Annotated in this window: 50 protein-coding genes and 1 other annotated feature (1 of these 51 cut by a window edge); of the genes, 40 read left to right on the top strand and 10 right to left on the bottom strand. The window is 44.3% G+C overall.

Features of this window, described 5'->3' with window-relative positions:
• A protein-coding gene (locus tag DP120_RS15850) for an acetoin utilization AcuB family protein (protein WP_112224621.1) crosses the window boundary here: on the bottom strand, positions 1–452 show its 5' portion. Its footprint begins 193 nt before the window's first position; the window shows 452 of its 645 coding nt (coding positions 1–452); its start codon is at positions 450–452; the stop codon falls past the left edge of the window.
• Positions 453–472: 20 nt separating this feature from the next.
• Positions 473–1,105 (bottom strand): GNAT family N-acetyltransferase, encoded by a 633-nt coding sequence (locus DP120_RS15855; protein WP_112224622.1) that lies wholly within the window; start codon positions 1,103–1,105, stop codon positions 473–475.
• A gap of 170 nt (positions 1,106–1,275) precedes the next feature.
• Between DP120_RS15855 and acsA the strand changes: the two genes are divergently transcribed.
• Positions 1,276–2,994 carry an acetate--CoA ligase gene (gene acsA / locus DP120_RS15860; RefSeq protein ID WP_112224623.1) on the top strand — a complete coding sequence of 573 codons (1,719 nt, stop codon included), beginning with the start codon at positions 1,276–1,278 and terminating at the stop codon, positions 2,992–2,994.
• Between the two features lie 93 nt (positions 2,995–3,087).
• On the opposite strand, the gene DP120_RS15865 is transcribed toward acsA, so the two are convergent.
• Positions 3,088–6,081: a transglycosylase domain-containing protein gene (locus tag DP120_RS15865; protein WP_112224624.1), complete on the bottom strand. Its 2,994-nt coding sequence runs from the start codon at positions 6,079–6,081 to the stop codon at positions 3,088–3,090.
• Positions 6,082–6,187: 106 nt separating this feature from the next.
• Positions 6,188–6,377 (top strand) — a binding site (T-box leader).
• A 121-nt stretch (positions 6,378–6,498) separates the two neighbouring features.
• Between DP120_RS15865 and tyrS the strand changes: the two genes are divergently transcribed.
• Complete coding sequence (gene tyrS / locus DP120_RS15870) at positions 6,499–7,767, top strand: tyrosine--tRNA ligase (protein WP_112224625.1); 1,269 nt, start codon at positions 6,499–6,501, stop codon at positions 7,765–7,767.
• A 146-nt stretch (positions 7,768–7,913) separates the two neighbouring features.
• A complete protein-coding gene (locus DP120_RS15875) occupies positions 7,914–8,447 on the top strand; it encodes a general stress protein (RefSeq protein ID WP_112224626.1) in 534 nt (177 codons plus the stop codon).
• 94 nt (positions 8,448–8,541) lie between these two features.
• Here DP120_RS15875 and DP120_RS15880 read toward each other — a convergent pair whose 3' ends face one another.
• Positions 8,542–9,342: a cobalamin-binding protein gene (locus DP120_RS15880; protein WP_112224627.1), complete on the bottom strand. Its 801-nt coding sequence runs from the start codon at positions 9,340–9,342 to the stop codon at positions 8,542–8,544.
• A 103-nt stretch (positions 9,343–9,445) separates the two neighbouring features.
• Positions 9,446–10,048 carry a 30S ribosomal protein S4 gene (gene rpsD / locus DP120_RS15885; RefSeq protein ID WP_112224628.1) on the bottom strand — a complete coding sequence of 201 codons (603 nt, stop codon included), beginning with the start codon at positions 10,046–10,048 and terminating at the stop codon, positions 9,446–9,448.
• Between the two features lie 362 nt (positions 10,049–10,410).
• On the opposite strand from rpsD, the gene megL reads away from it, so the two are divergent.
• Entirely contained in the window at positions 10,411–11,625 is a 1,215-nt protein-coding gene (gene megL / locus DP120_RS15890; RefSeq protein WP_112224629.1) for a methionine gamma-lyase, read from the top strand.
• A gap of 321 nt (positions 11,626–11,946) precedes the next feature.
• Complete coding sequence (locus DP120_RS15895) at positions 11,947–13,854, top strand: putative bifunctional diguanylate cyclase/phosphodiesterase (protein ID WP_112224630.1); 1,908 nt, start codon at positions 11,947–11,949, stop codon at positions 13,852–13,854.
• A 54-nt stretch (positions 13,855–13,908) separates the two neighbouring features.
• Here the strand turns inward: DP120_RS15895 and DP120_RS15900 are convergent, their stop codons facing one another.
• Together DP120_RS15900 and hisJ are read right to left on the bottom strand one after the other, a co-directional pair.
• Positions 13,909–14,388, bottom strand: a complete 480-nt coding sequence (locus DP120_RS15900) for a GAF domain-containing protein (protein ID WP_112224631.1) — start codon at positions 14,386–14,388, stop codon at positions 13,909–13,911.
• 16 nt (positions 14,389–14,404) lie between these two features.
• Entirely contained in the window at positions 14,405–15,208 is an 804-nt protein-coding gene (hisJ, locus tag DP120_RS15905) for a histidinol-phosphatase HisJ (RefSeq protein WP_112224632.1), read from the bottom strand.
• 154 nt (positions 15,209–15,362) lie between these two features.
• On the opposite strand from hisJ, the gene ezrA reads away from it, so the two are divergent.
• The 13 genes from ezrA (at position 15,363) to cuyB (ending at position 28,978) form a co-directional block, all read left to right on the top strand.
• Positions 15,363–17,066: a septation ring formation regulator EzrA gene (ezrA, locus tag DP120_RS15910; RefSeq protein ID WP_112224633.1), complete on the top strand. Its 1,704-nt coding sequence runs from the start codon at positions 15,363–15,365 to the stop codon at positions 17,064–17,066.
• Between the two features lie 229 nt (positions 17,067–17,295).
• Positions 17,296–18,399: a cysteine desulfurase family protein gene (locus tag DP120_RS15915; protein WP_112224723.1), complete on the top strand. Its 1,104-nt coding sequence runs from the start codon at positions 17,296–17,298 to the stop codon at positions 18,397–18,399.
• Between the two features lie 4 nt (positions 18,400–18,403).
• Positions 18,404–19,606: a tRNA uracil 4-sulfurtransferase ThiI gene (gene thiI, locus DP120_RS15920; RefSeq protein WP_112224634.1), complete on the top strand. Its 1,203-nt coding sequence runs from the start codon at positions 18,404–18,406 to the stop codon at positions 19,604–19,606.
• A gap of 105 nt (positions 19,607–19,711) precedes the next feature.
• A complete protein-coding gene (mbcS, locus tag DP120_RS15925) occupies positions 19,712–21,283 on the top strand; it encodes an acyl-CoA synthetase MbcS (RefSeq protein WP_112224635.1) in 1,572 nt (523 codons plus the stop codon).
• 115 nt (positions 21,284–21,398) lie between these two features.
• Positions 21,399–22,334 carry an EamA family transporter RarD gene (gene rarD / locus DP120_RS15930; RefSeq protein ID WP_112224636.1) on the top strand — a complete coding sequence of 312 codons (936 nt, stop codon included), beginning with the start codon at positions 21,399–21,401 and terminating at the stop codon, positions 22,332–22,334.
• Between the two features lie 54 nt (positions 22,335–22,388).
• Positions 22,389–23,402: a signal peptide peptidase SppA gene (sppA, locus tag DP120_RS15935; RefSeq protein ID WP_112224637.1), complete on the top strand. Its 1,014-nt coding sequence runs from the start codon at positions 22,389–22,391 to the stop codon at positions 23,400–23,402.
• Positions 23,403–23,414: 12 nt separating this feature from the next.
• On the top strand, positions 23,415–23,993 hold the full coding sequence (locus DP120_RS15940; protein WP_112224638.1) for an RDD family protein: 579 nt from the start codon (positions 23,415–23,417) through the stop codon (positions 23,991–23,993).
• A 34-nt stretch (positions 23,994–24,027) separates the two neighbouring features.
• Entirely contained in the window at positions 24,028–24,534 is a 507-nt protein-coding gene (gene tpx / locus DP120_RS15945) for a thiol peroxidase (RefSeq protein WP_112224639.1), read from the top strand.
• Between the two features lie 52 nt (positions 24,535–24,586).
• A complete protein-coding gene (locus DP120_RS15950; protein WP_112224640.1) occupies positions 24,587–25,510 on the top strand; it encodes a class I SAM-dependent methyltransferase in 924 nt (307 codons plus the stop codon).
• A 71-nt stretch (positions 25,511–25,581) separates the two neighbouring features.
• On the top strand, positions 25,582–25,767 hold the full coding sequence (locus DP120_RS15955; protein WP_112224641.1) for a hypothetical protein: 186 nt from the start codon (positions 25,582–25,584) through the stop codon (positions 25,765–25,767).
• Between the two features lie 408 nt (positions 25,768–26,175).
• Positions 26,176–26,595: a universal stress protein gene (locus DP120_RS15960; protein WP_112224642.1), complete on the top strand. Its 420-nt coding sequence runs from the start codon at positions 26,176–26,178 to the stop codon at positions 26,593–26,595.
• A gap of 499 nt (positions 26,596–27,094) precedes the next feature.
• Positions 27,095–28,273, top strand: a complete 1,179-nt coding sequence (locus tag DP120_RS15965; protein ID WP_112224724.1) for a carboxylate--amine ligase — start codon at positions 27,095–27,097, stop codon at positions 28,271–28,273.
• 3 nt (positions 28,274–28,276) lie between these two features.
• On the top strand, positions 28,277–28,978 hold the full coding sequence (gene cuyB / locus DP120_RS15970) for a cysteate racemase (protein ID WP_112224643.1): 702 nt from the start codon (positions 28,277–28,279) through the stop codon (positions 28,976–28,978).
• 59 nt (positions 28,979–29,037) lie between these two features.
• Here cuyB and DP120_RS15975 read toward each other — a convergent pair whose 3' ends face one another.
• Entirely contained in the window at positions 29,038–29,532 is a 495-nt protein-coding gene (locus DP120_RS15975; protein WP_112224644.1) for a universal stress protein, read from the bottom strand.
• 405 nt (positions 29,533–29,937) lie between these two features.
• Between DP120_RS15975 and ald the strand changes: the two genes are divergently transcribed.
• Entirely contained in the window at positions 29,938–31,053 is a 1,116-nt protein-coding gene (gene ald / locus DP120_RS15980; protein ID WP_112224645.1) for an alanine dehydrogenase, read from the top strand.
• 80 nt (positions 31,054–31,133) lie between these two features.
• Here the strand turns inward: ald and DP120_RS15985 are convergent, their stop codons facing one another.
• Positions 31,134–32,231 carry a M24 family metallopeptidase gene (locus DP120_RS15985; protein WP_112224646.1) on the bottom strand — a complete coding sequence of 366 codons (1,098 nt, stop codon included), beginning with the start codon at positions 32,229–32,231 and terminating at the stop codon, positions 31,134–31,136.
• A gap of 90 nt (positions 32,232–32,321) precedes the next feature.
• Between DP120_RS15985 and DP120_RS15990 the strand changes: the two genes are divergently transcribed.
• Together DP120_RS15990 and DP120_RS15995 are read left to right on the top strand one after the other, a co-directional pair.
• Positions 32,322–33,002 carry a metal-dependent hydrolase gene (locus DP120_RS15990; protein WP_112224647.1) on the top strand — a complete coding sequence of 227 codons (681 nt, stop codon included), beginning with the start codon at positions 32,322–32,324 and terminating at the stop codon, positions 33,000–33,002.
• Between the two features lie 99 nt (positions 33,003–33,101).
• Positions 33,102–34,409 (top strand): DRTGG domain-containing protein, encoded by a 1,308-nt coding sequence (locus DP120_RS15995; RefSeq protein WP_112224725.1) that lies wholly within the window; start codon positions 33,102–33,104, stop codon positions 34,407–34,409.
• 36 nt (positions 34,410–34,445) lie between these two features.
• On the opposite strand, the gene DP120_RS16000 is transcribed toward DP120_RS15995, so the two are convergent.
• On the bottom strand, positions 34,446–34,745 hold the full coding sequence (locus DP120_RS16000) for a YtpI family protein (protein ID WP_112224648.1): 300 nt from the start codon (positions 34,743–34,745) through the stop codon (positions 34,446–34,448).
• 93 nt (positions 34,746–34,838) lie between these two features.
• On the opposite strand from DP120_RS16000, the gene DP120_RS16005 reads away from it, so the two are divergent.
• The 19 genes from DP120_RS16005 to coaE all read left to right on the top strand — a co-directional run bounded on the left by DP120_RS16005 (position 34,839) and on the right by coaE (position 57,591).
• A complete protein-coding gene (locus DP120_RS16005; protein ID WP_112224649.1) occupies positions 34,839–35,783 on the top strand; it encodes a DHH family phosphoesterase in 945 nt (314 codons plus the stop codon).
• 22 nt (positions 35,784–35,805) lie between these two features.
• The gene (dnaE, locus tag DP120_RS16010) at positions 35,806–38,871 is read left to right on the top strand and encodes a DNA polymerase III subunit alpha (protein ID WP_233786245.1); all 3,066 of its coding nucleotides are present in this window, start codon (positions 35,806–35,808) and stop codon (positions 38,869–38,871) included.
• A 112-nt stretch (positions 38,872–38,983) separates the two neighbouring features.
• Positions 38,984–39,637, top strand: a complete 654-nt coding sequence (locus DP120_RS16015; RefSeq protein ID WP_112224651.1) for a FadR/GntR family transcriptional regulator — start codon at positions 38,984–38,986, stop codon at positions 39,635–39,637.
• Positions 39,621–40,493, top strand: coding sequence for an acetyl-CoA carboxylase, carboxyltransferase subunit beta (gene accD, locus DP120_RS16020; protein ID WP_112224652.1), 873 nt, complete (start codon positions 39,621–39,623; stop codon positions 40,491–40,493). The genes DP120_RS16015 and accD overlap by 17 nt, the downstream gene beginning before the upstream one ends.
• Positions 40,486–41,451: an acetyl-CoA carboxylase carboxyl transferase subunit alpha gene (gene accA, locus DP120_RS16025; RefSeq protein ID WP_112224653.1), complete on the top strand. Its 966-nt coding sequence runs from the start codon at positions 40,486–40,488 to the stop codon at positions 41,449–41,451. Before accD ends, accA begins: the two co-directional genes overlap by 8 nt.
• A 145-nt stretch (positions 41,452–41,596) precedes the next feature.
• Positions 41,597–42,556: a 6-phosphofructokinase gene (gene pfkA / locus DP120_RS16030; protein ID WP_112224654.1), complete on the top strand. Its 960-nt coding sequence runs from the start codon at positions 41,597–41,599 to the stop codon at positions 42,554–42,556.
• Between the two features lie 21 nt (positions 42,557–42,577).
• The gene (gene pyk, locus DP120_RS16035) at positions 42,578–44,338 is read left to right on the top strand and encodes a pyruvate kinase (RefSeq protein WP_112224655.1); all 1,761 of its coding nucleotides are present in this window, start codon (positions 42,578–42,580) and stop codon (positions 44,336–44,338) included.
• Between the two features lie 27 nt (positions 44,339–44,365).
• Positions 44,366–44,749 carry an FxsA family protein gene (locus DP120_RS16040; protein ID WP_233785928.1) on the top strand — a complete coding sequence of 128 codons (384 nt, stop codon included), beginning with the start codon at positions 44,366–44,368 and terminating at the stop codon, positions 44,747–44,749.
• 186 nt (positions 44,750–44,935) lie between these two features.
• On the top strand, positions 44,936–46,051 hold the full coding sequence (gene citZ / locus DP120_RS16045; RefSeq protein WP_112224657.1) for a citrate synthase: 1,116 nt from the start codon (positions 44,936–44,938) through the stop codon (positions 46,049–46,051).
• Positions 46,052–46,150: 99 nt separating this feature from the next.
• Positions 46,151–47,419 carry an NADP-dependent isocitrate dehydrogenase gene (gene icd / locus DP120_RS16050; RefSeq protein WP_112224658.1) on the top strand — a complete coding sequence of 423 codons (1,269 nt, stop codon included), beginning with the start codon at positions 46,151–46,153 and terminating at the stop codon, positions 47,417–47,419.
• A gap of 153 nt (positions 47,420–47,572) precedes the next feature.
• A complete protein-coding gene (mdh, locus tag DP120_RS16055) occupies positions 47,573–48,511 on the top strand; it encodes a malate dehydrogenase (protein ID WP_112224659.1) in 939 nt (312 codons plus the stop codon).
• Between the two features lie 142 nt (positions 48,512–48,653).
• The gene (locus DP120_RS16060) at positions 48,654–49,130 is read left to right on the top strand and encodes a MaoC/PaaZ C-terminal domain-containing protein (protein ID WP_112224660.1); all 477 of its coding nucleotides are present in this window, start codon (positions 48,654–48,656) and stop codon (positions 49,128–49,130) included.
• 45 nt (positions 49,131–49,175) lie between these two features.
• Complete coding sequence (locus DP120_RS16065; protein ID WP_112224661.1) at positions 49,176–49,886, top strand: response regulator transcription factor; 711 nt, start codon at positions 49,176–49,178, stop codon at positions 49,884–49,886.
• Positions 49,883–51,280, top strand: a complete 1,398-nt coding sequence (gene pnpS / locus DP120_RS16070; protein WP_112224662.1) for a two-component system histidine kinase PnpS — start codon at positions 49,883–49,885, stop codon at positions 51,278–51,280. The genes DP120_RS16065 and pnpS overlap by 4 nt, the downstream gene beginning before the upstream one ends.
• Positions 51,281–51,474: 194 nt before the next feature.
• Entirely contained in the window at positions 51,475–52,452 is a 978-nt protein-coding gene (hflK, locus tag DP120_RS16075; protein ID WP_112224663.1) for an FtsH protease activity modulator HflK, read from the top strand.
• Positions 52,439–53,410, top strand: coding sequence for a protease modulator HflC (hflC, locus tag DP120_RS16080; RefSeq protein WP_112224664.1), 972 nt, complete (start codon positions 52,439–52,441; stop codon positions 53,408–53,410). The genes hflK and hflC overlap by 14 nt, the downstream gene beginning before the upstream one ends.
• Before the next feature lie 80 nt (positions 53,411–53,490).
• Positions 53,491–56,109 carry a DNA polymerase I gene (polA, locus tag DP120_RS16085; protein ID WP_112224665.1) on the top strand — a complete coding sequence of 873 codons (2,619 nt, stop codon included), beginning with the start codon at positions 53,491–53,493 and terminating at the stop codon, positions 56,107–56,109.
• Between the two features lie 15 nt (positions 56,110–56,124).
• A complete protein-coding gene (gene mutM / locus DP120_RS16090; RefSeq protein WP_112224666.1) occupies positions 56,125–56,994 on the top strand; it encodes a bifunctional DNA-formamidopyrimidine glycosylase/DNA-(apurinic or apyrimidinic site) lyase in 870 nt (289 codons plus the stop codon).
• A 9-nt stretch (positions 56,995–57,003) separates the two neighbouring features.
• The gene (coaE, locus tag DP120_RS16095) at positions 57,004–57,591 is read left to right on the top strand and encodes a dephospho-CoA kinase (RefSeq protein WP_112224667.1); all 588 of its coding nucleotides are present in this window, start codon (positions 57,004–57,006) and stop codon (positions 57,589–57,591) included.
• Positions 57,592–57,671: the final 80 nt, after the last annotated feature.

The following is a 57,671-nucleotide window of genomic DNA, read 5'->3' on the forward strand; positions in this document are numbered from 1 at the left end:
AGCAGCACGCCTGAACGGTCCTGTACACGTATTTCAATTTGAGATCCGGGCTGGTGGGTGCCTGTCAATTCAATGAAAGTATAAAGAAGATCTGTTTCAGTGATAAAACCGGCTAATTTTCCGCCGCTTACCACCGGCAGGCAGCCGATTTGCTGTTCATAGAAGACCATCGCAATTTCCTCGACGGAATCCATTGGATGGGCTATCACGGGATTTCGGGTCATGATTTCCTCAACTGTTTTCTCAAAGGGTGCTCCTTTGGGGGAGACTGTAAAGCGGGAAGGGAGCGCGTCTTTCAAATCACGGTCGGATACGACGCCTACAACCTTTCCATCATCGATAACCGGTGCATGCCGGATTCTTTCTTCTTCAAATAAATCAATGACATCCTGAACAGTCTGCTTGGGATTCAATGAATGGACTTCGATTTTCATGATTTCTTCCAATAGCATCTCTAACAGCCCCTTTGTGATTAGTACATATATCTATGTTTAAAACGCAATTGATCAAATTTTTGTATCGATTCCTGGTCAACGCGTTTTCCGATTTTAGCCATAAGGCAATTTGCTGGATGTGAACTGATTTCAGGTTCATCTGTCGCGTAGTATTCAAGACCGCCGGCCTGCATCATTTTCTCCATGATTTTTCGGTACTCCCAAACATTGAGGCCAGTGCCTTTCAAATCCCAATGCCAGTAGTATTCAGTTGTTATGACAATGAAATCTTCAAATGCATCGTCCATCATCGACGTTTTCAGCAGCGCCTTGCCGACACCGCTGCCTCTGAATTTTGGAATCACTTCGATTGCACCAAGTTCAATCAGATTTTCCATATTTCCTTCCGACCAGCGCTCAAGCGGGTCAGGATATAAAAAGGTGGCATAACCGACAATCATGTTATTGTCACGGGCAATAAGTATGCGGCCTTCAGGCAAATCGGCAATACCAATTATGGCTTCGTGCTGCTGTTTGGCTGGACGGAATGCAATCAGGTCTTCATGGAAATCCAATGACTTGAGTTCGTGTGCAGGGACCGGGCCTTCAACGACGATTCTTCCATGCTTTGTTTTTAATTCCATAGCGTTATAGGTTTTCTTGTGTTCCATCATTTCACCGCCTGTAAGTTTGCAATTAGCTTCATTATACATGAAAGATTAAGTGCTTGGCTAATTCGTTTGAAAGCGCTCTCTATTTTTTAAATAGTTAAAAAAGTTGGCAATATTTGCTTAGGCTGATGTAGAATGAAAAAGAGATAACAATAGAAAGGATGATTTGGATGAAAGTGGAAGCACTGCCGGCAGTATCAGGAGAATTCAACTTACATAATTATGAAGAGATTGCATCCGGGTTTGATTGGAAAGAGGCTGAGAAGGAATTCAGCTGGTATGAAACCGGGAAGGTCAATATGGCGCATGAAGCCATCGACCGCCATGCCGATTCCGACAGAAAGAATAAGGTGGCTCTTTATTATAAAGACCAGCATAGAAATGAATCCTATACGTTCTACGAGATGAAACGCATGACCAATCGTGCAGCAAACATGTTGAAGTCACATTCCGATTTGGAAAAAGGCGACCGCATGTTCATCTTCATGCCGCGTTCACCTGAACTTTATTTCACGATGTTCGGTGCTCTGAAAATGGGATTGATTGTAGGGCCTCTTTTTGAAGCGTTCATGGAGGGAGCCATTTATGACAGACTGGATGACAGCGATGCAAAAGCGATCATTACGACGCCGGAGCTCGTTTCACGTGTGCCATTCGACAAATTGCCGAATCTCAAGACAATTTTCCTTGTAGGAGAAAATATTGAAGAAAATGATCATACAGTAGATGTTATGAAATATTTGCCTAATAGTTCAGACCAATTTGAAGTGGAATGGCTTGATAAAGAAGATGGGCTTGTGTTGCATTATACATCCGGTTCCACTGGTAAGCCTAAAGGAGTTCTGCATGCGCAATATGCAATGGTGCAGCATCTCCAGACTGCAAGATGGGTACTCGATTTCAACGAACAGGATATTTATTGGTGTACAGCGGATCCGGGCTGGGTAACAGGAACTTCCTATGGCGTATTCGCACCGTGGCTGAATGGAACAACGACAGTGATTATTGGCGGACGATTTTCTCCGGAAGGCTGGTACCAAGCGATCGAAGATTACGGGGTAACTGTCTGGTACAGCGCACCGACCGCTTTCCGCATGCTGATGGGAGCAGGGGACGCTCTGGTAAAAGAATATAATCTTTCGACCCTGCGCCACGTACTGTCTGTCGGTGAACCTTTAAATCCTGAAGTAATCAGATGGGGCGCTCAAGTATTCGAACGCCGAATCCATGACACCTGGTGGATGACTGAAACCGGTGCTCAGGTAATCTGCAATTATCCTGCTCTGGCAATTAAACCGGGCTCTATGGGCAAACCTGTGCCAGGGATTAAAGTTGCCATTGTCGATGATCAGGGCAATGAATTGCCGGCAAACCAAATGGGGAACCTGGCAATTGAAAAAGGCTGGCCATCCATGATGCGCCAAATCTGGAACAATCCAGAGAAATATGAATCCTACTTCCTGAAAGACAAATGGTATGTTTCAGGAGATTCCGCTTATAAAGATGAAGAGGGATATTACTGGTTCCAGGGGCGTGTCGATGATGTCATCATGACTTCCGGAGAGCGTGTTGGCCCATTTGAAGTTGAAAGCAAATTACTGGAACATCCGGCGGTAGCAGAAGCCGGAGTTATCGGGAAACCGGATCCGGTCCGGGGTGAAATCATCAAAGCGTTTGTTGCACTTGTTGAAGGTTATGAACCGTCAGAAGAATTGATTCAGGATATTCAGCAATTTGTGAAAAAAGGTCTGGCTGCACATGCAGCACCACGAGAAATCGAGTTCAAGGATAAGCTTCCTAAAACGAGAAGCGGTAAGATCATGCGCCGTGTCCTCAAAGCATGGGAACTTGATCTGCCGACAGGCGATCTATCAACGATGGAAGATTAACTATGGAATAGAAAAAACGCAGCGGAGAATTTCCGCTGCGTTTTTCATTTTGAAGAAAAAGAGCCGTGCCACTAATGGCACGGCTCTTCGGTATTAGGCTGCATCATCTATATCTTCCGGTTCTTCGGGTTCAACTGGAGGATCTACTGGTTCATCCGGTGGATCTGTCGGCTCCAGTGGTTCCTCGGGTTCTTCCGGTTCTTCAGGCTCTGCAGGTGGATCTGCCGGTTCTTCCGGCTCCTCAGGCTCATCCGGCTCAGTGGCAGGAGGAGTCGCTGGAGGTGGAGCTGGTGTATCGCTAGGTTCTTCTTCAACAGGTTCCGGCGCATCGATCGATACGGCGTTGGAGTTGGAAGACTCTCTGCCGGTGATATCTACAGCCACTACATAGTAGCTGCCAGGACCTGGAACTGTAAATGAGTTGCTTTCGGATTCAGAAATGGAAGCTACCCGCGAGTTTGCACCGCCAGTATTTCTGTAGACCCGATAGCCGATTACATCATTTGAAGAAGAATTGCTCCAGCTTAGTGATCTGCCATCAAGAGTTGCCTGAACTCCTGAAGGGGCTGCTTCATCCGCATCAAAGCTTGTAGATGAAACAACATTGGAGAATCTTGAATCAGAAGGGAACAGCTTGCTTGGATCTCCGCCGAACGGTGCGAGAATCCGATCGATGAAGTCTTCGGAAACTCCGACCCCTCCACCAGAAATGAATTCTGCTGGCGTCGAGGAAAGTGCAGCATAGCGTTTACCATTAATCGTTGTGAATTTGCCGGTTGTCAGGCTGTCATCTGCTTTGCTCGGCACCATTACGTTGGCGTTGAACAGATCAGAACGGACTAGTGAGCCTGAGCAGCCGTCACTTGGCGCAAGACCGGAAATTCCGCAGAATGAACGGCTTACAACGCCTTCAGGTGCTTTAAAGGTTTCCTGTGTTCCGAAGAACTCAGGATCAACATCATATGAAGCATTCATCAATGATGCCCAAACCTGGTTGACGCGTGTTGAAGGCTGCAGGTTGCTGTTGCGCATGATATCCAGGGAGTTTTTCTCCTGATCGTAACCCAGCCATACACTCATAGTGACGTTCGGATTATAGCCAACCAGCCAGACATCACGTGTTTCCTGGGAAGTACCGGTCTTGCCGGCAAAATCAGAACTGAATTTCAATTGATTGTTTGCACGGTTAGCAGTACCCCGTTGACCGTCAAATACATCACGCATCATATCCGTAATGACATAAGAAGTTTGTGGTGTATAGACTTCTTTGGTTTCCACTTTTTGCTCGTAGACAACATTGCCTTCAGCATCTTCAATGCGGTCAATCATGGATGCTTTGGCAAAAGTTCCGCCATTTGCCAATGTTGCATAAGCATTGGCAAGTTCTTCTGTTGTTGCTTCAACTCCTGCCCCGAGAGCGGCAGTAACATTCCCGTTATCAGATTCATCGACAGCAGTTAAGCCGTTATTCATCAAGTAATCGATTGGCATCTGGTTTTGGATTTGTGCAAAAAGGCGTACAGCCGGTAAGTTTTGAGATTGCGCTAAGGCGTCACGTGCTGGCATGATGCCTTGTTCGCTTGAGGCGATAAAGTTGCTTGGTCCCCAAGGTGTGCCATCATTATCGATTATTTCAAATTTCACATCGACCACTGGGCTGCCGGCACCGATTTTGCCGTACTCGATAGCTGGAGCATAAACCAGCAAAGGTTTAGCTGTTGAGCCTATTGAGCGGTATGCCTGAGAAGCGTAGTTGAAATTGGAAATTTCATGGTCACGCCCGCCGACAAAACTTAAAATCCGGCCGGTATCATTTTCAATCGTTGTTGATCCGACCTGCACCGGCATCGGAACTTCTTCTTCCTGGCCTTCAGCATTGACGATTGTCTTTGTCAAAGTGGGGCCGTATGATTCATAAGCGTCTTTGGCTTTTTGCTGTGCTTCATACAATTCTTTATCGATACTTGAATGGATCCGGTAACCTCTTGAACGGACGGCCCGGTCAGCCAATATCTCGTATTCTTCGAATAATTTATCGTTTTCTTCCAAAGTTGCAGGGTCAATTCCAGCCTCTTCAGCCAGAATATCCATAACTATACGGGTAGCCCGTTTTTCAACTTCGGTCGTAATATGTGGGTATCTTTCGTATGAACGGGTTTCGTCCGTTCTGAAATCTTTTGTAATGTCGTAGGCAATTGCTTCATTGTATTCTTCTTCTGTAATATATTCGGTTTCAAGCATACGGAACAGAACGGTTTTCATTCGGTCGATGCCGAATTCCAAGTACTCGGGCTCTTTTACCCCGCCGCCTGAAGAATACGGTGTATAGCGGAATGGGGCTTTCGGTATTCCGGCAATGAAAGCTGCCTGTGGCAGATTCAATTCACTTGCTTCAACATTGAAAATACCGTTTGCTGCAGTTTCGATGCCGGCAATATTCGTTCCTGCTGAGTTTCTTCCATAAGGAATGATATTCAGATAAGCTTCCATGATTTCATCTTTGTCCATGAATTTCTCGAGGCGCATCGCCAGAAGAATTTCTTTTGCTTTACGTTCATAGGAAACTTCATTCGTCAAAATCTGGTTTTTAATCAATTGCTGTGTCAGCGTTGACCCGCCAGTTTGACTATCAGCGTTTGAAACATCCTGGAACAGGCCGCGGAATATCGCTTTTGGCACAATCCCATCATGCTCTTCAAAATATTCATCTTCAGTTGCCAGAACAGCGTTAATGGCGTACTCAGAAACTTCATTGAGTTTCGTTTCCTCACGCTCAAGATCGGTTCTCAGTTTACCCAAGTACTGATCATCCGAAAAGAATATTTCTGAAGTTTCCTCGTATGCATAAACTTCACCGCGCATTTCGCTTTCGGTGCGAAGCTGTTCTTCATCAACGAGAGAAGCGAAATATCCCGCTCCTACAGATGCGGCAAAAACACCGCCGACAACAAGGATGATGGCCAACAGGATTGCGAGATTCCATAAAACGCCTGTCGTGATATTCAAGCCTTTCGCCCATTTTGTCGATCTCCATTTATGGTATGTGTCTTCGGATTTCTGCTGCCAGTATTTTAATCGTTCGCGCACATTTATCTACCCCCTAAAATCTTTTTATATTATAGCATATTCTTATAATGTCCACTAAGTTATTGACAATCTGTCATAATAAAGTACACTACTAGTATATTTCAATATTAAAACGATGAAGAACCCGAAGTAGGAACTGCGATTTTTTCAAGAGAGCCGGTGGTTGGTGCAAACCGGTAAAAACGCAGCAGCTGAATTACAGGTTTGGAGTTTTCGGTTGTGCCACGGTTGGCACAAAAGAGTGGAAGGATTTTATTCCTTCAAGCTGGGTGGTACCGCGCGATTGCGTCCCTGCATGTCTGACATGCAGGGGCTTTTTTATTTGGTGCAAAAAATCCATCATATCCAAACTTGTTTTTGGGGAATTCATCCTGCTGTCCATAGTTATAAAGTAATTGTACCTGAGGAGGAAACGAAATGTCGAATGAATTATTGGAAGATCTTAAATGGAGAGGTTTATTGTATCAACAGACAGATGAAGAGGGACTTGCCGAAGTGCTGGAAAATGAGAAAATTTCCTTGTATTGCGGTGTCGATCCGACAGCAGACAGTATGCACATCGGCCACATCGTGCCTCTTTTAACATTGCGCCGTTTCCAAATGCACGGCCACAGACCAATCTTATTAGTTGGCGGCGCAACTGGAATGATCGGTGATCCATCGGGGCGCAACGAAGAACGCCAGTTGCAGACAACAGAACAGATTGACCGTAATGTGGAAGGCATCAAAGTTCAGATGCAGCAGATATTTGATTTCCAAACTGAAAATGGCGCTAAAATGGTCAATAACCGTGATTGGATAGGGGCGATGAGTGTCATCGAGTTCCTGCGGGATTACGGAAAATTGATTTCAGTAAACTACATGCTGGCAAAAGACTCTGTAGCATCACGGCTTGAGAGCGGCATCTCATTTACCGAGTTTTCCTATACCTTGATCCAGGCAATCGATTTTAATCATTTATATGATAACTACAATTGCCGCGTACAAATCGGTGGTTCTGATCAATGGGGAAATATTACTTCAGGATTGGAAGTTATCCGCAAAACCCATGATGAAGAAGCGAAAGCTTTTGGCATTACGATTCCGCTGGTAACAAAAGCGGATGGTACGAAATTCGGGAAATCTGCAGGCGGTTCCGTCTGGCTGGATGCGAAGAAAACTTCTCCATACGAGTTTTACCAGTTTTGGATCAATACCTCTGATGCGGATGTTGTAAAATACCTGAAAATCTTTACATTCATCGGCCGTGAAGAAATTGAAGCACTGGAATCTTCGGTGGAAACTGAAGCTCATCTTCGTAAAGCGCAGAAAGTCCTTGCGGAAGAAATGACGAAATTAGTCCACGGTGAATCTGCTTTGGAAGATGCACAGCGCATAACAAAAGCATTGTTCAGCGGTGACCTGAAAGCACTTTCGGCAAGTGAAATGAAAGCTGCTTTCAAAGATGTTCCTTCTATTGAGATGGAACGGGAACCGAAGTCTATAGTGGATCTTATTGTTGAGGCAGGTATTTCTCCTTCGAAGCGGCAGGCAAGAGAAGATATTACAAATGGAGCCATTTCAGTAAATGGTGAAAAAGTGACTGACCTTGAGTATGTCGTCGATGAAAAAGATCGTCTCGAAGATGCATTTGCCATTATTCGACGCGGTAAAAAGAAATACCACATGGTGCAATTTACAGCTTAATCAGTATAAGCAGAACGATTTTTCCTTCTCCTTAGACATTGGTGCTGCAGGGGTTTACTGTCAGTAATGTTTAACACTATGTTCAAAGGGTAACTTTGAAATGTGAGAGATTTTCTATTGACTTACAAATCTAAGGAGGCGTACTAATGTCAAGAGTAGTCGGATCTTATCGTTCAGAAAGAGAAGCAATTGAAGCAATCGAGGATTTAAAAAGAAGAGGGCATCGAACTGAAGACATATCGGTCCTTGGTAAAGATGAAGAAGAAACCAGAAATGTAACAGAAGAAACTGGCACGCATGCCGGCGAAGGTGCTGCAACAGGAGCAGTAACCGGTGGTGCACTTGGTGGTCTTGGCGGTGTACTTGCAGGACTGGGTGCACTCGCGATTCCGGGAATCGGGCCAATCGTAGCCGCGGGTCCTATTGTAGCTGGTTTGACCGGTGCCGCAGCAGGTGCAGGTATTGGTGGACTTGCTGGTGCGTTGATCGGTATGGGTATTCCTGAAGATGAAGCGAAGGATTATGAAAACCGCTTCAATGAAGGAGAAATTCTCGTGCTTGTGGAGGATGACACCCTCGACATTCCAGATCATAACGACCGTGATCGTTTTACGGACAATGATCCAGTAATCGGTGACGAACGTCGAACTGGCGGAATAAGAGGTTCACGAGACCTTTAAAATAAGAATTCAATTAAAAGCAACGCCACCGAATTCGGTGGCGTTGCTTTTTTGCATTATATAGAAGGAAACTTCAAAATTAGAAGCTTCTGACTTACGGACGCTTCAGGAATTCCGGAACTTCCATCGAATTGAATTGTTTCGGATGGATAAGCTTGCCCAGCTTGATTGCGCCTTCCAGCAAGCGGGGGGAAGGGCGGCAATAAAGTTCTTCCTCCATAATGTGAATTTCTGCTGCTGCCTTCATTTCTTTATAGCCGGGTCTTTTACGAACCAGCTCCGGCTTCACTTTATCCGTCATAATCCCGACCCATGCGAGCAGGATATAATCGGGGTCGCGGGATTGGACATCCTCCCAGAGGGTTTGTACATTCGCCTGGTCTTTATCATCGAATAGATTGCGGCCCCCGGTGATTTCGCTGATTTCAGTCAGCCAATTAACTTTCCCAGGAGTAAATATTGGTTTTGGCCACCATTCCCAGTAGAGTGACGGACGGCTCTCAACAGCTGAAGATCGGGATTTTATCTCATCAATTACTGCTGTGTAAGCTGCATAAGCAGTAAGTGCATCAACACCGCAGGCTTTTCCCACCGTTAATAAATCCTGCCCAATGTCTTCCAGGCTTTGTGGATCTAAAATGATATGAGGAATTTCTCTTTTTTTCAATTCCTCGATGTTTTTCTCCATGCCTGGCACACTTAATGATGCTAGCACCAAATCAGGTTCAAGTTGTTCAAGTTCATCCATACGGATTGATAAATCAGGCCCAAGTCTTGGCAAGTGGGTGACAGATTCTGGCCAATCCGAGTAATCGTCGATGCCGACCAGCATTTTTTCTGCGCCCAAAAAAGCCAGTAATTCTGTATTGCTTGGACAAATTGATATTAATCTCATTGCTGCACCTCCATTTCTTCCAGTTTATCATAAAGTCTGAAAGACTTAATCCAACAGAAAAACCCCGAACCGGAAAACCGGTTCGGGGTTTGAAATCAAAAGATTAACGTGAGTAGTACTCAACGATCAATTGCTCGTTGATTTCAGCAGACAATTCGCCGCGTTCTGGGTAGCGTACAAATGTACCTTCTTTTTTGTCAGCGTCGATTGAAACGTACTCAGGAACAAAGCTGCTTACTTCGATTGCTTCGTTGACGATGTCAAGGTTGTTTGATTTTTCACGGAAAGCGATTGTTTGTCCTGGTTTCACGCTGTAAGACGGGATGTCAAGGCGTTTACCATCAACAAGAATGTGTCCGTGGTTTACCAATTGGCGAGCCTGGCGGCGAGTGCGCGCAAGACCTAAACGGTAAACAACGTTATCAAGGCGAGCTTCAAGCAAGATCATGAAGTTTTCACCGTGTTTACCTGGCATTTTACCAGATTTGTTGAATAGCGTTTTAAATTGGCGTTCAGTTACACCAAACATGAAGCGCAATTTTTGTTTTTCCTGCAATTGCAAACCATACTCAGAAACTTTTCTGCGTTGGTTAGCACCGTGTTGACCTGGTGCGTAAGGGCGTTTTTCTAATTCTTTACCTGTACCTGAAAGGGAAATTCCCAAACGGCGGGACAGTTTCCATGCTGGACCTGTATAACGAGACATATAAGTCTCCTCCTCTATTGTTGGTTTTTAGAGTAAAATAAAAACCAGATGCATTCATGCTGCAAGCCATTTTATAGTCCTGTACCTTCGCTCAGCAGCCAAGAGTTACGCGATACACCTCTATAGTCTAGACTCAGGCCTCATTTGAAACCTGTGTTTTCCTATAAGGAATAAAATGGGCAAGCAGGCACATACAACTGCTGCGATTATTTTACACAAAGCATAGTATAACCGATTTTTATAACAAAAGTCAATTGTTAAATAAACATATAAGAAAGCCGGCTTTCCTTTTTTTAGGTTTCGCGTTAGAATGAAATTGACTAATGTAAGCGCTTTCTATTTATGCATAAGGGGTGTAAAAAATGGACAAAGCAAAAATGAGTATGGAAACTGCGGTAATCCACAAAGGGTATGACAGTTCGAAGCATCATGACAGTTTGGCAACACCGCTTTATCAGACATCAACATTTTCATTTGCCACAGCAGAAGAAGGGGAAGACCGTTTTGCTGGCAATACCGATGGCAATATTTATTCTCGGCTGGGAAATCCGACAGTCCGTGTGCTTGAAGAACGGATGGCTGAAATCGAACACGGCGAAGGGGCGCTGGCGTTTGGTTCCGGAATGGCATCGGTAAGCGCGATTCTTATTTACCTGACGAAAGCCAATGACCATGTCCTTTGTTCACGGGGAATCTATGGCTGCACATTTGGGCTGCTTGAGATAATGGAAGAAAAATACGGTATCACCCATGACTTGGTTTCCATGACTACAGAAGAAGAAATTGAAGCAGCTATCAAACCTGAAACGGTATGCATCTACGTTGAAACGCCGATCAATCCAACTATGGAACTTGTGAATTTGGAAGCAGCTATAAAAGTAGCGAAGAAACACGGTCTGCGTTTGGTAGTGGATAATACTTTCTGTTCGCCTTATTTGCAAAATCCGCTGGAAATGGGAGCTGACTTTGTGCTCCATAGTGCAACCAAATACCTCAATGGCCATGGGGATGTCATCGGAGGTATCCTCGTGGGCAAAGACGGAGAAGAAATGCAGCATCTTCGTATGACTGTCCAAAAAGATGTCGGTGGAATCATGTCGCCGTTTGACGCGTGGCTTCTATTAAGAGGGCTTAAGACGCTGCACGTCAGAATGGACCGCCACATTGACAATGCCGGGAAAGTTCTCGCGTTTTTACAGCAGCAGCCTGCAGTAAAGAAAATTTATTACCCAACCGACTCTAGCCATCCCCAATATGAATTAGCTCAAAAGCAGATGAAAAAAGGAGGCGGCCTGATTTCCTTTGAACTTGATGGAGGAAAAAAGGAAGCCCAGAAATTCATGAATGCCTTGGGGTTAATCAAAATTGCTGTGAGTCTTGGAGATGCCGAAACATTAATTCAGCATCCGGCATCAATGACCCATGCCGTAGTGCCTGAAGCTGCGCGGGAAGCAATGGGCATTTCCGATTCGCTTCTCCGATTGTCGATCGGGCTGGAGTCGAGTGATGATATTGTCGCCGATCTAGCCGGAGCATTTGAAAAAGTTGCTCCAGAAGCGAAGTTGCAGGAAATTTAAGAGGCTGTTCAAAAACTGTCCTGAGAAATAGATAGTCTAATGGAAATAAAATATAGCCGGAGGAGCGTTCCATCAGCTCCTCCGGTTTTTTGAAGTTTATTAAGAGTGATGCAGAAGAAACACTTGTTGCACAGGCTAACTAAATTTATAACGGACATGTTGATTCAGAAGAAGAATGTGCTATATTAACTATACTAAATTAATCTAAATGAACTTGATAAATGGTAATACTTAAGAAGCTGTAAAGAAATGTGATGTTTTGCCGATAATATATAGAATGCGTCTGCAAAGAACAGAAATCCATTGGATGAGGTAATATACATGACATTACATAGGGAAAATGACAATTACATAAGTAAAACAGAAAGTTTAAAAACAAAATTCTCCGGCCGCATTGGGGATGCGATTGGGTGGGGGAATTTAGTCGGCGGAATCCTATTTGGCACATACATGCTGTTGGATCTGCAGAAAACCACTTTCCTGGAATATCCTGTTCCATTCGCAATGATCCTTCTGGGGCTTCTGTCGCTATGGGTCAGTAAGCAGCGGGGAAGTGAAACAGTGCGTCCTCATGTTTATTTGCTGAATTACATGCTGTTCCCGCTTATCCTGTTATATTTTATCGAAGATGCCGCAACTACCATCTGGTCTTTGACCTTCCTCTACTTATTGATGGCGATGGCTCTGCAAAGCCGAAAAATGCTGCTAAACTCGTTCATCTCTTCAATGGTGGGCTTGAGCATTTTAATGGTGACAGCGCCTGAGCAATTGACGGTTTTACTGGGGATTGAAGATCATATCATCCGGATGATCCTGTTTTCGATTGCAGGAATTATCGGTTTGATCGTTCTCTATTCAATAAAGGATAAAGAAAAAATGCTGTTCCATTACATACACAAAGCTGAAGAAACTGCCTATCTCGATCCATTCCTGAAAATCCCGAACCGTTTTGATTTCAATTTATACGTTGACCATAAACTAAAGTCCTCCCAGCTCTTATTGTGGAAACTGGAATTGAATCAGTTCCAGTCCGTATATGATGTTCTCGGACATAAGCGGACGGACGAACTGCTGCTGATGGTCAAGCAGAGGCTTGAAGCAAAGATGTCGGGCGATACCTATTTAGCGAAAGGGGAAGGAAGCACATTTCTTGGTGCAACTTCGAATTTCGAAGCCGGTGAACTGGATTCAAATTTGAAACAGATTTTGCGGTACCTGGTTGCGCCTTACGATTTGTTCGGCCATGATTATCAATTGAATTTCAATATTGGGGCCGCTCTTTCCGGGCCTGACGGCGATTCCAGTGACGAATTGATGCGCCATGCGCAATTTGCGTTGGACCAGGCAAAACTGGATGGCATAAACCAGATTGTTTTTTCATCCGACAAACTAAAAAGCAGCACAATGAACCAGGTGCAAATCTCAGAAGCTCTGTACCAGGCGAACCTGGATTCGGAATTTCATGTGGTGTATCAACCGCAAATAGAATTGAAAACCAATCAGATTGTGGGAGTGGAAGCTCTAATCCGCTGGAATCATCCACAGATGGGAATGATATCACCCGGTGTTTTCATCGATATTGCAGAAAAGAATGGATTTATCGTGCCGCTGGGTAAATGGATTCTTGAAAAAGCCTGTTGGGAAGTTCAAATGCTGTCGGATTCCATCGGCCGCCCTTTGAAATTGGCGGTCAATGTATCATTCATTCAAATACGCCAGGATGGATTTGTTGAAGAAGTTCTGCAAATCCTGAAAAAAATCGGATTTCAACCGGATCGTCTTGAAATTGAATTGACCGAACGTTCCTTATTTGAAAATCGGCCGGAAGATCTGGCTAAAATTGATGCACTTCGGACGAAAGGAATCCGCATCGCTATTGATGACTTTGGCACCGGCTATTCGTCTTTTGGCATTCTTGCAAAAGTTCAAGTCGACAAGATCAAAGTTCCACGCGACTTCATCGAGAATGTTGACAGCAATCAAAACAGCCAGCGAATTGTTACGACGATCGCTTCAATGGCTGACCGCTTCCAATTGACATGCTTGGCGGAAGGAATCGAACGGCTGGAAGAAAGCAATTTTCTTCATCAGCTGATTTGCCAGGAAGTACAGGGGTATTATTATGCCAAACCGGCAGTAATTAACCAGGTGGAAAAATGGCTGTCGAATCCGCGTGAAAAAATAATTAGCACGATATCATCCGAGGCAGCTGACCCTGTTCCGGAATAAATAAAAGCCGAAAACTCCTGCAAAGGGTTTTCGGCTTTTCTTATATTTTCCTTATTATAAATGGTTCAGCAAGATTTCAGTGAAAGCTTCCAAACCTTTTTGGTCTTCTTCTGTGAAACGGCTGAGCTCCGGGCTATCGATGTCCAGTACACCAATCACTTCGCCGTCTTTGATCAGCGGAATGACGATTTCAGAGCGGGAAGCTGCGTCGCAGGCTATATGACCTGGGAATTGGTGGACATCTTTGACCAGCATCGTCTTTTTCTCAGAGACAGCTGTGCCGCAAACGCCGCGTCCCACCTGGATACGGACACAGGCAGGCAGACCCTGGAATGGTCCGAGAACCAGCTCGCCATCTTCCATTAAGTAGAAACCGGCCCAATTAATGCGTTCAAGGAATTGGTTGAGCAAGGCGGCCGCATTGCTTAAATTAGCAATTCTATTTGTTTCGCCAGTAAGCAGCGCATCCAGTTGCTTGCCGAGCATTGAATATTGTTCTGTGCGTGTTCCGCTGTAATCCGTTTGAGTAAACATGGAGACCCTCATTTCATCATTTAGTGGATTTATTATAAAGTTTTTCATGATGCTTATGCAAGCCTGCGACACTGTGTGCGTCAGAACCGAATATTAACGGGATTCCCAATGATTCCGCGTACGGAAGATAAGCTTGCGGCGGATAGGATTCCTGGCAGCCGGGTTTTGAGAAACCGGCGCTGTTCATATCAATCTCATATCCGGCAGCTGCGATGTGCCGGAACAGTTTTTCGATCCTTGCTGTGTCATCAATCTTCTCGCCATGGTCAAGCTGGAATTTGTGTATTAATGTCGGGTGGCCAATGCGCCGAGGCTTGTATTGGCCTAAATCAGCGGAAACCGATAATTCTACTGTATCGTAGTAGCAATCATATAAATCGGAAGTGGAGCCGGCAATACGAGCGGCATCCATAAATACATCTTTACTGAAATCAACGCAGATAAATTTATTGCCGAGTTTCAGAAAGTGAACTGACAGAATCGAATCGTCAAGCATCGGCCCGATTTCATCGAGAAAAAGACGGGTTTCATTTTCGTAGCCTTCGATAAAATCCACTTCAAGACCGGTGCGGATTTTAATGTCTTTTTTATAGACTTCCTTTACCTTGTTTACGGCTTCCAGATAAGCTGATAATGTCGTAAAATCCATCCCACTGTCTTTATCAGGAGTTGTATCCTCGAAAGAAGAGGGGAGGGGAGCATGTTCTGTAAAACTGATATCTGTAAACCCGGAAATTAACGCCTTCTCCACATAGGCAGCCAATGTGTCTTTTGTGCCGTGAGGGCAATAAGGGGAATGGATGTGCGCATCTCTTTTCATAGAACGACCTGCTTTCAAATAAAATGAAAATTTTTCTCTGTTTTATTCAATTTTCGCGAACACAAGCACAAATTACATGTTAAAATAGGAGAATCTAGATATTTCAATTACATAGAGCTGGAAATGTGATTTTGAACAGGGGGCTATATGACTTATGGTGAAGTATATCATCATTGCGGTCATCATTCTATTAGCGGTAATTATCGTCGGCTTTATGTTTCGTAAGAAGCATCACGCGGAAATTGAACGCTTAGAACAGTTAAAACTGCAAATACAAAATAAACCGATATTGGAAGAACTGACAAAAGTGAAACAACTTAACATGAACGGCCAGACTGAGGAAATGTTTGAACGCTGGCGCGCCACATGGACTGAAGTGATGGATGTACATATTCCGCAGATTGACGGCATGCTTTTCGATGCAGAAGATGCAGTGGACCGTTTCAACTTCGGGAAAGCGACTGCCTTCGAGAACAAAGCGGAGGAAAAAATCGATCAGGTCGACCGCCAGATGAACGAGATTCTGATTGAGCTGGAAGAACTGATCGGCAGTGACGAAAAGAACCGCAGTGAAATGGATCTCCTCAGAGACCAATACAGACAAGCAAGAAAAAGCTTGTTGGCCCACCAGCATTCATATGGTGCCGCTGCCGGTCCGCTTGAGAAAAAGCTTGAAACGTTCACGCCGTTATTCGAAGAATATGATCAGTTGACGTCCGAAGGGAATTATTTGAAAGCCCGTGAAATCGTCATCAGCTTATCTGGTGAAGGCAAGCATATCTTCCGGTTGATTGAAGTCATCCCACCCCTGCTTGCAGATATCCAATCAAAAATCCCTTCCTATATAAATGAACTCCGCAATGGAATTAGGGAGATGGAGTCACAAAGCTATTATCTGGAGCACCTGGAGATTACCAAACAGCTGGATGCAATGGAAATCGATCTCGCTGCTGCAAAAGAACAGGTGATCAATTTAAATATTGAAGAACCGAAAAATGCAGTGGAAGACATGAAAGCAAAAGTGGATTCCTATTATGAACTTCTGGAAAATGAAGTGGAAGCCAAGCATTATGTAGATCAGCATAAAGATGAAACTGCTGAGACACTTGAAAAAGTGACTGCCGATACACGGGAAATGTCTGATGAATGCGCGGTAGTGCAACAAAGTTATAAAATACCGGAGCAAGACGCGAAAATCCCTAAAACTTGCCTGGAAACTCTTGAAGAATTGCAAAAACGTTTTGATTTGCTCGAATCCCGGACAAATGAAGACCAATCCGCCTATTCAAGCCTTCAGCAGGAGTTGAGTGAAATCCGTGCCGAACTTGAAAGTGTCAATTCGACCCAAAACAGTTTTTCAGAATCACTGAAAAGCTTGCGGACAGATGAACATAAAGCCCGTGCAAGGCTCGAAGTTCTGAAAAGAAAGCTGCAGGAAACCGACAGGATGCTTCATAAAGCTAACACGCCGGGCATCCCTGAAGAAATGGATGTCAGACTCGAAGAAGCAGAAGAAAATCTGTTTGTAGCAATGCAAGGTTTGCAGGAAGTTCCTTTAAACATGAAGTTAGTGGATAATTACTTGGTGAAAGCCGAGCGGTCGATTGAAGAAGTAGAGGAAAAAGCGGTTGAGATGGTTGAAAATGTTCAACTGATCGAGCGCATTATCCAATACGGAAACCGTTACCGTAAAACAAATCCTCAGATGAACCAGAAGTTAATGGAAGCCGAGGAATCATTCCGACAGCTCCGTTACACAAAAGCGCTTGAAGAAGCTGCGACCGCAGTCGAAAACTTCGAACCCGGATCCATGAAGCGGATTGAAGTGCTTGGCAAAGAAAGTGCTTGGAGAGTCTAGAAAGAAAAGCGGAAACGGCCGCTCAGCTCCGACAAGCGTAAGACGATTTGGCGAAGCGGCGTCTTTTCAGCCGCACAGCCAAAGTGGCTTACGACTCGAGGAGTTGGCCGTTGGAGTCTGGACAAAGAAAAGCAAAAGCGCCCGTTACTTAACACTGCGAAACAGTGCCAACAAAAAAATTAAAACCACCAGCCCCCATGCTGGTGGTTTTCTTTTCGGAGGTGATCATGTGATTTATTTGGATAACAGTGCAACTACCAAACCCAAAAAAGAAGTACTGGAAACTTTCATGAAAGCCAGTGAGCATTATTATGGAAATCCTGCTTCACTTCATAAAATAGGCAATGATGCTGAAAATCTGCTTGAATCGGCGCGCAAACAAATTGCGCAAATTTTGCATATGGACCATATTGTTTTCACATCCGGCGGCACAGAATCGAATAATATGGCAATTGTCGGGACAGCAGAAGCTTATGCACATCGTGGACGCCATATCATTTCGTCAAACAGCGAACACGCTTCCGTATTGAAATCACTGGACGAACTTGAAAGAAGAGGTTTTGAAATTACGAGGCTGCCCATCAACAATTCAGGGCACATCGAGTTGGAAGATCTGAAGAACAAGCTGAGAGACGATACGATTCTCGTAACGCTGATGCATGTAAACAATGAAACCGGAGCCGTTAATCCGATTGCAGAAGTCAAAAAAATCCTGAACGGAACACGAACTTTCCTTCACACGGATGCGGTCCAAAGCATAGGCAAGCTTCCTTTGGATCCTGCTTATATGCCGGACTTGCTGACTCTGTCAGCTCATAAATTGCACGGATTGAAAGGCAGCGGCATTCTGGCATTCAACTCTGTTCAGCCTGAAGCGATTATAGTGGGCGGCGGACAGGAATCAGGCTACCGGAGCGGCACAGTTCCAGTGCCTCTAGCAGCGGCAATGGCTAAAACTCTCCGGATAACCCAGCCAAACCCTGAGTTCACTGAGTGGAATAAAACATTAAGGGAGTTTTTCAGCTCTTTTGATGATATTATGGTCATCAGCCCGGAAAACGCTGCATCACACATATTATCCGTTGCGATGAAAGGTGTTAAAGGGGAAATTCTGGTATCAGGGCTCCAGGAAGAGTCAATTATCGTTTCCACATCGAGTGCCTGTTCATCAAAAAATAAAAAAACAAGCCATGTAATAGAAGCTTTGAATATATCGCCTGCATATAGAGATGGCGTAATACGCATCAGTTTTGGTGCATTTACAAACCAGCAGGACATCACTGATTTTCAGCAGGCATTCAAAAAGGTCCACGGGATTATCAAAGGAGTTTAACACAATGAAGACTAATCAAATACTCGTCAGATACGGCGAGCTATCAACAAAAGGGAAAAACAGAAGTTCATTCATCGGCCGTCTGCGGGATAATATCCATCATACATTCAGCGATCTTGGAAAACTGCAGATCAAAGCGGAACGCGACCGCATGTTCATCAATTCAGACAGCGAAGAAGATATGGAAAAAGTGATTGCAAGATTGCCCAAAGTTTTCGGCATCCAGTCATTCAGTCCTGTCACTGAAACAGAATTGTCGCTTGAGGAGATGCAAACGGCTGCGGTTGCTTTGGTCGGCAAAATGGAGTTGCAAGGGAAAAGCTTTAAAGTTTCAGTTAGAAGGGCAAATAAAGACTTCGAACTCCAAAAGCCGGAAATTCTCCATGGCATCGGGTCGCATGTACTGCGGGCATATCCTGAACTTTCCGTTCAAATGAAGAATCCGGATATCGAGTTGAAAGTGGAAATCCGTGACAAAGCAGCATATATGACTGCAGAAGTGATTAAAGGTGCAGGCGGTTTGCCTATTGGAGCCGGCGGCAAAGCTTTGCTTATGCTGTCGGGTGGACTTGACAGTCCGGTTGCCGGCTATCATATGCTGAAAAGGGGTGTCCGTCTGGAATTGATCCATTTCTTCAGCCCTCCATTCACAAATGAACGAGCAAAAGAAAAAGTGTTTGATCTGGCTGAGAAGCTGAGTGAATTCGGATCTTCCGTAAATCTGCATATCATTCCGTTTACAAAGCTTCAGCAGGAAGTCCATAAACAAGTGCCTGACAATATCACCATGACCTCAACCCGCCGCATGATGATGCGCGTTGCCGATAAAGTACTTGAAGCTACGGATTCAAAAGCGATCATAACCGGTGAGAGCCTGGGGCAAGTTGCAAGCCAGACGCTCGAGAGCCTATACGCGATCAATGCTGTTACAAATACACCGGTTCTGCGTCCGCTGATTTCATCAGATAAGCTGGAAATCATTGAAACAGCCATGCAAATCGGTACACACGATATTTCGATCCGGCCATATGAAGATTGCTGTACCATTTTCACACCGGCAAATCCGAAAACAAAACCGAAGCTGGATAAAGTGGAATATTACGAAGGATTTGTGGCTTTCGAAGAGTTGATCCAGGAAGCAGTGGATGAACGCGAAATTATTAAATTCCCGAGACCGAAAAAAGATGAATTTGAAGATATTCTTTAAAGGCTGCCGCGTGCAGCCTTTTATTTTTGGTTAATTATTTTGAATAATAAAATTATTGCGGTACAATAATAACCGTATAAGCAAATTGTTCAAGGGGGTATCAACATGAACCGGGAAACATTATTGGCACCAAGAAATTATAATTTAGTGGATGAAATTGAAAAGTTTGCAGACGGAAGCGGAAAAATGGCACTTGTCTGGGAAAATGACAAAGGCGAGTCCCGAGAATTCACCTATGATGAATTAATGGCAGCGGCCAATAAAGCGGCCAACAGTTTTGAGAAGGCTGGCCTTAACAAAGGTGATGTGGTGCTTGTCATGGTACCGAGACTGATAGAAGCATATATTACATATATTGGCGCGTTGAAAGCCGGGCTGATAGTTATACCAAGTTCAGAAATGCTGCGGGCAAAAGATATTTCCTACAGACTGAACCATAGTGCCGCAAAAGCTGTGGTCGCTTATGAACCGTTCATGGACCAATTCAGTGAAGTCCCTGAAATGGACCAGACGGTGAAATTCGTCATCGGCAATTCGGTCGATTCCTGGATTTCATTGACACAGGAAATGGAAAATGCTTCTGACAAGTACGAAAAAGCGGCAACACATAATGACGATATGGCTTTTTTATCCTATACATCAGGCACTACCGGCAACCCTAAAGGTGCAGTGCACAGCCATGGATGGGCCTATGCTCACCTTCGCACTTCCGCCGAGCACTGGCTTGGGGCCAAGGAAGGCGATCTTGTCTGGGCAACCGCCAGCCCAGGTTGGCAAAAATGGATCTGGAGTCCTTTCCTGGCTACTTTGGGCAGTGGAGCTACCGGATATGTTTATAACGGGAAGTTCGATCCAGAAACGTATTTGCAGATTCTCGAAAGACAAAAAATCAACGTGCTTTGCTGTACACCAACAGAGTACCGCTTAATGGCGAAGCAGAAAAATCTTGCTGATTTCGATTTATCATCACTTCACAGCGCCGTGTCTGCAGGGGAGCCGTTGAATGCAGAAGTCATCAATGTATTCAAGGAACATTTCGGGCTGGAAGTCAGAGATGGCTACGGACAGACTGAAAATACACTGCTTGTCGGTGTGATGAAAGGAATGGAAATCCGAATCGGCTCGATGGGCAAGCCTACGCCGGGCAATAAAGTGGAAATCATCGATGAATTCGGAAATCCATGTCCGTCAGGGGAAGTCGGAGATATTGCGGTCCATGCCGAAACGCCGGCTTTGTTCAAAGGGTATTTCAATGATGATGAACGGACAAAAATGCAATTCCGCGGAGATTATTATGTCACAGGAGATAAAGCTTCAAAAGATGACGATGGTTATTTCTGGTTTGAAGGCCGGGGAGATGACATTATTATATCTTCAGGCTACACAATCGGACCGTTTGAAGTCGAAGACGCATTGGTGAAACATCCTAAAGTACAGGAATGTGCTGTAGTCGGTTCGCCGGATGAAATTCGCGGCACTGTAGTAAAAGCTTTCGTAGTTTTGGTTGAAGGGGCAGAGCCTTCAGAAGAGCTGGTGATGGAATTGCAGAACCATGTCAAGGAATTGACAGCTCCGTATAAATACCCAAGATCTGTAGAGTTTTTGGAAGAATTGCCGAAAACCGCGTCTGGAAAGATTCGCCGTGTTGAACTGCGCCAAAAGGAAATGAATAAGTAAAGCGAGGCAGCGGGAACAATCCTGCTGCTTTTTTTATTGCCTTAGCTCAGCTTGAAGCCTATAATTGAATAATATTTCGATATTGAAAATAAATTAAGAATGGTGATAAATATAAATGGCTGATGAGAAAAAAGGAATTATCTATACGATTTTGACATACGCGATGTGGGGAGTCCTTCCGATCTATTGGAAGCAGCTTGGGCATGTTCCGAGTGATGAAATCCTGGCAGCGCGAATTTTTTGGGCATTCTGGGTAACTGTGGCTTTCATCTTTCTGATAGGCGGTCATAAACAACTTTTTGCCGACCTTAAAAGCCTTTGGAGATCAAAAAAAGCTTTTTTTACATTGATGCTTGCTTCTTATTTGATAACACTGAACTGGTTCCTTTACATATTCGCTGTAACCAATGACCGGATTGTGGAAACCAGCATGGCTTACTATATCAATCCATTGGTGTCGATGCTGCTGGGTGTTTTCTTCCTGAAAGAAAAATTGACGCCGGCCATTAAAATCGCCTTTATCCTGGCGGCTATCGGTGTTGGGATTCTCACCATTTCCTATGGCGCATTTCCTTGGATGGCGCTGGGAATGGCGTTCAGTTTCGCTTTTTATGGTCTGATCAAAAAAACCATCAAACTGAATGCACTCCGAGGACTGGCACTGGAAACATTGTTCGTGCTGCCTGTGGCAACCGCATTTTATATTTACTTATTCGCAATCGATAGAGCCGCTTTTACCACGGTGAACATTGAAACGGATGGATTACTGATTTTGAGTGGAGCCGTCACTGCCTTGCCATTGGTCCTGTTTGCAACTGGAGCACCTTTGATCCCGATGTACATGATCGGGTTCCTGCAGTATATTGCTCCGACGATGATGCTTATTATTGGCGTATTAATGTACGGAGAAGAATTCAACCGGACCAGTTTAATTTCTTTTTCATTCATTTGGGTGGCGCTGATTTTATTCACAGCATCCAAAGTGTCGGAAGCTCGAAAAATCCGGCGGGAAAAAGTTCGGAATCCGATTGCCTACAGTAAAAAACAATGAAACATTTCTGAGATTCAAACGTATATTTACCAGAGAAATAAAGGAGGAATTTTTATGAATTCAAAAAGGTGGATCGCGCTTGTTGTTGCTGCTGCGGTACTAGTGGTGTCTTTACTGGTCAATTCAGTATTTACGTTGTTCCAAAGTGATTTTGCCAGCGATTTTGATGAACTGATGGCGACTGAGACAAATAAATTTGAAGAAACGGTCATCGAACAGGGCAGTGCCAATTCGCGCATTGCTGTATTGGAAGTTGATGGTGCCATTCAGGATACAGGAGAGGCTTCTCCGCTATTTGGAACTGCCGGCTACAACCATGAATTTTTTATGGGACAGCTGGAACAAATCAAAGAAGATGACAGCATCAAGGCAGTTATGCTGAAAATCAATTCACCAGGAGGCGGTGTGGTGGAGTCAGCTGAAATCTATGACAAAATCACAGAAATCCAGGAAGAAACCGGGAAACCATTTTATGTATCTATGGAAGCGATGGCAGCTTCAGGCGGATATTACATCGCTGCACCGGCCGATAAAATTTTTGTAAATAAAGAAACACTGACCGGTTCGATTGGTGTCATCATGCAAAGTGTCAATTACGGTGAGCTTGCTGAACGGTATGGTGTGGATTTTGTAACGATCAAATCCGGTCCATATAAGGACATCATGAGTCCAACACGTGATATGACTAATGAAGAACGCGAACTGTTGCAGGAAATGCTGGATGATTCGTATCAAAGCTTCGTGGATATCATAGTTGAAGGCCGTGATATGCCGGAAGAAGAAGTCCGCGCTGTTGCCGACGGACGCATTATGAACGGACGCCAGGCGGTGGAAGCGAATCTTGCTGATGACTTTGGCTATGAAGAAGATGTAATTGCAGGATTGCGGAATGATTTCGATTTAGCGGATGCTCAAGTTTTCAAATATGGAGTATCTCAAAGCTGGGCTTCTTTGCTTAATGTGAAAGTTCAATCGCTGTTCGGAAACGATATCGAAACTCAGATGCTGGCGAAGCTGATGACTGAATACAGTTCACCTCGCATGATGTATCTGTATGGTGATAAATAAGGAGGGGCGATTATGGCAGACAATATTAATTCTGAAAAACCGGCACATATTAATGACGGGATTCCTCAAGCAGGTCAAAGGCAATATGAAGAAGTGTTGTTCTATGAACGCAAGCCTGCCGGTTTCTGGATCCGTTTCTGGGCTTATCTGATCGATCTCCTTGTTATTTCGGCTGTTACATCCATTCTATTGAAACCGGTATTTGCGCTTCTCGGCCTTTCCATGCAATCGTCCAATTGGTATGCGCCTTTTGCTATTTTGTCGGCAATTCTGTTTTACACGTATTTTGTGTTAATGACGAAATTTTTTGGTCAGACAATCGGCAAGATGATTTTCGGGATCAGAGTAGTATCTCTAAAGAAGGATTCACTCGACTGGGGTACCTTGCTGTTCCGGGAATGGATCGGTAGATTCATATCAGTTACCATTCTTCCTCTTTATTTCATCGTCGGGTTTACATCGTTGAAACAGGGAGTCCATGATTTCTTTGCTGATACGACTGTGGTGCATGAACAATCCTACCGAAAACGCAAGATGATGCAGAAAGTCTCGAGTAATGGGTCTGGGTTGCAAGAAGAGAGCGCCTTTTAGTATGATGATAGTAATCTGAAAGGGAGGCGTTTGAATGGTACAAGTTACATTTCATGAAAATCCTGTTACCTTACCAAACAAAGAAGTCAAAGTTGGAGACCAAATCCCGAATTTCACAGTACTTGATAATGACTTGAACCCTGTGACTGCCCAGGATACAGCAGGTAAAGTCAGATTGTTCACAGTGTCACCATCCTTGGATACAAGTGTTTGTTCAGATCAGGCGAAACGTTTCAGCGAAGAAGCTTCATCACTGGGAGACGAAGTTGCAATCTACTATGTAACATGTGATTTGCCTTTCGCACAAAAACGCTGGGTTGAAGTCAATGAAGCCAAAAATCTCACTACTCTTTCCGATCACCGTGATCTTTCTTTCGGTGAAGCGTTCGGAGTAACGATGCAGGAACTGCGTTTGCTGGCCCGTTCCATCTTTGTAGTGGATGAAAACGATAAAGTGACTTATGTGGAATATGTTCCTGAGGGAACGAATCATCCGGATTACGATAAAGCGATTGAAGCAGTAAAAGAACTGACAAAATAATACTTGGAACCCACTCATATGAGTGGGTTTCCTTATTGAGGACGGAGAACTAATGAATTCAGCAATGGAAAATGTATTTAATTTTATCGATAAGCACACTTCTGAAATTCAGAAGGAGCAGGAGAATTCCTATCTGGAAAGCTTGCTGACCACTACGGAGAAATGGCTGGATGGTTTAATTCAACCTGAGGAAGAAGCAGGCAAGGAAGATATTCGCAAAGCGATTCAGCTGGCGGTTTTGAAAGGTATGAAAGAACATATTCAGCCGCATCATCAGATGACGCCTGATGCACTTGGATTGCTGATGGGTTACCTTGTGGAATTATTCGTGAAGAAAGACCAGGCGACCATTTTGGATCCAGCTGTCGGAACTGGCAATTTAATATTGACTGTCATGAATTATCTGGATGGCAAGTTGGTGGGTGCCGGAGTGGAAATTGACGATCTCCTCATCAAGCTTGCATCCAACACAGGGAATCTCGTCCAGCAGCCAGTGACCCTTTATCTCCAGGATGCATTGCAGCCATTGATGATAGATCCGGTTGATGCAGTGGTGTCTGATTTGCCGGTTGGGTATTATCCTAATGATGAGAATGCTGCAACATATGAACTGAAGGCTGAAGAAGGGATGTCTTACGCTCATCACCTTTTTATCGAACAATCCTTGAAACACACGGCAGATGGCGGTTATCTGTTCTTTATCGTGCCAAAAGCATTATTTGAGTCGCCGATGGCCGGCCAGCTGCATAATTATTTGAAGAAAACGGCCGATATACAGGCAGTTATGGAATTGCCAGAGACACTCTTTAAAAATTCTTCCCATGCAAAAGGAATTCTTGTCCTGCAGAAGAAAAAAGAAGGCGTTAAAGCGCCAAGAGAAGTGTTATTGGCAAGAGTCCCGAATATGTCTAAGCCGGACTCGATGGCAAAATTCTTTACACAAGTCAATAACTGGTTTAAAGAAAATAAAGAATGAAATAGTGAAAATATGCTATACTGTAAATAGCAGAAATATTGCATCAGTCCAATTGAAAAGAGGGATGACACGTGAGTGAGTCCAATGAAACACCAAAAAAAGTCAGTTTGCAGGAAGCTGTAAAGCGCCAGCTTGAAGCTAAGAAAAACCAGGCTTCCGGTAAAAAAGGAAGCGGCAGCGCATCTATGGAAACGAAAAAGATGAAGAGCCAGCAAACGAAGAAAGTTAATAATACACGACGTAAGATGGGCGTGTAATTAGAAAAGCGACAGCGAGAGAGGGCCTCGAAAATTTTGGGGCCCTCTCTTTGCGACGAAGCAGCGCAGCGATGCAGGAGCACTTTAGTGGCTTATGACCCGAAGAGCTGGGCGGCTGGAGTCTGGACAGCAGAAAAGCGACAGCGCCCGTTAAGCTCTGAAAGGCATAAGACAGAATAGCGAAGTGGCGATTAGCCACGCAGCTAGGCTGACTTATGACCCGAAGAGCTGGGCGGCTGGAGTCTGGACAAGAAAAAAGCAAATCCAAAAAAATGCGGACCTCACCAGGTCCGCATTTTTTTATTTATTTTGCAGTTTTTCATTCATATATTAAAGGGTTAAGCGTATTTTTATAGAATTATTTATTAAGGAATTAAACACCAATCACCATTCGAAGGAGTGGAAACTATGTACCGAACGATGTTAATAGCAGCAGACGGCTCTGAAAATTCATTTCGCGCTGCCAAAGAAGCGGTAAAGCTGGCTTCAATGGTGAAAGGGGCAGAAGTTACGATTATTTATGTTATCGATCATAATGAAGCTGGGAGCGAGGAAATACATCGCAAAGCTTCAGCTGAAATTGAATTGGCCCGCCAGAAAAAAATACAGCCTATAATAGAATTGCTTGAAAAGGAAATGATTTTTCATAAAGCGGAAATGATTTATGGTGTACCTACGCACGTTATTGCAGAATACGCTAACGACCGGAATTTCGACATCCTGATCATGGGGAAAAGAGGATTGAATCCAATGCAGGAAATGGTGCTTGGGAGCGTTAGCCGTTCGGTATTGAACAAGGTCGATATGCCGGTTCTGATTGTAAAATAACATTGATGAAATTTGCTTATTAAGGAGTGTGTCTTCATGATATGGATGATAATCGTAGTCATAGCTTATATCCCTATTTTTTATAAAATACATCACAGGATTGGACAATTGGAAGATGAAGTTGCTCAGCTGAAAGAAGAAATAGATTGAGCTGAAACTATCATCATTGAAAAGAACTTGAGAACAGGTATGCCTAAGTTTCCATTTGGCGTATAAAGGATATAGAAGAAGGACGGAGAAATCCCGTCCTTTTTCCTGTTTTACATAGAAGAAAACAAGGATTTTTCATTTTTCAAGGTTGGGGTTTCTATTTAACGCTTTGAAAATGGTATAATAACTGATTGTGACGGGTGTTTTATGGAAACTGGGAATACCTCTAAACAGTGAAGGTGTCCCTGATTATGTTAGACTAGGACTATAATAAATTAAAAGAGAGCTGATAAACTTGACTGCAAATAAGAAAGAACCCGAATTTTTACCGGTACTGCTAGGTTCTGACATGAACGCATATGGAATGGCCCGGTCTTTTTACGAAGCTTACGGCATTAAACCGCTTGTATTGGGAAGGTCCAATCTTTCTGCAACCCAAAATAGTGACATCCTGCATTTAAGAGTGATTGAAAACTTAAATGAAGAAGAAACTTTTTTGCCGGAAATCCTGAAAATTGCAGAAGAAAATAAAGGAAAGAAACTGTTGCTGCTGGCTTGCGGAGATGATTACGCAAAACTTATCATCCGCAATAGAGACAAATTGACACCCTATTTTGCGGTACCCTATATCGATGAAAAGCTGATGGATCGCCTGGTCCTGAAAGAGAATTTCTATGAGATCTGTGAGCAGTATGGCTTCAGCTATCCGCGTACGGATCTTTGCACGTTTGAAAACTATAAAAACTTCTCACCCAATTTCTCTTATCCGATCATCATAAAAGCATCCAATTCAGTTGCTTACTGGAATTGTTCATTCCCAGGGAAGAAGAAAGTTTTCGTGGCACATGATAAAGCAGAAAAAGATGCGATTCTTGAAGCTATCTATAGTTCATCCTATAAAGACAATCTTACAATCCAGGAATTCATCCCGGGTGATGATTCATTTATGCGGGTTTTGAACGCTTACGTTGGCAAGGATGGAAAAGTGAAATTGATGGCTCTTGGCAATCCTATTCTTGAAGAGCACTCACCGGAAGGTATCGGAAGCTACGCGGCAATCATTAATACATTTGACCAAAAGCTGATGGATAAAGTGCGCTTTTTTCTGGAAGATATCGGATATACCGGCTTTGCCAATTTTGATATGAAATATGATGCGCGCGATGATTCCTATAAACTGTTCGAAATTAACCTGCGCAACGGGCGAAGCAGTTATTATGTGACTGCCAGCGGACATAACCTGATGAAATATGTGGCAGATGATCATATTTTCAATAAACCGCAGCAATTGGTCTATGCGAAAGACAAGCATCTGTGGCTGATCATCCCTAAAAAGGTCCTCTTTAAATACGCCCAGAATGAAGTCTTGAAAAAAGAAGCGAAACGTTTGATTAAAGAAGGCAAAGCGACAAACTCGCTGTTTTACAAAAAAGATTTCAATCCGAAGCGTTGGTTCAAGTTATCGTTGAACAATTTAAATTATCATCGCAAATACAAAAAATACTTCAATAATAAAGGTCTGTCTTAAGCTATGGAAAAAAAGACACTTGGCATCGTAGGCGGTGTAGGTCCTCTGGCGACAATGTTTATAGGGGAAATGATCGTGCGCCGTACAAAAGCTGCAAAAGATCAGGATCATGTCAACTCCATTATCACCAATAATACTCGGATACCGGACCGCACAGCTTTTATCATGGGACGGTCCCAGGATGATCCGGTGCCTGTGATGGTAGCCGATATGGAAAAACTCTCATCAATTGGTGCTGAAATTATCATTATCCCCTGCAATACGGCGCATACTTTCTATGAAGAACTCCAACAGGGGGCGCCTGTTCCGGTTATTCATATGATTCGTGAAACCATGAATCGTGCAGCTGAACAAGGAGCAAAAAAAGTTGGCATTCTTGCTACTACCGGGACTGTCACTTCCAAAGTCTATCAGCATGCTGCCGATGAATACGGACTTGAACCTGTCCTGCCAAGCCAGGAGATTCAGGAAAAAGTCATGTCCGTTATCTATGATAATATCAAAGCAGGCAAAAATGCCGATAGGGATAATTGGCGTGATATTGTCAATTACATGGAAAACCAAGGTTGCGATCGAGTCATACTGGGCTGCACGGAGTTGTCCATTGTGAAAAAGGAAATGGAGCTGCCTGAGTTCTACCTCGATTCATTGATTGTTCTGGCTGAAACAGCCATCCTGTCATGCGGCTACGAACTCGCTGATTAAATACTACAAAAAAAGCCTTTTCCGGGAATCGGAAAAGGCTTTTTACTTACTGAGTAATTTTAAGCAGTAGGATTTTGATTATCTTCGGCTCTGCCTTTCAAATCGGACGGAGCATCGTCAGTACGGACTACGAGTACATCGCAAGTTGCTGAACGGACGATGTGCTCAGATACACTGCCAATCAGGAAGCGCTCTACTGCGTTAAGGCCAGTTGCGCCACAGATGATGAGATCTGCATGTACTTTTGTAGCAAGGTCGCGTGAAATCATTGTTTTAGGTGAACCGTAATCCACTACAATATTTACGTTCTGGACTCCTGAGGCCACAGCTTCTTTCTTGTAGTCGGCCAGAAGGTCTTCAGCAAATTTCTGAGCTCTGTCGGCGATTGAACGGTCATATGCTTCGATTGCTGCGAATGATCTTGTATCAATGATATTGACAAGATTCAAAGTCGCGTTATTGCGTGTTGCAATTCCAACCGATTTTTTGAAAGCCCATTCGGCTTCCTTCGAACCATCTACCGCTACAAGAATTTGTTGATATTTTAATGTCATGACTACATTCCTCCTATCTATTGTAAGAAATTCGCTGTAGGTGGTTCCAGTTCCTTCTTTTTCTTGAAAAATCACTGATAAACTGTGACAAAAGTATGGATAACGGTGTTGCATTCCAAGGTCGGCTATTTTCTCTGTCAGCAATTCCATTAGGTGTTAGGGGTGCGATTTTCCTGTCACATCTAGCGGCAGAAATTATATTAGTATAAGTATATTTAAAGGGAAATTTTATTCGTCCTTCAAAACCCGGAAAATTAATCCCTAGAATATAGGGTAAAAGAAAAGTTTCTAAAATAAGTAAATAAAATTGGGCAAAGTATAATAATATCTGATAGAATGGATTTGCTTTGAAGTATAAATTTACTGATCTATATTTCCTAATAAAGATTAATGGAGGGTTTCACCATGCGTATTGGAGTTCCAACAGAAGTGAAAAATAACGAAAACAGAGTAGCAATGACACCATCGGGCGTTGTCAATTTATCATTATACGGCCACGAAGTATTCATCCAGGCTGGAGCAGGTCTAGGTTCCGGTTTTACAGATGAAGACTATACTTCTGCGGGAGCAAGTATTGTAGCAACAGCAGAAGAAGCTTGGAATCAGGAAATGATTATGAAGGTCAAAGAGCCTACTGCTTCTGAATACGGCTATTTCCGTGAGGGAATGATCTTGTTCACTTATTTGCACTTGGCGCCGGAACCGGAATTGACAAAAGCGATGCTGGATTCGAAAGTTATCGGAATCGCTTACGAAACAGTGCAGCTGCCCAATAATTCATTGCCGTTATTAACACCGATGAGTGAAGTTGCCGGTAAAATGTCAACTCAGATCGGTGCTCAATTCCTGGAAAAAATCCATGGCGGTGGCGGAATCCTTCTTGGTGGTGTTCCTGGAGTTTCCCGCGGGAAAGTTACAGTCATCGGCGGCGGTGTAGCAGGAACGAATGCTGCCAAAGTAGCTGTCGGTATGGGAGCAAATGTTACAATTCTCGATTTGAATCCGGATCGCCTGCGCCAATTGGACGATCTTTTTGGACAGGATGTCCAGACGATGATTTCAAACCCGCTGAATATTGCAGATGCCGTAGAAAAGGCGGACCTTGTTATCGGTGCTGTTTTGATTCCGGGCGCGAAAGCTCCTAAATTGGTGACAGAAGACATGATCAAATCGATGAAACCGGGCTCAGTTGTGGTGGACATCGCAATTGACCAGGGCGGTATTTTTGAAACAAGCGACCGCATCACGACTCACGACCAGCCGACTTACATCAAGCACGACGTTGTGCATTACGCTGTCGCAAATATGCCTGGAGCAGTTCCGCGGACTTCTACAATCGGTTTGACGAACGTAACTGTTCCGTATGCTGTGCAAATCGCCAATAAAGGCTATAAACAGGCAATCCTTGAAAACGAAGCCTTGAAAAAAGGTGTAAATACGCTTAATGGATATGTGACATATAAAGCGGTTGCCGATGATCAAGGTGTCGAATACAAATCAGTCGACGAACTTTTGGCATAAAAGAATAAATGATTGCAGCTGTTATACAGACTGCCTGAATATGAAAAACTGCGCCGGATAAAATTCCGGCGCAGCTTTTTTTAATTATTGATAATTTGAAGTTCTTTCGGATATTTCGTTAACACTTCGACACCATCTTCGGTTACGGCAAGATCATCTTCGATTCTAACACCAACTTTGCCGGGTACATAAATGCCGGGTTCAATCGTGAAGACCATGCCTGCTTCCATTTTCATATCGTTCGATCCATGAAGAGAAGGGAATTCATGGACAGAAATGCCAAGGCCGTGGCCAAGGCGATGGGTGAAGTATTCACCATATCCCGCTTCCTCGATTACGCCGCGTGAAATGCCATCGAGCTCCGCTGCCGTGACACCGGGTTTAACAGCATTAAGTGCAGCAAGTTCGGCTTCAAGTACGATCTCATAGACCTTTTTCTGCTCTTCACCAGGTTCGCCAAGAGCCAAAGTACGGGTGATATCTGAACAATAGCCTTTGTGGACAACTCCAAGATCAAATAGGACGAGGTCGCCCTTTTGCAATTTCCGCTCCCCGGTTTTGCCGTGAGGAGAAGCTGCATGGTCTCCAGTCAATACGGTCGTGTCAAATGACATGTGAGTGACACCTCGTTTTTTCAAGGCAAGTTCTACTTCTGTCATGACCTCGATTTCCGTAATGCCTTCCTTGATTGTTTTCGCAGCAACTTCGATTGCATAATCTGCGAGCGAGGCTGCTTCCCGCAGGATTTCCATTTCTGCAGCATCTTTGATGACGCGCATGGCGCTTGTTTTTTCGTCGATTCCTGTGATTTTCGGAGAACCGAAAAATTCGTTGACGGCATCATATCGTTCCACAATCATATGTGATTTTTCAATCGCCAATGTCTTGATTGAGGAAACTGTCTCACTTGCGGTTCGGTACAGTATTTCCATCGCGTTGTCTGTATCAGTATGGCCGGCGATCTTTCCAGTCCATCCGGCATTTTCAGCATCTGGAATTTCCATCTGAGGACAGATAAGGAATGGTTCAGCTTCACTGAAGATCATTACGCCGAGAAGGCGTTCATGCGGATTGCTTTTGAATCCGGTGAAATAAAATACATTATCAGGATTGGTGATGAATGCCGCATCGATATTGTTATCCTTCAAATAAGCCTGCAAATTACTGATTTTATTCATAGTTGAATTCCTCCTCTATATGTGTAGCATAACAAAGATAAGGGTATAAGACAGCTAGAAACTGAACGCATTCTTAAATGGAGGGATATCATGAAAATTTCTTACCACGGACATTCAGTCGTCAAGATAATGACTGGAGGCAAAACGATATTGATCGATCCATTCATCAATGGCAACAAGCTGACGGATTTGAGGGCCGATAAAGAAAAGCCCGACGTGATTCTGCTTACGCATGCACATAATGACCATGTAGGTGACACGTTGGAAATCGCAAAAGAAAATGATTCCATGGTTATTGCACCTGTCGAGCTGGCCAATTACCTTGGAACTTTCGGCCTTGAAACGGTCGGCATGAATCTGGGCGGTTCGAAGGAATTCGATTTTGGAACCGTAAAGTATACAAAAGCATTCCACAGTTCGTCTTATACGACAGACGATGGTGATGTGATCTATGGCGGCATGCCTGCCGGAATCCTTTTTAAAGCTGAAGGAAAGACGGTTTATCATGCAGGAGATACCGAATTGTTTGGAGATATGGAACTAATCGGCAAGCGTAACGATATTGACGTGGCGTTCCTGCCAATCGGCGATTTCTTCACCATGGGGCCAGATGACGCAGCCTATGCGGCAGAGCTTTTGAAAGCGAAACTTGTAGTGCCTATCCATTACAATACATTTCCGCCTATTAAACAGGACCCCGAGCAATTCAGAAAATTGGTCAAAGGCTCAGATGTTAAGGTATTGGCAGCAGGAGAACTATTCGAAATTTAACCGAAAAACCCCCGAAGAGCAATCATTCTTCGGGGGTTTCTGTATTAGGAAATATGGTACACTTAAGGCATCAGGAAAGCAGAAAGAATGGGTGAAATCATGGCGACAAAACATGAACAGATACTTGATTATATTGAAACTCTGGAAGTCGGGGAAAAAATCTCCGTCCGTCGGATCGCTAAAGAATTGCAGGTCAGCGAAGGCACGGCGTACCGCGCGATAAAAGAAGCGGAAAACAAGCGGCTGGTTTCCACAATTGAGCGTGTCGGCACCATCCGCATCGAACGAAAAAAGAAAGAGAATATTGAGCGGCTGACGTATGCCGAAATCGTCAATATCGTTGACGGCCAAGTACTTGGCGGCCGGACAGGTTTGCATAAGTCATTGACGAAATTCGTTATAGGGGCGATGCAGCTCGAAGACATGATGCGCTATACGGAAGCTGGCAACCTGCTGATTGTCGGCAACCGCTATAAAGCCCATGAATATGCGTTGCAGGCAGGAGCGGCTGTTCTTGTGACCGGCGGCTTCGATGCATCGGACACGGTGAAAAAACTGGCGGATGAATATGAATTGCCGGTCATTTCCACCAGCTATGACACTTTTACAGTGGCTACGATGATAAACCGGGCTATTTATGATCAATTGATCAAGAAAGAGATTTTATTGATCGAAGATATTTTGATTCCGTTGGAGAATACCCATTTTCTTCATCACCATGACCCTATCAGCCGTTACCGTGAATTGAACAAGGAAACAACGCATGGCGGATTTCCGGTGGTCGATGATTCCGGCAAGATTATCGGAATCCTGACTTCACGGGATATCATTGGATTCTCAAATGAGGACAGCGTCGAAAAAGCCATGACAAAAGATCCTATAACTGTATCGTTGCAGACAAGTGTAGCGTCCGCAGGACACAGGATGATTTGGGAGGGCATCGACCTTCTGCCGGTCATCGATGACCAAGGGAAGTTATGCGGCGTAATCAGCCGCCAGGATGTGCTGAAGGCGATACAGACTGCACAGCGGCAGCCGCAGCAGGGCGAAACAATAGATGATATCATTATCAGCCAGTTGCAGATGAAGCCGCATGAAAAGCTTTCCCTGGAATTCCGTGTGACGCCTCAAATGACCAATTCGTATGGTTCCATATCATATGGCGCCTATACAACAATTTTGTCTGAAGCTGCTAACAGTGCTTTGAAAACAAAGAATCGCAAAGACAGTGTACTTGAAAACTTGACGATTTATTTTTTGAAACCAGTTCAGCTGGATTCCCTGATTTATATCAAACCGGTTATTTTGGATATCAGCAGAAAATCAGCCAAGGTGGATATCGAGGTTTCATTTGAAGGGGAAATTGTTGGCAAGGCCTTGCTGACGTTCCAGTTGCTGGATCGATGAATAAATAAAAAACCCCCTCTCAGTGAGGGGGATTTACTATTCGTTCAGCCGTGATTCTTCCGCGACAAATTTATGGTAATGCTTAGCCGCTTTAAAATTATAGATGATCATTGCCAGCCCGAGAATGATGAATATACCGGAAATGATATAAGTGACGGTACTTTGAAAAATCGTCAGCTGATTGATGCCAAAGAAAAATACAAAGCTCCCAAGAAATATTGATGCTGTAGAAGCGTACCATTTTTTTCGGATGGGCAATGTTGCACGGATCTGCTTTGTTTTATAATAGAAATAAAACAAGGTAGACACGATTATTAGGAAAAAGAAAATTAGCATAAGGACCTCCTGTATTCGAAAACTTTCTTCTATTGTACTTGAGAAACGTGCTCGAATGCGAATGGATTTCCTTGAAAAATGGAGGAACCGCCAATGAACAGTCAAATCATCGACACAATTAAACAATATGAAACCATCATCATCCACAGGCATGTCAGACCGGATCCCGATGCATACGGCTCACAGCTGGGCTTAAAATACATACTTCAGCATAATTATCCTGAAAAAATGATTTTGGCAGCAGGTGAACATGATTTTACGATGGAATTCCTTGGTACACAGGATTCGGTCGCTGATGAAGATTATATCGGGGCACTGGTAATTGTCACAGACACTGCCAATACAGAACGAATAGACGATCAGCGGTATTCGAGCGGAGACAAACTCATAAAAATCGATCATCACCCGAATGATGATGCTTATGGTGATCTATTGCTTGTGGATACAGGGGCCAGTTCTTCCTCAGAGCTTATTTACGAATTATTCGAAGTTGGCCAGATTCAGGAAAACTGGGAGCTTCCGCCAACGGCGGCACGCCAGCTTTATGCAGGAATCATTGGCGATACCGGCCGTTTTCTCTTCCCGAGCACGACACAAAAGACGTTCAGGATTGCCGGCGAACTCATCAAGAGTGACTTTGACCGCAACGCGCTGCATAATGGCATGTACGAAATGGAAAGAAAGCTTCTGCATCTTCAGGGTTATATCTACCAGAACTTCAAAATGGACGAAAATGGTGCAGCTTATGTAAAAATCACCTTGGATATCCTAAAAGAGTTTGGAGTCACAGCTACTGAAACTTCGCTGCTTGTCAGTTCGCTTGGAAATGTAAAAGGAATGAAAGCATGGGTCATATTTATAGAAGAAGAGAATGAGATTCGTGTACGTCTCCGCTCAAAAGGACCTGTCATTAATGAACTGGCAAAAGAGTTTAACGGAGGGGGCCACCCAATGGCTTCCGGAGCCACTGCTTACTCATGGGAAGAAGCGGAACAAGTGATTGGCCGTTTAAAAGAAATTTGCGCTTCAGCAGAATAAGAAAGGAGGGATTGTTTTGTCAATGGTTTATCCATATATAAGCACATCAGCAGACCTGTTGAAAAGTACGGTGCGCCTTGATGAACTTTTCCCTTTTCTAAAAGAACAGGGGACGGCTGCTGTCGCTATCGTCAATTCCAAGCTGTACGGTGTGCTCCCGTTCTGGGAAGCTTGTTATCAGGCAGGTATTCACGCCGTGCTCGGCTTTTCAACATTCGTCGAACACGATGGGCAGCCGTATCCGGTTGTACTTTATGCCCAGACAAATAAAGGCTATGGCAATTTGCTGAAGATATCCAGCGCACTTGCGACACGAAACCGCAAGGCGATTCCCGAGCAATGGTTGAAAGCTTACGATGAAGGGCTTCTTTGCGTAATTCCAAATACGTCAGAATGGACATTGACCGACCGCAAAGAAGTTTTCGAATACATCTTCCAAATATTCGGTGACCGCTGTTACGGCAGCGTGCAGCGGCCAGGAGGCAATGTATCTGGCAATGAAGCGGAATTTATCGAAGCATGCAACCGTTTTTACCTGCCGATTATGGCAACACAGGAAGTGAAATACATTAAGAAAGAAGGGGCTTTTGCATATGAAGTGGCATCAGCCATCGGGCAAGGGCTGAAACTTTCAGATGAACAAAGGCTTCCACCGGAACATACCGATGCATATGCGCCAACTGCCGGCGAATTGAAACAGTGGTTTGAAAATCGTCCTGAATGGCTGGAAACAGCAGAACAAATGCTGTTGAGCTGCAAAGTCACCATACAGACCAATCGGCAGCTGCTGCCTGTTTTTCCACTGGATAACGAAGTGGATAGAGCGGAATACATAAAAAAACTGTGCATGGCTGGCTTAAAAGGCAGATTAGATAGTGATTCCATTTCTCAGGAATATCAATCCCGTTTGGATTATGAGCTTGGTGTCATCAAATCCATGGGCTATATCGATTACTTCCTGATTGTTTCCGATTTTATGAAATTCGCGCGGAATGCCGGCATAATGACGGGACCAGGCCGGGGTTCATCGGCAAGTTCGCTTGTCGCTTATTCTCTGCATATAACGGATGTGGATCCACTTGAACATGGTCTGCTTTTTGAACGCTTCCTGAATCCGGAGCGTGTTACACTTCCGGATATCGATATCGATTTTGCCGATCACAGAAGGCATGAAGTAGTGGAATATGTCGCCAATAAATACGGGCAGGCAAGAACCGCACAAATCATTACTTTCGGCACATTATCCGCCAAGGCAGTGGCAAGGGACACGGCACGCGTTTTCGGTTTTGAAGCTGAAGAACTTGAAGCGATATCGAAACTGATTCCGAGCCGTCCAGGCACCACTTTAAGATCTGCGTTAAAGGAAAATGCTAAGCTGAATGATTGGATCATCGCCCGTGAAGAACGAAAAACCTGGTTCAAAACAGCGCTCCAGCTGGAAGGTCTTCCGCGCCACGCTTCAACCCATGCTGCCGGTGTCATTCTAAGCCCGACTTCCCTGGTGGATTATGTGCCAATAGAAGAAGGCAACGAAGGAATCTACCTGACACAATGGCCGATGGGAGATCTCGAAGCAATCGGTTTGCTGAAAATGGATTTTCTGGGCCTGAGGAATTTGACCATATTGGAACAGATTCGAAGACTGCTTTCGAAGGGAACCGGAAAATCGATGGATTACCGTAAATTGCCGCTTGATGATGCAAAAACCTATGAAATACTCGCTGCCGGCGACACAAGCGGAGTATTTCAACTGGAATCAGAAGGGATGAGGAATGCTTTAAGGCAAATCAAACCTACTGCTTTCGGTGATATAGTGGCAGTCAATGCACTCTTCAGGCCGGGCCCGATGGAGTTTATCCCATTATATGCAAGAAGGAAGCATAAGCAGGAAGCTGTAGCATATGTCCATCCGATTTTGGAACCAATCCTTAAAGAAACCCACGGCGTAATCGTTTACCAGGAACAAATTATGCAGATTGCCGCTAGAATGGCAGGTTTTTCTTTGGGGGAAGCCGACATACTAAGGCGGGCTGTCAGTAAAAAGAAACGGGAAATACTGGATGAGGAACGTGTTCATTTTGTGCAGGGAGCCCAAAAGAAAGGCTTCAAGGAAAGTGAAGCTACTGAAGTCTATGATTTGATCGTACGTTTTGCCGATTATGGTTTTCCAAAGAGCCATGCTGTCGCTTACAGTATAATTTCGTATCAGCTCGCTTACATGAAAGCGAATTATCCCATTTACTTTTATGCTGCTATGCTAGGGAATTTTTCCGGAAATGCAGAAAAGACCAAACAGCTTCTGCAGGAAATAAAAGAAAAGGATATTCCGATTTTGGTTCCTTCAATCCAGAAGAGCATTTCGTCATTTTCGATTGAAGAAGGCAAAATACGGATTGGCCTTAACAGTGTCAAAGGTGTTCCTGGAACTGTCATTAAAGCTATCATAGCTGCCAGAAATGAAGGGGGTCCTTTCACGAGCCTTTTCAATATCGCTGAACGGATATCCGCCATTCATTTCACACGAAAAGCCTTTGAACCGCTGATAAAAGCGGGGGCTCTTGATGATTTCGAACTTGATCGTGCAACGCTTCTGGCTTCACTGGACAGTGCAGTCAAACACGCAGAACTCGTCAAACCGGATGAAGAACCGGGGCTATTCGACGATATGGGCGCAAGCTTCATGAAGCCGAAATATACGAAGGCTTCACCAATTCCTGAGAATCTGAAACTGGATCTCGAAATGGAAGTGCTCGGCTTTTATCTTTCGACACATCCCATCGAACGGGAAAAAGAGCAGCGGCAGAAAGATTTTGATGAGTTGAAGTCTCTGAAGCTTAAACGGGATAAAGAAAAAGTGAATGTCCTGGGGATGATTGAGGAAATCAAAAGGATCCGTACAAAAAAAGGGGATGCTATGGCTTTCATTACCCTGCAGGATGATACAGGCCCGGCATCTGTCACTTTATTCCCTGAAGAATATACAAAATACAATGCAATTCTAAAAGAACAAGCAATCATTGAAGTCCAGGGCACGATTGAAAATCGTATGAACCGGACATCGATCATCTGCAAAAATATTAGTACTTGACTGCTTTTCCAACCGGAAAAGCAGTTTTTTCTTTACGTCCGGCGTTTTTTTTTGTAAGGTAGGAATATGAGTGGTCAGACCACTTTCAAAAAAATGGAAGTAGAGGTCCGCTATGAACCAACCAAAACGATATCTGGACATAGTCCTGGATATAAGGAAAATGATAAGCCAGGAAAATATCAGGCCTGGCGACAGGATTCCATCTGAAAGGGAATTGGCTGAAACCTTAAAAGTAGGGCGGTCAACTATTCGCGAAGCTTTGAGGAGCCTGGAATTGCTCGGATTGATCGAAACCAGAAGGGGAGAAGGCACTTTTCTGTCAGATTACCGTAACCATCAATTGGTGGAAGTTTTGTCGACATTCATCCTTCAGGACAATCAGTCCCAAAAGGATGTCTGGGAAACCAGGATAATACATGAAATTTCTGCAATCCAAACAATTTGCGGAAATGAGGCTGCATGCCAATTGCCGGTTTGGGACAGTTTTTCCAAACGTATTGAAGAAGAAGAAAGTTTTCTTCGTGAGGATCTTGTCAAAGAAATAATGGTTTTATCCGGTAATCGGCTGTCTTTGAAAATTTGGCTTTTATTGGCGCAATACAGCGGTAATCCTTATAAAAGCCGTATAACAATGGATGAAACAGAGATGATCGAGGATGTTTTGGCTGCAATCAGGCAGCAGGATGCTGAAAAAGCCGCTTCCAGTTTGAAAATTTGGATTGCCTGGCTGCAAAAGGAGAGTAAAAAAGATGACGATGATACGTGATATATTCAAGCGCAACAGAGAGCGCAATGGTCCGACTATACCTTCCAAAGCCGCAAAAGATGTCCCGGAAGGCCTAATGTTTAAATGCCCCGAGTGCAAGCACATCGTACTGACCAAAGAAATGGCGAAGCTCCAAAAGGTCTGCCAGAAATGTGACCATCATTGCAAAATGACTGCCCAGGAGCGGGTAGAGAGTTTAATGGATAAAGATACATTTGAGTCCATCGATGATCATTTAAAAACCGGCAACCCGCTTGGTTTTCCAGGCTACACTGAAAAGATCGAAGCTGACAGCAAAAAAACTGGTTTGAATGAAGCCGTTTTAACGGGCACCGGGAAAATCGACGGACAGCCGGTCGTTGCAGCTATTATGGATTCCCATTTCCGTATGGGCTCGATGGGATCGGTTGTCGGTGAAAAAATTACGCGCGCTGTTGAACTGGCTACCGCAAAAGGCTATCCATTTGTCATTTTTACAGCCAGTGGCGGAGCCCGTATGCAAGAAGGCGTCCTATCCTTGATGCAGATGGCGAAGACCAGTGTGGCATTAAAGCGCCACAGCAATGAAGGCCTGTTATTCATATCAGTTTTGACGCACCCGACAACTGGAGGCGTTTCTGCAAGTTTTGCATCCGTAGGTGATATTAATATTGCAGAACCGAAGGCATTGATCGGTTTTGCCGGTCGCCGAGTGATTGAACAGACTGTTCGTGAAAAATTGCCTGAAGATTTTCAGACTGCCGAATTTTTATTGGCACACGGCCAACTGGATGCAGTGGTACATCGCCATAACATGCAAAAAACCTTATCTTCGTTAATCAGACTGCATACGAAAGGAGCTGTGGCACATGGCTAATAAAGCCCAAAAATCACTGCCATTTGAAGAGCCATTAATCCAGCTCCGCAAAAAGATTACGGAACTGAAAGAATATACTCAGAACGCAGAAGTGGATTTGAGCGCAGAAATTGACAGCCTGGAAGCACGGCTGGAGAATCTGGAAATTGAAATCTATGAAGACATGAAACCTTGGGATCGTGTCCAGGTTGCCCGCCATCCGAACCGGCCAACCACCTTGGATTATATTCCATACGTTTTTGAAGATTTCATCGAACTGCATGGAGACCGGCTTTATGGTGACGACGAGGCAATTGTCGGCGGCATCGCTTCATTTAAAGGACAGCCGGTAACGGTCATCGGTCACCAGCGCGGCAAAGAGACGAAAGAGAATGTCCGCAGAAACTTTGGTATGCCGCATCCGGAAGGATACCGCAAAGCATTGCGCCTGATGAAACAAGCGGAGAAATTCAAACGGCCGATCATTTGCCTCATTGATACGAAAGGTGCTTACCCAGGAAAAGCAGCAGAAGAACGTGGGCAAAGCGAAGCCATTGCCCGCAACCTTGTGGAAATGGCAGGGCTGGAAGTTCCGGTCATTTCCATAGTCATAGGTGAAGGCGGAAGCGGCGGGGCACTGGCTCTCGGCGTGGGAAATCACATCCTGATGCTCGAGAACTCAACTTTCTCAGTAATTTCTCCTGAAGGAGCGGCCTCAATATTATGGAAAGACTCTGCACTTGCACAAACTGCAGCAGAAGCCATGAAAATTACAGCGCCGGACCTTCTTGAAATGGGTATTATTGAGCGAATGATTCCTGAAATTCGTGGAGGCGCACATCATAACCCTGTAAAACAGGCGGAATTCCTGTCTGAAGCAATTGAAAAATCACTTAGCGAACTGAATCCGTTAAATCCAGACGGATTAATCGATCAGCGCTACAATAAATTCAAGGCAATCGGGGTATTTACAGAATAGGGACCGCTTCGGCGGTTTTTTTGTTTCTTAAGGCAAAGTTAAAGCCGCAGATTCAGGGACAAATATTTAGGGGAACTGAACTGACATTACACTGCAAATCGTGGTAAGGTGAATAAAGTATCAGGAAAATCAGGAGGCATGAATGATGAAGCGAATTGGAGTGTTAACCAGTGGCGGCGACTCGCCAGGAATGAATGCAGCAGTGCGTGCAGCAGTCCGGAAAGCAATATTTCATGAAGTGGAAGTTTTCGGAATTTATTATGGCTACCAGGGTTTATTGGCCGGCAATATCGAAAGGCTTGAAGCCGGTGATGTTGGTGACATCATCCAGCGCGGCGGTACGAAATTGTATTCTGCCAGATGTGAGGAATTTAAAACCGAAGATGGCCAGAACCGGGCGATTGAGCAGTTAAAAAAACATGGAATCGAAGGCCTTGTCGTTATTGGCGGAGATGGTTCATACCGCGGCGCAATGGCTTTGACCCAAAAAGGGTTTCCATGTGTCGGGGTGCCGGGAACTATTGACAACGATATTCCGGGCACGGATTATACAATCGGATTTGATACTGCCCTCAATACCATTATAGAAGCGATTGATAAAATCCGTGATACTGCAACTAGCCATGAGCGGACATTCATTATTGAAGTGATGGGCCGGGACGCAGGAGATCTTGCGTTATGGGCCGGACTCGCCGGTGGAGCAGAAACCATATTAATCCCGGAAGTGGATTTCGATATGGAGGATATGATTGACCGCCTGCAAAAAGGTAAAAAGCGTGGCAAGAAACACAGTATCATCATCGTGGCAGAAGGTGTAATGAGTGCTAATAAACTTGCTGACATGATCCAAGGGAAAGTGGAGCTCGAAACGAGGGTATCTGTTCTTGGACATATTCAAAGGGGCGGTTCACCGACGGGTAGGGACCGTGTCCTTGGAAGCCTCTTTGGTGCGCGCGCAGTGGAAGTCCTTTTGGACGGGCCTGGCGGGCGCGCAATTGGCATGAAAAATCATCAAGTGGTAGACTATGATATGACAAAAGCGTTTACCGGTGAACATGACACCGATATGAGTTTGTATACTTTATCTAAAGAATTATCAATTTAAAAGCAAAATGGAGTGAGTCTATTGAGAAAAACCAAAATCGTTTGTACGATCGGACCAGCGAGTGAATCGCCGGAAATATTGGAATCCCTTATTGAATCAGGGATGAACGTTGCACGTCTGAACTTTTCACACGGCAATCATGAAGAGCATGCTGAGCGTATCAAACGCATTCGCCAGGCATCAGAAAAAACAGGGAAAATTGTTGGAATTCTTTTGGATACAAAAGGTCCGGAAATTCGTACCCACCAAATGGAAAACGATGGAATTGATCTGGTGACAAACCAAAACATTACTATTTCTATGACGGAAGTTCTGGGTACGGCGGAAAAATTCTCAATCACTTATGACCACCTGATTGAGGACGTTCAAAAAGGATCCATCATTCTGCTGGATGATGGCCTGATTGAATTGCGTGTCGATAGTATCGATAAAGAGAATGGCCTTATCCATACTGTTGTGGAAAATGCCGGAACATTGAAGAGTAAAAAGGGTGTAAACGTGCCGGGTGTCTCCGTACAGCTTCCAGGGATTACTGATAAAGATGCGCAGGATATTCTGTTCGGCATCAGCCAAAAAGTGGACTTTGTGGCAGCATCTTTCGTAAGAAGATCGTCGGATGTAATGGAAATCCGTGAACTTCTTGAAAAGAATGGCGGGTCACATATCCAAATTATTCCGAAAATCGAGAACCAGGAAGGCGTAGACAATATCGATGATATCATCATGGTATCGGATGGGCTAATGGTCGCTCGAGGAGACTTGGGAGTGGAAATTCCTGCAGAAGAAGTGCCGCTTGTCCAAAAGTCACTTATCGAAAAATGCAATAGTGCTGGGAAACCGGTCATTACCGCTACTCAAATGCTCGATTCAATGCAGCGCAACCCACGTCCGACTAGAGCTGAAGCCAGTGACGTTGCAAATGCAATTTTCGATGGCACAGATGCAATCATGCTATCGGGCGAAACTGCAGCCGGGATCTATCCGGTAGAATCAGTGGAAACGATGCACCGCATTGCCATGACCACAGAATCGGCACTCAACTATAAACAGCTGGTTTCCAATAGAAGAAAAGATAAAGAGGCGAATATGACGGAAGCAATCGGCCAGGCTGTGGTCTACACCGCATTGAACCTGAAAGTAAAAGCCATTATCGCACCAACAGAAAGCGGTACAACTGCTAAAATGATTTCTAAATATCGTCCGGAATCACCAATTATCGCAGTTACCTCATCAGAAATTGCAGCTAAAAAACTGACATTGGTATGGGGTGTCCAACCGATTGTCGGTACGCCGGTATCTTCGACAGATGAAGTATTTGCAATTGCTGTTGAGGAAAGCCTGAAACACGAATACGTTGACCATGGAGATTTAGTGGTCATAACTGCCGGAGTTCCTGTCGGCAAAGCAGGTACAACTAACTTGATGAAAGTTCACGTCATTGGCGATATAGCTGCCAAAGGCCAGGGAATCGGCAAAACAGTCGCATACGGTGAATCTCTTGTAGTGAAATCTGCAGAAGAGGCGAATGCTGTTGATACTGAAGGGAAAATCCTTGTAACCATCGGCTCAGACCGTGAAATGATGCCGGCTATAGAGAAATGTGCAGGCCTGATTACAGAAGAAGGCGGATTGACAAGCCACGCTGCTGTTGTGGGACTAAGCCTCGGGATTCCTGTAATTGTGGGAGTCAAAAATGCCACAAGCATTATTAAAAACAACGAGGATATTACAATTGATGCCGAAACTGGCGTCGTTTACCACGGCCACGCAAGTGTGCTGTAAGAATTACAATGGAGGTGACCGATCATTATGAAATGGCTGATAGCATTATTAATCGTTGTCCCAGCTCTTGAATTGGCACTGCTGATTTGGGCAGCAAATAATATCGGTTTCTTTGTCACTGTTGGAATGATCATCGCTACTGGTTTGATTGGTGCTTTCCTTGCCAAAAAGCAAGGAGTGAAAGCGATTGGTGATATCCAAAAGGCCATGTCGAGTTTCCAGCCGCCGGGCGAAAACCTGCTGAGAGCAGCTTTTGTCCTGGTTGGAGGCGTCATGCTCATGACACCAGGATTCATCTCGGATGCTGTCGGTTTCAGCTTATTATTTGCACCTACCCAAAAAGTATATAAACCATTGGTATACCGTTTCATCCAAAAAAGAATGAAGAATACTCGGGTTATTGTAGGATAATCCGAGTATTTTTATAGATTTTTTTTGCTAGTTTAGAGAAAAACAAGCGTTTTCATTCACAAAGCCCTGTAAATTGATTATAATGAACAAGGTAAGGAACTTATCAGAGTTTCATAAACGCAGATGAATCATCATTCTGCCTTTTTTTGTGGGATGATGAATTATACTGGAGAAGGAGCGAATTTTATGACATCGTCAAAAGGTTTAGAAGGTGTAGTAGCTACACAATCCGCCATCAGTTCTATTATTGATGACACGCTTACATACGTTGGCTACAATATCGATGATTTGGCTAACAACGCCAGCTTTGAAGAAGTGATTTATCTATTATGGCATCAACGTTTGCCGAAAGCTGACGAACTTGCTGAACTGAAACAGCAATTGGCTGAGAATATGTCAGTACCTAAAGCTGTTTTGGATCATTTCAAAACATACGAAATCAAAAATGTCCACCCGATGGCTGCTTTGCGTACAGCAGTATCAATGCTTGGACTTTTTGATGAAGAAGCTGAAGAAATGAACCCTGAAGCGAACTATCGAAAAGCAATCCGCATTCAGGCGAAAATGGCTACTTTGGTTACAGCATTCGGACGTGTCCGTAATGGCCAGGAACCAGTAGAACCTAAGAAAGACCTTAGCTTTGCTGCTAACTTCCTTTATATGCTGTCAGGTGAAATGCCTGCTGATATCGAAGAAGAAGCATTCAACAAAGCATTGGTGCTTCACGCTGACCACGAATTGAACGCTTCAACATTCACTGCACGTGTTGCTGTCGCTACTCTTTCTGATGTTTATTCAGGTATTACTGCTGCAATCGGCGCCCTTAAAGGTCCATTACACGGTGGAGCCAATGAACAAGTCATGAAAATGCTGACAGAAATCGGTTCAGTGGACAACGTTGAAAAAGTGATCAATGAAAAACTTGAAAACAAAGAGAAAATCATGGGCTTCGGCCACCGTGTTTACCGTAAAGGTGACCCGCGTGCGAAACACTTGCGTGATATGTCACAGAAGTTGACAAAAATCCGCGGTGAAGAAAAATGGTACGAAATGTCGATTAAAATCGATGAAATCGTTACTGGACAGAAAGACCTTCCACCAAACGTGGACTTCTATTCTGCTTCTGTATACCATTCCCTAAACATCGAACATGACCTGTTCACGCCGATTTTCGCGGTATCACGTACTTCAGGCTGGTTGGCTCATATTCTTGAGCAGTATTCAAACAACCGTCTGATCCGTCCACGCGCAGAATACATCGGACCTGGAATGCAGTCTTATGTTCCGGTTGAAGAACGCTGATCTCTGAAAATTATTTAAAATAGAAATAAAAAAACATAAAGACGATAGGGCTGGCAAATTGTGCAGCCCTATGACTTTGAACACAGGAGGAATTTTATAATGGCAAACGGCGAAAAAATCACAACAGATAACGGTGTATTGAACGTACCTAACAATGCAGTAATTCCATACATCATCGGTGACGGTACTGGACCGGATATCTGGAATGCAGCTTCACGCGTTCTTGAAGAAGCGGTAAACAAAGCTTATAACGGTGAAAAATCAATCGTATGGAAAGAAGTTCTTGCTGGCCAAAAAGCATTCGACGAAACTGGCGAATGGCTTCCTGAAGAAACTCTTGAAGTGATCCGTGAGTATTTGATCGCTATCAAAGGGCCTCTTACTACACCAATCGGCGGCGGTATCCGTTCATTGAACGTGGCACTTCGCCAGGAGCTTGACCTTTACACTTGCCTGCGTCCTGTTCGTTATTTCGAAGGCGTACCTTCACCGGTTAAACGTCCTGAAGACACAGATATGGTCATCTTCCGTGAAAACACTGAAGATATCTATGCTGGTATCGAATATGCTAACGGCAGCGACGAAGTTAAAAAATTGATCTCTTTCCTAACTGACGAAATGGGCGTTAAAAACATCCGTTTCCCAGAATCATCAGGTATCGGCATCAAACCGATTTCTGAAGAAGGAACAAAACGCCTTGTGCGCGCAGCAATCAACTATGCTTTGACTGAAGGCCGCGAGTCTGTAACTCTTGTACACAAAGGTAACATCATGAAGTTCACTGAAGGAGCTTTCAAAAACTGGGGCTATGAAGTGGCTGAACAAGAATTCGGCGATAAAGTCTTCACTTGGAACGAGTATGACAAAGTGAAAGACGAGCAAGGAACTGATGCAGCAAACAAAGCACAGGAAGAAGCTCTTGCTTCAGGAAAAATCCTTATCAAAGATTCGATTGCTGATATCTTCCTACAGCAAATCCTTACTCGTCCAAGCGAGTTCGATGTAGTTGCTACAATGAACTTGAACGGCGATTACATTTCAGATGCACTTGCTGCACAAGTTGGCGGAATTGGTATCGCTCCTGGAGCGAACATCAACTACGATACTGGGCATGCGATTTTCGAAGCTACTCACGGGACAGCTCCTAAATATGCTGGCCTTGATAAAGTGAACCCTTCTTCTGTTATCCTGTCAGGTGTATTGATGCTTGAACACCTTGGCTGGAACGAAGCGGCTAAAATGATCACGAACTCAATGGAAAAAACAATCGCTTCTAAAGTTGTAACTTATGACTTTGCACGTCTGATGGACGGCGCTACAGAAGTGAAAACTTCAGCATTCGCTGATGAGCTTATCAAAAATATGTAATTCTTAGAGAGAGGGGATTTCCCCTCTCTTTTTTTTATTGCCAATATCGCGGCCAACTTTGTTTCAGAAGCATCGACAAAGGAAACAATATTGAATAAGGAGAATGATTTCTTTTATTAATTTCGAAAATCTGATTAATAAGGAGAGAATCTTATGACATTCAAACATAAAAAGATTTCAGTTATCGGCTCAGGATTTACAGGAGCTACAGCAGCTTTTCTGCTGGCGCAAAAAGAACTTGGGGATGTCGTCCTGGTTGATATACCGCAGATGGAAGATCCGGCAAAAGGCAAGGCGCTGGATATGGCAGAAGCGGGTCCAGTCATCGGCTACGATGCGAAAGTTACAGGGACCGCTGACTATACCGATACCAAAGACTCTGACCTCGTCATTATCACCGCCGGTATTGCGCGTAAACCGGGGATGAGCCGGGATGATCTGGTTCAGACCAACCAGAAAATCATGAAATCCGTTACTGCAGAAATAGTTAAGTATTCACCGGACTCGACGATACTGGTTTTGACAAATCCTGTGGATGCTATGACCTACACGGTGTATAAGGCTTCCGGATTTCCGAAAGAGCGCGTTATCGGCCAGTCAGGAGTTCTGGATTCTGCGAGGTTCAGAACATTCATCGCACAGGAACTGAACCTTTCTGTAAGAGACATCAGCGGCTTTGTGCTCGGCGGACACGGGGACGATATGGTGCCGCTCGTGCGCTATTCCTATGCAGGCGGCATTCCGCTTGAAACACTGATTTCCAAGGAACGTCTGGATGAGATTGTGGACCGCACCCGTAAAGGCGGAGCTGAAATTGTAAATCTTCTCGGAAACGGTTCTGCTTATTATGCTCCTGCTGCGTCACTAGTTGAAATGGCTGAAGCGATCATTAAAGACCAGCGCCGCGTTTTGCCGGCTATCGCCTATCTTGAAGGCGAGTACGGAATGGACGGAATATATCTGGGTGTTCCGACAATCCTCGGAGCAGGCGGAATCGAAAAGATATTTGAAATCGATTTAAATGAAGAAGAAAAAGCTTTATTGAATAAATCAGCCGAATCTGTAAAAGCGGTCATGAAGATTCTGGCATAAGCGGTTAGAGGCGGACGGGATTTCCTGTCCGTTTTTTTATAAGGCTTATAGCTGCTATTTATACAGCGCATATCCACACGCGATTTGCTTTTCAGTGCTTAATTGATATTATTAAAGTATTAAGACAACAGGGGGGATTTTAATGTTGCTGGGAAAGAAACGGAAGTTAGGCCGTAAAATCGAAGATATGGCGACTGGCGAGAAACTCAAGCTGACAGAAAATATCGAGGACAAAGATCTTCTCCTCTATCTGGGCCTTACAAATGATGGGAATCCGCTGTACATCCAGCATGATTTTGCCTCCCAGACAAAATTCGAAAAACCCGTTGTTCCGACAGCGATGCTTACGGGAATCATTACATCAGCAGTGTCTAAATACTTGCCGGGACCCGGTTCGTATATCACTGAGCAGCATTTGAAGTTTAAAAAACCTGTCTACCATTATGCTACAGTGGATTTTCTTCTGGAAGTTACAGAAGTGAATGTGGCAGCCAATGAAGTCACAGTAAGAGTCGAAGCAACAGATGAAAACGGTGAATTGGTACTGGAAGGCAAGCTTGTAGCAAATCCGCCGCAAGTACTGAGCCAGCTGACCACTGAAGCAATGGATAATTTCTAATTGGTTTGGAATGGGGGTTTCAAACTGAATGTGGAGGCTGTAAAAATGCAGAAGAAAATTTTAATCATTGAAGACGAACAATCCATCGCTACATTGCTGTCCTATAATTTGACGCAAGCCGGTTATCAGACGATTATCGCAAATGACGGAAAAGAAGGATATGAATTGGCGATAAGCGAAGCACCTTCCCTTATCGTACTGGATCTTATGCTTCCATCCATGGACGGTGTGGAAATATGCAAGGAGCTGCGCCTTCAGAAGATAAGTACGCCTATTATCATGCTGACTGCCAAAGACGATGAGTTCGATAAGGTGCTCGGGCTTGAACTGGGAGCAGACGATTACATGACTAAACCGTTCAGTCCGCGTGAAGTCGTAGCCCGGATCAAAGCAGTCCTGCGCAGATCGGAAGGCATTAAAGTCCAGCGGGAAGATTCTTCTTCCAACGAAATGAAATTAGGCGAACTGAAAGTTTATCCTGAACGTTACGAAGCCTTTCTGAATGATGAGCAATTGGAATTCACACCGAAAGAGTTTGAGCTGCTAGTCTATTTGATGGAAAACAAAAACAGAGTGCTGACGCGCGATCAATTATTAAGTGCCGTTTGGAAATATGATTTTGCCGGAGATACCCGGATTGTCGATGTGCATATCAGCCATCTGAGAGAGAAAATTGAGGAAAACAGCCGCAAACCCGTATTTATCAAGACCATCCGAGGATTGGGCTATAAATTTGAGGAGCCAAAAGCGGTATGAAGCCTTTTCGGCGGCGGCTGCTGAGCACTCTCCTGCTTTGGCTCGGTACACTTCTTGCCGGGCTCTATATTGTTGTCATACAAATCCTTCCCTTTTATCAGGAAATGGGCAATGGCTTTGAATTTTGGTTTTTGCTGGCTGTAGTGTTCCTTGCTGCGTTTGCAATTTCAGCTGTAATTGGATACCGGATCATCAAAATTCATATTGCGCCGATCGAGAATATTACAGAAACGGCAATGGAACTGGTAAAAGGCAATTACCGGGCGAGAGCCTATGAGGATGCCGCAATTGGTTCAGCCCCGTTAAGCTCTACAATAAATGTGCTGGCGAGAAACCTACAGGAAATTACAGCTGTTCGTGAAATGGAACAGGAACGCCTGAAAACACTGATTGAAACTATGGGCAGCGGATTGATCATGATTGACCGGCAAGGGAAAATTTCGCTTTCCAATAAATATTTTCAGAATGAATTTGAAGTGAGCAGCAATGATATTATCGGAAAATTTTATGGGGAGCTGCCAATTCCAGGAGCACTTGCGGGCTTTATCGAAAAAGTTTTTATGACTGAGACTCCAGCAAGGGAGCAATTGCAATATCAATCCGGCATCAATACCCGTGCTCTTGAGGTATACGGAGCCCCGGTTATTGGCAATCACGAACAATGGCTCGGCATAGTCATTGTTCTCCACGACATAACTGAATTAAAGCGTCTTGAACAGATCCGGAAAGATTTTGTTGCCAATGTTTCGCATGAGTTGCGCACACCGGTAACATCCATTAAGGGATTCTCGGAAACATTGATTGATGGGGCATATAAAGATGAGTCATCATTATTATCTTTTTTGGAGATTATTCAAACAGAGACAAATCGTTTGGAAACATTGATCGAGGAACTGCTGGAGTTATCACGTGTTGAACAGAGTGGTTTCAAAGTCGACGCGCAGCCGACTGATATGAAGGCTGTGATTGAATATGCATTTGAAATGGTCCAGCCAGGGTTTGAAGAAAAGCAAATGAAGTTCGAGACTTCACTTGACCAAGTAACTGTGGCCGGGGATGCCAATCGGCTGGTGCAGATTATGATGAATCTGATGGTCAATGCCCTTACATATTCTCCTCCTGAAAAAACAATAACAGTGAGATTATTCGAGAAAGGGAACCAGGCAGTGATTGAAGTGGAAGATGAAGGAATTGGCATTGAACCTTCCGAAATCAATCGTCTTTTTGAACGCTTCTACCGGGTAGATAAGGCGAGAAGCCGAAATTCCGGAGGAACCGGGCTGGGGTTGTCCATCGTCAAGCACTTAATTGAAGCGCACCACGGCAAGATAGAAGTACAGAGCACCCCAGGGAAAGGCAGCGTTTTCTCCATTTATCTGCCGATTGCTGAATGAACTTTCAAATAAAAATACAAAGATTTACATGGCTTTAATATTGGCTTCACATAAGGGTGGTATCTTCTAATAGAACCCCCTTTCAACACCCAAAGAAGAAAAAGGACCTTCCACGAGGTCCTTTTTCTTTTTTTATGAAACTATTTATGTGCTTTTCCGTATATTTATCATACATAAATAAGGAGGACGAAATTATGACAGCAAAAAAAGTTCTGTCAATCATCGGGCTGTCTATTGGCGGCATCCTGCTGCTGGTGGCCGTTTTTACGTCTTGGTATACGGTTGATGAATCCGAACAGGCAGTGATCATTACATTTGGTGTAGCCAATGAAACCATTGTGGAGCCCGGCCTTCATTTCAAAATGCCTTGGCCGATCCAGCGGGCGGAAATCCTTTCCAAGGAAACATACAGCCTTCAATTTGGCTATAGCCAGGATGCAGACGGGGAGATAGTGTCCTTTGACAAAGAAACAAAAATGATTACGGGTGATGAATATATTGTTCTGACCGATCTGGTCGTACAATGGAAAATCACCGATCCGAAAAAGTACCTTTTCAATGCGGAAGAGCCAAAAGAGATTCTGCATGATGCAACATCCGCATCTATCCGTTCCATTATCGGCAGCTCATTGATTGATGATGCGCTGACTTCAGGGAAAGCGGAAATCGAAGCAGACACGCGTGACCTTTTAGCATCTTTAATCGAAAAATATGATATTGGAATCTCGGTCCTTGCGGTCAAGCTGCAGGACGTCGAGTTGCCGAACGAAGAAGTGCGGGCGGCTTTCACCAATGTAACAGATGCACGCGAAACGATGAACACGAAAATCAATGAAGCCAGAAAATATGAAAACCAGAAACGAAACGAAGCACTCGGGGAGAAAGCAGCAATCAATTCCCGTGCAGAAGGGCAGAAAGTGGCAAGGGTGGAACAGGCACGCGGCGACGTAGCGGTATTTGATAAATTGTTCACTGAGTATGAAGCGAATCCGGAAGTTACAAGACAGCGATTGATTCTTGAAACACTGGAAACCGTATTGCCGAACGCCAAACTTTACATCATGAACGACGAAGGCGGAACGATGAAATATTTGCCGCTTGGCGACAACCAGACTTTATTGCCTCCGGCTGCAGAATCTGAAACAGGGGGCGAAAACGATGGAAACGAATAAACCGCAAAATGAACCAAGTAAATTTGATGCCTATAAACCTTCCAAGCCGAAAAAACAGCCAAAAGATCCGATTAACTTCAAAAAGTACTGGAAGCTGATTTTCGGTCTGTCCCTCGCTTTAATCGTATTGCTTATCCTGTTGGCCAACGTCTATGTGGTTAAGGAAAACGAGTATCGCGTGGTCCGCCAATTCGGTGAAGTGGTGGCTATCAAAGAAGATCCAGGTCTTCACATGAAGATTCCATTCATCCAGAGCCTGACAACACTTCCGAAGTATCAGATGATTTATGATGTCTCGGAAGCGGAAATCAATACACGGGATAAAAAACGGATCATCATTGATAATTATGCAGTTTGGCAGGTAGTCAACCCGCGGGAACTGATTACCAATGCGGCGACTATCGTCAATGCCGAATCCCGGATGGAAGAGTTTATCTATTCAGTGATCCGTTCAGAACTTGGCCAATTGAATTACGATGAAATAATTAACGATGAAAATTCTTCAAGAGGCAGCTTGAACGACAATGTCACAGCAAAAGTGAATGAGCTCCTGGAAAAAGACCAATATGGTATCCGTGTTACGGATGTACGCATGAAACGGACGGATCTTCCAGCGGAAAACGAGCAGTCGGTTTATACCCGAATGATTTCCGAGCGGGATTCGACAGCACAGGATTATTTATCGCAGGGAGACGCTAAAAAACGTGAAATTGAAGCGCAGGCCGACCGGGAAGCACAGGAAGTGATTGCCACTGCCCGCAAGGAAGCGGCTTTGATCCAGGCAGAAGGGGAATCTGAAGCGGCGAAAATCTACAATGAATCGTTCTCGAAAGATCCCGAGTTCTACCAATTGTACCGTTCACTCCAGTCCTATACGAAAACCATCGGCGAGGATACTGTCATCATCCTGCCGTCCGATTCCCCATATGCCAGTGTTTTATCCGGCATAATGGAATAAAACCAGCCGTCATTTCTCTTCTTTTTACCCTCGTGGTAAAATAAAGGGAATGACGGTTTTTTATTGAAAGGGGTAATTTTGTGGCTAAGAAAATACTTTTACTGGACGGCAATAGCTTGGCATACCGCGCATTTTTCGCGCTGCCGCTGCTGACAAATGAAAACGGCATCCATACAAACGCTGTATACGGTTTTACGATGATGCTCCAACGAATTCTTGAAGAGGAAAAACCTACTCATATGATGGTTGCTTTTGATGCGGGGAAGACAACTTTCCGGCACGAAACGTTTAGTGAATACAAGGGAGGGCGCCAAAAGACGCCACCCGAATTATCCGAGCAGTTCCCTTATTTACGGAAATTGATCGATGCTTATCGCATCAAGCAATATGAACTGCCAAACTACGAAGCTGATGACATCATCGGTACGTTAAGCCTGGAAGCGGAAAAGCAGGGCGACGAAGTCATTGTGATTTCGGGAGACAAGGATCTGACGCAATTGGCTTCCCCTTCAACTACGGTATATATCACCCGTAAAGGGATTACGGATATTGAAAAATATACCGTTGACCATATCAAGGAAAAATATGGTCTGACACCATTGCAGATCATTGACATGAAAGGCCTTATGGGAGATTCTTCCGACAACATCCCGGGTGTTCCCGGTGTCGGTGAAAAAACCGCGCTGAAACTGCTGGCAGCCCATGGCTCAGTGGAAGGCGTATACGAGGCGATCGAACAGCAAAAAGGCAAGATGAAAGAAAAGCTGGTGGCCAATGAAGACTTGGCATATATCAGTAAAAAGCTTGCTACGATTGAACGCCAGGCACCGGTTGAAGTGAAAATCGATGAACTTGGTTATGAAGGTCCCGACCAGGACGAGTTGATCAGGATCTGGAACGAACTGGCTTTTAAATCATTACTTGAAAAAATGGAATACACGGCAGAGGAAACGGTCAAAGAAGAATTGAAATTTTCGGTGTCAACGGAAGTCCAGCCGTCAATCCTTAAAGACGAAATGGCTGTGCACCTGGAAATGTACGATGAACATTACCACACCTGTGACCTTCTTGGCGTGGCACTGTCTGATGAGACCGACACCTATGTAATACCGATGGACGTGGCTAAAGAATCGGAAACTTTCAAAGCATGGCTGGCAGATCCTTCGAAGAAAAAATATATGTCCGATTCGAAAGCATCCACTGCTGCATTTCTGCGCAGTGAGATTGAACTCGATGGAGTCGATTTCGATCTGATGCTCGGTGCTTATATCGTCAACCCATCACTGACCTATACCGATATGGCCAATATTGTTTTGGAATACGGCTATACAGACGTATCCACGAATGAACAGGTCTACGGCAAAGGCGCTAAGAAAAAAGTGCCGGAAGATGACATCTTGAATGAACATATTGCCAGAAAAGCGCGGGCAATCTGGAAAGTAAGGGATATCATTATTAAAAAACTCGAAGAAAATCAGCAATTTGACCTCTATGACAAATTGGAGCTCCCCCTTGCTACAGTGCTGGGGAAAATGGAATCACTGGGTGTTAAAGTGGACCGGGCGCAATTGTCCGATATGGGAGAAGAATTGGCTGCAAAACTGAAAACGATCGAATCAGAGATTTACAGTCTTGCTGGCCAGGAGTTCAATATTAATTCACCGAAGCAATTAGGCGTCATCCTGTTTGAAAAATTAGGCTTGCCGGCTTTAAAGAAAACCAAAACCGGTTATTCGACAGCCGCTGATGTACTGGAAAAACTGGAAGGCCAGCACGAAATCATTTCACATATCCTGCTATACAGACAGCTCGGCAAACTTCTTTCAACTTATATAGAAGGTTTATTGAAGGAAATCCATGACGACGGCAAAATCCATACCCGTTTCCAGCAGGCTCTGACTACAACGGGCCGCTTAAGCTCGACGAATCCGAATCTGCAGAATATACCCGTGCGGCTTGAAGAAGGGCGTAAAATCAGAAAGGCGTTTGTCCCTTCTGAACCGGATTGGGTGATGGTAGCCGCGGATTATTCACAGATCGAATTGCGCGTGCTTGCACATATGTCTGAAGATGAACGGCTGGTTCAGGCGTTTAAAGATGATCAGGATATCCACACCGCTACAGCGGCTGACGTATTCCATGTTCCATTGGAAGAAGTCACGGGCGATATGCGCCGTGCTGCCAAAGCGGTCAATTTCGGCATTGTCTATGGCATCAGTGATTATGGGTTATCCCAAAGTTTGAATATCCCCCGGAAGGAAGCGGCAGAATTCATCGATCGCTATCTGAAGAGTTTCCCGGGAGTGCAGCAATATATGACGAATATCGTCTCATCGGCGAAGAAAGACGGATTTGTTACGACATTGATGAACCGCAGACGCTATCTGCCGGATATTACGAGTTCAAACTTTAACCTTCGCAGTTTTGCGGAGCGGACAGCGATGAATACGCCGATTCAAGGAAGCGCAGCGGATATCATCAAAAAAGCGATGATTGATATGGATGAAGCACTCGAACGTGAAGGCTTAAAAGCCAATATGCTGCTGCAAGTGCATGATGAGCTGATTTTCGAAGCGCCAAAAGACGAATTGTCCCGTTTGATGGAACTGGTTCCTAAAGTGATGGAGTCGGCAATGGCATTGAATGTTCCATTGAAAGTCGATATCGCATCCGGCGATACATGGTATGAAACAAAATGATTGGAGGCCGATAATATGCCTGAACTTCCTGAAGTGGAGGGCGTGGTCCGGCAGATACGTCCCGTTGCCATCGGCAAAAAGATAGAAGATGTTTATATTTCCGATACGATCCGGCTGTCAAAAACCGGTGGCAGGGAAGCGATTCTTAAAAAAGTAGAAGCTGACAGTTTTATTGATAAAGTTAAGGGTTCGCAAATAACCAGTGTGGAACGGCGCAGCAAGTATATCTATTTCGGTCTAAGAAAAGACAGTGAATTCCTTCTGGTGAATCATCTTGGGATGTCAGGCGCCTGGTTTTATGTGGGCAGCCTGATGTCGATTCCGGAAGAGAAATTCCGGAAACATGTCCATGTTGTTTTGACGTTAAATGATGGCAATATACTGGCTTATTCGGATATCCGCCGTTTTGGGGAAATGCGGGTGTTAAATGATGAAGGGGATTATCCACCGCTGTTGCTGATGGCACCTGAACCCTTTGATGAAAATGCCCTTCAGCATTTTCTGGATATGTCCGAAAGTCCAAAATACAGGAACAAACCGATCAAAGAAGTGATTATGGATGGGCAGGTTATTTCCGGAGCGGGCAATATATACGCTACGGAGGCTCTATTCAGCATGAAAATTCATCCGAACCGTGCTGCACATCGAATCAGCAGAAAACGCAGAACTGAACTTTTTAAAGCAGTGGTGGATATACTTTTGGAAAGCATCGAAGCCGGAGGGAGCACTATATCCGATTACCGGAACATCAACGGAGAATCGGGAGGGATGCAAAACCGCTTCGCAATGTATGGGAAAAAACAATGCATGACTTGCGGCAGTGTGACGAAAACCTTGAAAATTGGAGGACGCACATCTGTCTACTGCCCAACATGCCAAAAATGAGGGCTTAAGATGATCATTGGATTGACAGGAAGCATAGCGAGTGGCAAAAGTACCGTGTCAAAAATGCTTGAAGATTTAGGTTATCCGATAATTGACGCGGATTTGGTGGCGCGGAAGGTTGTTGAACCCGGTTCAGAAACACTGAAAGAGATCGAGGCATTATTCGGTTCGGAAGTAATCCGGGATGACGGTACGATGAACCGGGAAAAGGTTGGAGCATTAATTTTTTCTGATCCTGTAAAAAGAAAACAAATGAACGACATCATCCATCCGGCGATTCGGGCGGAAATGCTGCGCCAAAGAAGTGCTTTTATGGCTGAAGGCCATCAAACAATTGTCATGGATATCCCTTTGCTTTTTGAAAGCAAACTGCAGCATTTTGTCGATAAGATACTGGTTGTCAGCGTGACGGAAGACAACCAATTGTCGAGGCTGATGGAGAGAAATGGTTTAAATGAAAAAGACGCAAGGGCACGGATTGGCTCCCAGCTGCCAATGTCTGTAAAAGAAGAAGGAGCTGATGCCGTCATTTACAACAATGGAACCATTGAAGAAACTGCGCAGCAACTCACTGGAATTTTGAAGCAGTGGCAATAAAATTCACAAAGCTGAATTATTCGTCACTTTTTGAGGTTCTCGAATCGATATAATGTGTTATACTATATAACGAAATAAAA

The sequence above is a fragment of the Planococcus halotolerans genome (assembly GCF_003289955.1).
In the GTDB taxonomy this organism is placed as follows: domain Bacteria; phylum Bacillota; class Bacilli; order Bacillales_A; family Planococcaceae; genus Planococcus; species Planococcus halotolerans.

Coding starts and splice junctions, on each gene's coding strand:
- mbcS (WP_112224635.1), top strand. CDS start 19,712: ATGAACCGGGAAACATTATTGGCACCAAGAAATTATAATTTAGTGGAT.
- DP120_RS15995 (WP_112224725.1), top strand. CDS start 33,102: ATGGCGACAAAACATGAACAGATACTTGATTATATTGAAACTCTGGAA.
- hflC (WP_112224664.1), top strand. CDS start 52,439: ATGGAAACGAATAAACCGCAAAATGAACCAAGTAAATTTGATGCCTAT.
- DP120_RS16065 (WP_112224661.1), top strand. CDS start 49,176: ATGCAGAAGAAAATTTTAATCATTGAAGACGAACAATCCATCGCTACA.
- DP120_RS15985 (WP_112224646.1), bottom strand. CDS start 32,231: ATGAATAAAATCAGTAATTTGCAGGCTTATTTGAAGGATAACAATATC.
- pnpS (WP_112224662.1), top strand. CDS start 49,883: ATGAAGCCTTTTCGGCGGCGGCTGCTGAGCACTCTCCTGCTTTGGCTC.
- megL (WP_112224629.1), top strand. CDS start 10,411: ATGGACAAAGCAAAAATGAGTATGGAAACTGCGGTAATCCACAAAGGG.
- coaE (WP_112224667.1), top strand. CDS start 57,004: ATGATCATTGGATTGACAGGAAGCATAGCGAGTGGCAAAAGTACCGTG.
- accA (WP_112224653.1), top strand. CDS start 40,486: ATGGCTAATAAAGCCCAAAAATCACTGCCATTTGAAGAGCCATTAATC.
- citZ (WP_112224657.1), top strand. CDS start 44,936: ATGACATCGTCAAAAGGTTTAGAAGGTGTAGTAGCTACACAATCCGCC.
- DP120_RS16000 (WP_112224648.1), bottom strand. CDS start 34,745: ATGCTAATTTTCTTTTTCCTAATAATCGTGTCTACCTTGTTTTATTTC.
- DP120_RS15940 (WP_112224638.1), top strand. CDS start 23,415: ATGGCAGACAATATTAATTCTGAAAAACCGGCACATATTAATGACGGG.
- tyrS (WP_112224625.1), top strand. CDS start 6,499: ATGTCGAATGAATTATTGGAAGATCTTAAATGGAGAGGTTTATTGTAT.
- mdh (WP_112224659.1), top strand. CDS start 47,573: ATGACATTCAAACATAAAAAGATTTCAGTTATCGGCTCAGGATTTACA.
- thiI (WP_112224634.1), top strand. CDS start 18,404: ATGAAGACTAATCAAATACTCGTCAGATACGGCGAGCTATCAACAAAA.
- DP120_RS15960 (WP_112224642.1), top strand. CDS start 26,176: ATGTACCGAACGATGTTAATAGCAGCAGACGGCTCTGAAAATTCATTT.
- DP120_RS16015 (WP_112224651.1), top strand. CDS start 38,984: ATGAACCAACCAAAACGATATCTGGACATAGTCCTGGATATAAGGAAA.
- cuyB (WP_112224643.1), top strand. CDS start 28,277: ATGGAAAAAAAGACACTTGGCATCGTAGGCGGTGTAGGTCCTCTGGCG.
- icd (WP_112224658.1), top strand. CDS start 46,151: ATGGCAAACGGCGAAAAAATCACAACAGATAACGGTGTATTGAACGTA.
- rarD (WP_112224636.1), top strand. CDS start 21,399: ATGGCTGATGAGAAAAAAGGAATTATCTATACGATTTTGACATACGCG.
- pfkA (WP_112224654.1), top strand. CDS start 41,597: ATGAAGCGAATTGGAGTGTTAACCAGTGGCGGCGACTCGCCAGGAATG.
- ezrA (WP_112224633.1), top strand. CDS start 15,363: ATGGTGAAGTATATCATCATTGCGGTCATCATTCTATTAGCGGTAATT.
- DP120_RS16060 (WP_112224660.1), top strand. CDS start 48,654: ATGTTGCTGGGAAAGAAACGGAAGTTAGGCCGTAAAATCGAAGATATG.
- DP120_RS15855 (WP_112224622.1), bottom strand. CDS start 1,105: ATGGAACACAAGAAAACCTATAACGCTATGGAATTAAAAACAAAGCAT.
- DP120_RS15900 (WP_112224631.1), bottom strand. CDS start 14,388: ATGTTTACTCAAACGGATTACAGCGGAACACGCACAGAACAATATTCA.
- rpsD (WP_112224628.1), bottom strand. CDS start 10,048: ATGTCTCGTTATACAGGTCCAGCATGGAAACTGTCCCGCCGTTTGGGA.
- DP120_RS15975 (WP_112224644.1), bottom strand. CDS start 29,532: ATGACATTAAAATATCAACAAATTCTTGTAGCGGTAGATGGTTCGAAG.
- mutM (WP_112224666.1), top strand. CDS start 56,125: ATGCCTGAACTTCCTGAAGTGGAGGGCGTGGTCCGGCAGATACGTCCC.
- DP120_RS15990 (WP_112224647.1), top strand. CDS start 32,322: ATGAAAATTTCTTACCACGGACATTCAGTCGTCAAGATAATGACTGGA.
- dnaE (WP_233786245.1), top strand. CDS start 35,806: ATGGTTTATCCATATATAAGCACATCAGCAGACCTGTTGAAAAGTACG.
- ald (WP_112224645.1), top strand. CDS start 29,938: ATGCGTATTGGAGTTCCAACAGAAGTGAAAAATAACGAAAACAGAGTA.
- DP120_RS15875 (WP_112224626.1), top strand. CDS start 7,914: ATGTCAAGAGTAGTCGGATCTTATCGTTCAGAAAGAGAAGCAATTGAA.
- hflK (WP_112224663.1), top strand. CDS start 51,475: ATGACAGCAAAAAAAGTTCTGTCAATCATCGGGCTGTCTATTGGCGGC.
- DP120_RS15880 (WP_112224627.1), bottom strand. CDS start 9,342: ATGAGATTAATATCAATTTGTCCAAGCAATACAGAATTACTGGCTTTT.
- DP120_RS15895 (WP_112224630.1), top strand. CDS start 11,947: ATGACATTACATAGGGAAAATGACAATTACATAAGTAAAACAGAAAGT.
- DP120_RS16005 (WP_112224649.1), top strand. CDS start 34,839: ATGAACAGTCAAATCATCGACACAATTAAACAATATGAAACCATCATC.
- tpx (WP_112224639.1), top strand. CDS start 24,028: ATGGTACAAGTTACATTTCATGAAAATCCTGTTACCTTACCAAACAAA.
- sppA (WP_112224637.1), top strand. CDS start 22,389: ATGAATTCAAAAAGGTGGATCGCGCTTGTTGTTGCTGCTGCGGTACTA.
- hisJ (WP_112224632.1), bottom strand. CDS start 15,208: ATGAAAAGAGATGCGCACATCCATTCCCCTTATTGCCCTCACGGCACA.
- DP120_RS16040 (WP_233785928.1), top strand. CDS start 44,366: ATGAAATGGCTGATAGCATTATTAATCGTTGTCCCAGCTCTTGAATTG.
- DP120_RS15950 (WP_112224640.1), top strand. CDS start 24,587: ATGAATTCAGCAATGGAAAATGTATTTAATTTTATCGATAAGCACACT.
- accD (WP_112224652.1), top strand. CDS start 39,621: ATGACGATGATACGTGATATATTCAAGCGCAACAGAGAGCGCAATGGT.
- DP120_RS15965 (WP_112224724.1), top strand. CDS start 27,095: ATGAACGCATATGGAATGGCCCGGTCTTTTTACGAAGCTTACGGCATT.
- acsA (WP_112224623.1), top strand. CDS start 1,276: ATGAAAGTGGAAGCACTGCCGGCAGTATCAGGAGAATTCAACTTACAT.